The 57,671-nt window shown below is 70.9% G+C and carries 48 protein-coding genes; 20 read left to right on the plus strand and 28 right to left on the minus strand.

The features are described 5' to 3' along the window. Positions 1-256: 256 nt before the first annotated feature. The 3 genes from ACIBAI_RS20210 to thyX all read right to left on the minus strand — a co-directional run bounded on the left by ACIBAI_RS20210 (position 257) and on the right by thyX (position 3,946). Positions 257-1,942: a ribonuclease J gene (locus ACIBAI_RS20210; RefSeq protein WP_399036050.1), complete on the minus strand. Its 1,686-nt coding sequence runs from the start codon at positions 1,940-1,942 to the stop codon at positions 257-259. Between the two features lie 153 nt (positions 1,943-2,095). After that, a complete protein-coding gene (gene dapA / locus ACIBAI_RS20215; protein ID WP_399036052.1) occupies positions 2,096-2,995 on the minus strand; it encodes a 4-hydroxy-tetrahydrodipicolinate synthase in 900 nt (299 codons plus the stop codon). A 210-nt stretch (positions 2,996-3,205) separates the two neighbouring features. Beyond that, positions 3,206-3,946, minus strand: a complete 741-nt coding sequence (thyX, locus tag ACIBAI_RS20220) for an FAD-dependent thymidylate synthase (protein ID WP_344608387.1) — start codon at positions 3,944-3,946, stop codon at positions 3,206-3,208. A 213-nt stretch (positions 3,947-4,159) separates the two neighbouring features. On the opposite strand from thyX, the gene ACIBAI_RS20225 reads away from it, so the two are divergent. Beyond that, positions 4,160-4,399 (plus strand): hypothetical protein, encoded by a 240-nt coding sequence (locus ACIBAI_RS20225; protein ID WP_399036054.1) that lies wholly within the window; start codon positions 4,160-4,162, stop codon positions 4,397-4,399. Between the two features lie 111 nt (positions 4,400-4,510). Next, positions 4,511-5,065, plus strand: coding sequence for a hypothetical protein (locus ACIBAI_RS20230; protein WP_399036056.1), 555 nt, complete (start codon positions 4,511-4,513; stop codon positions 5,063-5,065). Between the two features lie 61 nt (positions 5,066-5,126). On the opposite strand, the gene ACIBAI_RS20235 is transcribed toward ACIBAI_RS20230, so the two are convergent. From ACIBAI_RS20235 to eccD, 6 genes are all read right to left on the minus strand, one after another. Then, positions 5,127-5,570: a hypothetical protein gene (locus ACIBAI_RS20235; RefSeq protein WP_399036059.1), complete on the minus strand. Its 444-nt coding sequence runs from the start codon at positions 5,568-5,570 to the stop codon at positions 5,127-5,129. A 13-nt stretch (positions 5,571-5,583) separates the two neighbouring features. Continuing rightward, entirely contained in the window at positions 5,584-6,336 is a 753-nt protein-coding gene (dapB, locus tag ACIBAI_RS20240) for a 4-hydroxy-tetrahydrodipicolinate reductase (protein ID WP_399036061.1), read from the minus strand. Between the two features lie 25 nt (positions 6,337-6,361). After that, positions 6,362-7,741, minus strand: a complete 1,380-nt coding sequence (locus tag ACIBAI_RS20245; RefSeq protein WP_399036063.1) for a M16 family metallopeptidase — start codon at positions 7,739-7,741, stop codon at positions 6,362-6,364. Continuing rightward, positions 7,738-9,972, minus strand: coding sequence for a polyribonucleotide nucleotidyltransferase (locus ACIBAI_RS20250; RefSeq protein ID WP_399036066.1), 2,235 nt, complete (start codon positions 9,970-9,972; stop codon positions 7,738-7,740). The genes ACIBAI_RS20245 and ACIBAI_RS20250 overlap by 4 nt, the downstream gene beginning before the upstream one ends. A 326-nt stretch (positions 9,973-10,298) precedes the next feature. Next, positions 10,299-10,586, minus strand: coding sequence for a 30S ribosomal protein S15 (gene rpsO / locus ACIBAI_RS20255; RefSeq protein WP_030619140.1), 288 nt, complete (start codon positions 10,584-10,586; stop codon positions 10,299-10,301). Between the two features lie 193 nt (positions 10,587-10,779). Beyond that, on the minus strand, positions 10,780-12,249 hold the full coding sequence (eccD, locus tag ACIBAI_RS20260; RefSeq protein WP_399036068.1) for a type VII secretion integral membrane protein EccD: 1,470 nt from the start codon (positions 12,247-12,249) through the stop codon (positions 10,780-10,782). 164 nt (positions 12,250-12,413) lie between these two features. Between eccD and eccCa the strand changes: the two genes are divergently transcribed. From eccCa to ACIBAI_RS20315, 11 genes are all read left to right on the plus strand, one after another. Beyond that, positions 12,414-16,373 carry a type VII secretion protein EccCa gene (eccCa, locus tag ACIBAI_RS20265; RefSeq protein ID WP_399036070.1) on the plus strand — a complete coding sequence of 1,320 codons (3,960 nt, stop codon included), beginning with the start codon at positions 12,414-12,416 and terminating at the stop codon, positions 16,371-16,373. Between the two features lie 69 nt (positions 16,374-16,442). After that, entirely contained in the window at positions 16,443-16,985 is a 543-nt protein-coding gene (locus tag ACIBAI_RS20270) for a hypothetical protein (RefSeq protein ID WP_399036072.1), read from the plus strand. Then, positions 16,985-18,544 carry a hypothetical protein gene (locus ACIBAI_RS20275; protein WP_399036074.1) on the plus strand — a complete coding sequence of 520 codons (1,560 nt, stop codon included), beginning with the start codon at positions 16,985-16,987 and terminating at the stop codon, positions 18,542-18,544. Before ACIBAI_RS20270 ends, ACIBAI_RS20275 begins: the two co-directional genes overlap by 1 nt. A gap of 30 nt (positions 18,545-18,574) precedes the next feature. Continuing rightward, entirely contained in the window at positions 18,575-19,978 is a 1,404-nt protein-coding gene (gene mycP, locus ACIBAI_RS20280) for a type VII secretion-associated serine protease mycosin (RefSeq protein ID WP_399036076.1), read from the plus strand. Positions 19,979-20,041: 63 nt separating this feature from the next. Then, positions 20,042-20,473: a hypothetical protein gene (locus ACIBAI_RS20285; RefSeq protein ID WP_399036078.1), complete on the plus strand. Its 432-nt coding sequence runs from the start codon at positions 20,042-20,044 to the stop codon at positions 20,471-20,473. 11 nt (positions 20,474-20,484) lie between these two features. After that, a complete protein-coding gene (locus ACIBAI_RS20290) occupies positions 20,485-22,743 on the plus strand; it encodes a hypothetical protein (protein ID WP_399036080.1) in 2,259 nt (752 codons plus the stop codon). Then, complete coding sequence (locus ACIBAI_RS20295) at positions 22,743-23,399, plus strand: hypothetical protein (protein ID WP_399036082.1); 657 nt, start codon at positions 22,743-22,745, stop codon at positions 23,397-23,399. Before ACIBAI_RS20290 ends, ACIBAI_RS20295 begins: the two co-directional genes overlap by 1 nt. A gap of 6 nt (positions 23,400-23,405) precedes the next feature. Further along, positions 23,406-23,654 carry a hypothetical protein gene (locus ACIBAI_RS20300; RefSeq protein WP_399036083.1) on the plus strand — a complete coding sequence of 83 codons (249 nt, stop codon included), beginning with the start codon at positions 23,406-23,408 and terminating at the stop codon, positions 23,652-23,654. Then, entirely contained in the window at positions 23,654-24,196 is a 543-nt protein-coding gene (locus ACIBAI_RS20305) for a hypothetical protein (RefSeq protein ID WP_399036085.1), read from the plus strand. The genes ACIBAI_RS20300 and ACIBAI_RS20305 overlap by 1 nt, the downstream gene beginning before the upstream one ends. After that, positions 24,196-25,038, plus strand: coding sequence for a hypothetical protein (locus ACIBAI_RS20310; protein ID WP_399036087.1), 843 nt, complete (start codon positions 24,196-24,198; stop codon positions 25,036-25,038). The genes ACIBAI_RS20305 and ACIBAI_RS20310 overlap by 1 nt, the downstream gene beginning before the upstream one ends. 48 nt (positions 25,039-25,086) lie before the next feature. Next, positions 25,087-25,719 carry a hypothetical protein gene (locus ACIBAI_RS20315; protein WP_399036088.1) on the plus strand — a complete coding sequence of 211 codons (633 nt, stop codon included), beginning with the start codon at positions 25,087-25,089 and terminating at the stop codon, positions 25,717-25,719. Between the two features lie 677 nt (positions 25,720-26,396). Here the strand turns inward: ACIBAI_RS20315 and ACIBAI_RS20320 are convergent. Continuing rightward, positions 26,397-26,708 carry a WXG100 family type VII secretion target gene (locus tag ACIBAI_RS20320; RefSeq protein ID WP_399036090.1) on the minus strand — a complete coding sequence of 104 codons (312 nt, stop codon included), beginning with the start codon at positions 26,706-26,708 and terminating at the stop codon, positions 26,397-26,399. A 40-nt stretch (positions 26,709-26,748) separates the two neighbouring features. Continuing rightward, a complete protein-coding gene (locus ACIBAI_RS20325) occupies positions 26,749-27,081 on the minus strand; it encodes a WXG100 family type VII secretion target (protein WP_344608420.1) in 333 nt (110 codons plus the stop codon). A 336-nt stretch (positions 27,082-27,417) separates the two neighbouring features. On the opposite strand from ACIBAI_RS20325, the gene ACIBAI_RS20330 reads away from it, so the two are divergent. Next, positions 27,418-27,714, plus strand: coding sequence for a DUF397 domain-containing protein (locus tag ACIBAI_RS20330; protein ID WP_344608421.1), 297 nt, complete (start codon positions 27,418-27,420; stop codon positions 27,712-27,714). 144 nt (positions 27,715-27,858) lie between these two features. Here the strand turns inward: ACIBAI_RS20330 and mycP (ACIBAI_RS20335) are convergent, their stop codons facing one another. After that, the gene (gene mycP, locus ACIBAI_RS20335) at positions 27,859-29,103 is read right to left on the minus strand and encodes a type VII secretion-associated serine protease mycosin (protein ID WP_399036093.1); all 1,245 of its coding nucleotides are present in this window, start codon (positions 29,101-29,103) and stop codon (positions 27,859-27,861) included. A gap of 71 nt (positions 29,104-29,174) precedes the next feature. Then, a complete protein-coding gene (gene eccB / locus ACIBAI_RS20340) occupies positions 29,175-30,695 on the minus strand; it encodes a type VII secretion protein EccB (protein ID WP_399036095.1) in 1,521 nt (506 codons plus the stop codon). A 185-nt stretch (positions 30,696-30,880) separates the two neighbouring features. Here eccB and eccE point away from each other — a divergent pair, with 185 nt between their 5' ends. The 3 genes from eccE to ACIBAI_RS20355 all read left to right on the plus strand — a co-directional run bounded on the left by eccE (position 30,881) and on the right by ACIBAI_RS20355 (position 36,625). After that, entirely contained in the window at positions 30,881-32,206 is a 1,326-nt protein-coding gene (gene eccE, locus ACIBAI_RS20345; protein WP_399036097.1) for a type VII secretion protein EccE, read from the plus strand. Next, entirely contained in the window at positions 32,203-32,997 is a 795-nt protein-coding gene (locus ACIBAI_RS20350) for a hypothetical protein (RefSeq protein ID WP_399036099.1), read from the plus strand. Before eccE ends, ACIBAI_RS20350 begins: the two co-directional genes overlap by 4 nt. 379 nt (positions 32,998-33,376) lie before the next feature. Continuing rightward, entirely contained in the window at positions 33,377-36,625 is a 3,249-nt protein-coding gene (locus ACIBAI_RS20355; RefSeq protein ID WP_399036101.1) for an SCO5717 family growth-regulating ATPase, read from the plus strand. Between the two features lie 70 nt (positions 36,626-36,695). Here the strand turns inward: ACIBAI_RS20355 and ACIBAI_RS20360 are convergent, their stop codons facing one another. From ACIBAI_RS20360 to rimP, 8 genes are all read right to left on the minus strand, one after another. After that, the gene (locus ACIBAI_RS20360; protein ID WP_399036103.1) at positions 36,696-37,646 is read right to left on the minus strand and encodes a bifunctional riboflavin kinase/FAD synthetase; all 951 of its coding nucleotides are present in this window, start codon (positions 37,644-37,646) and stop codon (positions 36,696-36,698) included. Between the two features lie 750 nt (positions 37,647-38,396). Then, positions 38,397-39,302, minus strand: a complete 906-nt coding sequence (gene truB, locus ACIBAI_RS20365) for a tRNA pseudouridine(55) synthase TruB (RefSeq protein WP_399036105.1) — start codon at positions 39,300-39,302, stop codon at positions 38,397-38,399. Beyond that, positions 39,299-39,751, minus strand: a complete 453-nt coding sequence (rbfA, locus tag ACIBAI_RS20370) for a 30S ribosome-binding factor RbfA (protein WP_344608436.1) — start codon at positions 39,749-39,751, stop codon at positions 39,299-39,301. Before rbfA ends, truB begins: the two co-directional genes overlap by 4 nt. A 46-nt stretch (positions 39,752-39,797) precedes the next feature. Beyond that, a complete protein-coding gene (locus ACIBAI_RS20375; RefSeq protein WP_344608438.1) occupies positions 39,798-40,091 on the minus strand; it encodes a DUF503 domain-containing protein in 294 nt (97 codons plus the stop codon). Positions 40,092-40,280: 189 nt separating this feature from the next. Continuing rightward, a complete protein-coding gene (gene infB / locus ACIBAI_RS20380; RefSeq protein WP_399036109.1) occupies positions 40,281-43,325 on the minus strand; it encodes a translation initiation factor IF-2 in 3,045 nt (1,014 codons plus the stop codon). A gap of 165 nt (positions 43,326-43,490) precedes the next feature. Further along, positions 43,491-43,772, minus strand: a complete 282-nt coding sequence (locus ACIBAI_RS20385; protein WP_399036111.1) for a YlxR family protein — start codon at positions 43,770-43,772, stop codon at positions 43,491-43,493. 169 nt (positions 43,773-43,941) lie between these two features. Then, entirely contained in the window at positions 43,942-45,000 is a 1,059-nt protein-coding gene (gene nusA / locus ACIBAI_RS20390) for a transcription termination factor NusA (protein ID WP_399036114.1), read from the minus strand. A gap of 2 nt (positions 45,001-45,002) precedes the next feature. Continuing rightward, complete coding sequence (gene rimP / locus ACIBAI_RS20395) at positions 45,003-45,512, minus strand: ribosome maturation factor RimP (RefSeq protein WP_399036116.1); 510 nt, start codon at positions 45,510-45,512, stop codon at positions 45,003-45,005. A 215-nt stretch (positions 45,513-45,727) separates the two neighbouring features. Between rimP and ACIBAI_RS20400 the strand changes: the two genes are divergently transcribed. The 3 genes from ACIBAI_RS20400 to ACIBAI_RS20410 are packed head-to-tail and all read left to right on the plus strand — an operon-like array spanning position 45,728 to position 47,720. After that, complete coding sequence (locus ACIBAI_RS20400) at positions 45,728-46,309, plus strand: hypothetical protein (protein ID WP_399036118.1); 582 nt, start codon at positions 45,728-45,730, stop codon at positions 46,307-46,309. Beyond that, complete coding sequence (locus ACIBAI_RS20405) at positions 46,306-46,770, plus strand: ferritin-like domain-containing protein (RefSeq protein WP_399036120.1); 465 nt, start codon at positions 46,306-46,308, stop codon at positions 46,768-46,770. The genes ACIBAI_RS20400 and ACIBAI_RS20405 overlap by 4 nt, the downstream gene beginning before the upstream one ends. A gap of 41 nt (positions 46,771-46,811) precedes the next feature. Further along, the gene (locus ACIBAI_RS20410) at positions 46,812-47,720 is read left to right on the plus strand and encodes an aminoglycoside phosphotransferase family protein (RefSeq protein WP_399036122.1); all 909 of its coding nucleotides are present in this window, start codon (positions 46,812-46,814) and stop codon (positions 47,718-47,720) included. 106 nt (positions 47,721-47,826) lie between these two features. Here ACIBAI_RS20410 and ACIBAI_RS20415 read toward each other — a convergent pair whose 3' ends face one another. From ACIBAI_RS20415 to ACIBAI_RS20445, 7 genes are all read right to left on the minus strand, one after another. Then, entirely contained in the window at positions 47,827-49,527 is a 1,701-nt protein-coding gene (locus ACIBAI_RS20415; protein ID WP_399036124.1) for a proline--tRNA ligase, read from the minus strand. A gap of 110 nt (positions 49,528-49,637) precedes the next feature. Beyond that, a complete protein-coding gene (locus ACIBAI_RS20420; protein ID WP_344604203.1) occupies positions 49,638-50,171 on the minus strand; it encodes a GNAT family N-acetyltransferase in 534 nt (177 codons plus the stop codon). Between the two features lie 109 nt (positions 50,172-50,280). Beyond that, the gene (locus tag ACIBAI_RS20425) at positions 50,281-51,129 is read right to left on the minus strand and encodes a GNAT family N-acetyltransferase (RefSeq protein ID WP_399036126.1); all 849 of its coding nucleotides are present in this window, start codon (positions 51,127-51,129) and stop codon (positions 50,281-50,283) included. A gap of 153 nt (positions 51,130-51,282) precedes the next feature. After that, positions 51,283-52,440 carry a flavodoxin-dependent (E)-4-hydroxy-3-methylbut-2-enyl-diphosphate synthase gene (ispG, locus tag ACIBAI_RS20430; protein ID WP_344604199.1) on the minus strand — a complete coding sequence of 386 codons (1,158 nt, stop codon included), beginning with the start codon at positions 52,438-52,440 and terminating at the stop codon, positions 51,283-51,285. A 168-nt stretch (positions 52,441-52,608) separates the two neighbouring features. After that, positions 52,609-53,901, minus strand: a complete 1,293-nt coding sequence (locus tag ACIBAI_RS20435) for a M50 family metallopeptidase (RefSeq protein WP_399036278.1) — start codon at positions 53,899-53,901, stop codon at positions 52,609-52,611. A gap of 8 nt (positions 53,902-53,909) precedes the next feature. After that, a complete protein-coding gene (gene dxr / locus ACIBAI_RS20440) occupies positions 53,910-55,166 on the minus strand; it encodes a 1-deoxy-D-xylulose-5-phosphate reductoisomerase (RefSeq protein ID WP_399036129.1) in 1,257 nt (418 codons plus the stop codon). A gap of 102 nt (positions 55,167-55,268) precedes the next feature. After that, complete coding sequence (locus tag ACIBAI_RS20445; protein ID WP_399036131.1) at positions 55,269-57,206, minus strand: acyl-CoA dehydrogenase family protein; 1,938 nt, start codon at positions 57,204-57,206, stop codon at positions 55,269-55,271. Between the last annotated feature and the right edge of the window lie 465 nt (positions 57,207-57,671).

The raw sequence follows: 57,671 nt of genomic DNA on the forward strand, positions 1-57,671 counted from the left end.
CGACTCTATCAGATCCTTTTCCGATCCGATTTCCTCGGCGCCTTCCCGGTTCCCGCTTCCGCGTTTCCCTTTCCGGCGGTTCCGACTTTATCAGAGATTCTGAGTCGGAATTTCCCTCCCTCCGGGAGCCGTTCCGACGCACGAGGTGGTCGGGTGCCCGTCCGGGAGGAGTTGTAAACGTACTGGAGCGGGGCGCCCCGATGCAAATCGCGACGCCCCGCTCCAGGTTCACGCGGCGTGGGGTCCGACGGACCCGTCAGACCTCCACGACCACAGGGAGGATCATCGGCCTGCGTCGGTACGTGTCCGAGACCCACTTGCCCAGGGTCCTGCGCACCAGCTGCTGGAGCTGGTGGGGCTCGACGATGCCCTCCTGGGCCGAACGTTCGAGGGATTCCGTGATCTTGGGAACCACCTCGCCGAAGGCCGAGTCCTCGATGCCCGAGCCGCGGGCCTGGATGTGCGGCCCGCCCGTGATCTTGCCGGTGGACGAGTCGATGACGACGAAGACCGAGATGATTCCCTCGTCGCCGAGGATCTTGCGATCCTTCAGCGCCGGCTCGCCCACGTCGCCGACCGAGAGGCCGTCGACGTACACGTATCCCGCCTGGACCTTGCCGGAGATCTTCGCCTTGCCCTCGACGAGGTCGACGGCGACGCCGTCCTCGGCGATGACGATGCGGTCGTGCGGGACACCGGTGAGGGCACCCAGCTCGGCGTTGGCACGCAGGTGGCGCCACTCGCCGTGGACCGGCATCAGGTTCTTCGGGCGGCAGATGTTGTAGAAGTACAGCAGCTCGCCGGCCGAGGCGTGGCCCGAGACGTGGACCTTGGCGTTGCCCTTGTGGACCACGTTCGCGCCCCAGCGGGTCAGACCGTTGATCACGCGGTAGACCGCGTTCTCGTTGCCCGGGATGAGGGACGACGCCAGGATCACCGTGTCGCCCTCGACGATGCGGATCTGGTGGTCCCTGTTGGCCATGCGGGACAGGGCTGCCATCGGTTCGCCCTGGGAGCCCGTGCAGACCAGGACCACTTCGCTGTCGGGCAGGTCGTCGAGCGCCTTGACGTCCACCACCAGGCCCGGCGGGACCTTCAGGTAGCCCAGGTCCCTGGCGATGCCCATGTTGCGGACCATGGAGCGGCCGACGAAGGCGACCCGGCGACCGTACTCGTGCGCCGTGTCCAGGATCTGCTGGATGCGGTGGACGTGGCTGGCGAAGCTCGCCACGATGATCCGCTTGCGGGCGCCGGCGAAGACCTGGCGCAGGACGTTGGAGATGTCCCGCTCGTGCGGCGTGAAGCCGGGGACCTCGGCGTTCGTGGAGTCGGAGAGGAGGAGGTCGATGCCTTCCTCGCTCAGGCGCGCGAACGCGTGGAGGTCCGTGAGGCGGTTGTCCAGCGGGAGCTGGTCCATCTTGAAGTCGCCGGTGTGGACCACCATGCCCGCGGGGGTGCGGACGGCCACGGCCAGCGCGTCGGGGATGGAGTGGTTGACCGCGACGAACTCGCAGTCGAAGGGGCCGATGCGCTCGCGGTCCCCCTCCGCCACCTCCAGGGTGTAGGGGCGGATGCGGTGCTCCTGGAGCTTGGCCTCGATGAGGGCGAGGGTCAGCTTGGAGCCGATCAGCGGGATGTCCGCCTTCTCCCGGAGGAGGTAGGGGACGCCGCCGATGTGGTCCTCGTGGCCATGGGTGAGGACGATGCCCTCGATGTCGTCGAGGCGGTCCCGGATGGACGAGAAGTCCGGCAGGATCAGGTCGATTCCGGGCTGCTCCTCCTCGGGGAAGAGCACTCCGCAGTCGACGATCAGCAGGCGGCCGCCGTACTCGAAGACCGTCATGTTCCGGCCGATCTCGCCGAGGCCACCGAGCGGGGTGATCCGCAGGCCGCCCTCGGGGAGGGGCGGCGGCGGGCCGAGTTCAGGATGCGGATGACTCAAAAGACTCTCCTCACCACACACGCCACGTACCGGTAGGGCACGTGGCGCGCATGACGTTCGTGCAGAAGCAGTTGTCGGATGGGTGCAGGCACCGGTGGCCTGCCTATTCAGTTGTGGAGCCTGCGTGCGCGAGCAGTCGCGCGAAGTCTGTTGTCAGAGCTGTACCCCGCCGGCGGCGAGATCGAGCTTGAGCTGCTCGATCTCTTCCGGCGTGCACTGCACCATGGGGGCGCGCAGCGGGCCGGCGGGCAGGCCCTTCAGGGCGAGCGCCGCCTTCGCGGTCATCACGCCCTGGGTGCGGAACATACCCGTGTAGACCGGCAGCAGCCTCTGGTGGATCTCGGTGGCCTTCTGGACCTCGCCCGCGGTGTACGCCTCGGCCAGGGCGCGCAGCTCGGGGGTGACGACATGGCCGACGACCGAGACGAAGCCGACCGCGCCCACCGAGAGCAGGGGCAGGTTCAGCATGTCGTCGCCGGAGTACCAGGCGAGGCCGGAGCGGACGATGGCCCAGCTGGCTCGGCCGAGGTCGCCCTTGGCGTCCTTGTTGGCGACGATCCGCGGGTGCTCGGCGAGGCGGACGATCGTCTCCGTGGTGATCGGGACGCCGCTGCGGCCGGGGATGTCGTAGAGCATGACCGGCAGCTCGGTGGCGTCGGCGACGGCCTTGAAGTGCTGGTAGAGGCCCTCCTGCGGGGGCTTGTTGTAGTAGGGGGTGACCACCAGGAGACCGTGCGCGCCGGCCTTCTCCGCGGCGCGGGCGAGCTCGACGCTGTGGTGGGTGTCGTTGGTGCCGACGCCGGCCACGACGTGGGCGCGGTCGCCGACCGCCTCCAGGACCGCTCGTACGAGATCCGATTTCTCCGCGTCGGTGGTGGTGGGGGACTCGCCGGTGGTGCCGTTGACGACCAGGCCGTCGTTGCCTGCGTCCACCAGGTGCGCGGCGAGCCGCTGCGCGCCGTCGAGGTCGAGTGCGCCGTCCGCCGTGAAGGGCGTGACCATGGCGGTGAGGACCCTCCCGAAGGGGGTCTGCGGAGTGGAGGTCGGAGCCATGGTTACACGCTACTCGCTGCTCAGGGTGGGGTCTGCCCTCGGGGCGGGCGACCAGTCGTGACACAGGGGGAGCCCGGCACTGCCTGCTCGGGGGTTCAAGCAGTGCCGGACCCGTTTGATCAGGCTAGATGAACTTCTCCAAATGCCGCAATACGGACACTTCGCGAGGTTGATCCGCCCCTCCGCGCCCAGCGGGGGAACAGGGGTGCGTCACGGCGCCACGCGGCCGTTCGCGTTGAAGGCCGCGTGGGTGAGCGGCATGAGCCTGGCCCACTCGGCCTCCATCTTCTCGCCGACCATCTCGATCTCCCGCTGCGGGAAGGAGGGGACCTTCGCCAGCTCGTGCCGGGTGCGCAGGCCGAGGAAGTGCATCAGCGAGCGGGCGTTGCAGGTGGCGTACATCGAGGAGTAGAGGCCGACGGGGAGGACCGAGCGGGCCACCTCGCGGGCGACGCCGGCGGCGAGCATCTCCTGGTAGGCCTCGTACGACTGCCGGTAGGAGTCCTCCATGACGCGGCCGACCAGCTCCTGCTGGGCCCGGGTGCCCTCGACGAACCTGTACTTGCCCGGGCGGCCCTCCTGGACCAGCTTGCGGGACTCGTCGGGGACGTAGAAGACCGGCTGCAGCTCGCGGTAGCGGCCCGACTCCTCGTTGTACGACCAGCCCACGCGGTGCCGCATGAACTCGCGGAAGACGAAGATCGGGGCGCTGATGAAGAAGGTCATCGAGTTGTGCTCGAAGGGGCTGCCGTGCCGGTCCCGCATCAGGTAGTTGATCAGGCCCTTGGAACGCTCGGGGTCCTTGTCCAGTTCGTCCAGGGACTGCTCGCCGATCGTCGAGACGCGGGCGGCGAACAGCACGTCCGCGTCGGACGCGGTGTGCTTGACCAGCTCGACGGTGACGTCGCTGCGGAAGCTGGGCTTGAGGTCGTCGGCGGGGGTGTCGGTCACGACGGGAACGGTCCTTCCATCACTTCTTCCGGGCACTTCTTCCGGGCGGCGAACACTCTACGGCCCGGCGCCGACACCGGGCGTTCGGTGCCGGGCCACGACATAGGGCGGCGAAGTTCTGCGAATTCGCGGAAAGCGGGCACCTTTCGGGGCGCCCGATCGTCTGTGCTGACGACAGTGATCAGTTCGAGTCCCGGAAGGAGACGCACCCTGATGTCCCGCCGGCGCGAACCCGTCCCGTTCGCCTTCCTCGCCGAAGCCGACAGGTTCCGCAGCAATGTCGCTCCCCCGCCCCGCGAGCGGGCGTCCCTCGGCCAGCTGGCCGGGCGCTGGCTGCTGGGACTGACGATCGTCGCCGCGCTCGCGGGGTCGTTGGTGCTCGGCATGCCGGCGCTGTCGCTCGACCCCTCCTCCCCGCAGACGCAGCAGTCCCAGGCCTCCGACGGGCGCTGAACCCGCAGGGCCCCCGCTGACGCCATCCGGCCCCCCTAGGGTGGTGACCGGGGACACAGGTCGGTAGCCTCACCGGGCACAGCCCACGCATGGAGCGAGTGAGGACCAGCCGTGCCCCTGCCCTTCCTGACGGCCGACCGCGCCTTCGACGCGGTGGACGACGTCGCGCTGCCGTACGACGACCGCGATCGCTGGCGGCGGCCCTACCGTCCGGGGCCGTGGCGGGTGGGCGTGGCGGCGCTGTTGCTGCTGCTCGCCTCGTTCGTGCTGGTCGCGGCGGCGCTCATCGCGGCGACGGGCACGCCGTCCGAGGGCGGCGTGATCCTCGGCATCGCGCTGGCCGTCATCGCCGTCGCCCTGCGGCTGCTGCGCGCGGGCGTGTGGGTGAGCGCGCGGGGGCTGCGGCGCACGGGCTTCCTCACGACGCGCACGACGCCCTGGGGCCAGGTGGCCGGCGTGCGGACGGTGCAGCAGCCGGTGCGCTGGCTCGGGCTGCCGCGCTCGGTGCAGGGACAGGCCCTGCACCTGGACCGGCGGGGTCGGGCCGCGGGCGCCGTACCACCGCTGCTGACCACGCACAACGCGGATTTCCTGGCACGAACGGAGGCGTTCGACCGGGCCGCCGACGCGGTGCGGGCGTGGGCCGAGGAGTACGGACGGCCCTGAGCACCGGCGGGCGGGGCCCGGTCCGTGCGTGGACCGGGCCCCGCCCGCTCGCGCGAAGAGGTCACCGCGAGGCGTCGTGCAGGGCGATCGCCCGCTGCATGGCCTTGCGGGCGCGCGGGGTGTCACGGGCGTCGTGGTAGGCGACGGCGAGCCGGAACCAGCTGCGCCAGTCGTCGGGCGCCGCCTCCGTCTCGGCCTTGCGCCGGGCGAAGACCTCGTCGGCCGAGTCGCGGTCGATACGGCCGCTGGGGGTGCGCTTCAGCTCGTCGACGGGCAGGCCGCCCTCGGCGTCCAGCTCGGCGGCGAGCCGGTTGGCCTTGCGGACGAACTGGGTGTTCTTCCACAGGAACCACAGGCCGATCACCGGCAGGATCAGCACCGCGACGCCGAAGGCGACGGTGAGGGGCGTACCGGTCTCGATGAGCAGCACGCCGCGGCTGCCGACCAGGACGAAGTAGACGACCAGGACGGCGGCCGTGACGGCGTAGGAGATCTTCGCGCGCATGGGGGTCAGGGGCTCAGTTCAGGTCCAGGAAGTGTTCCAGGCCGAAGGTGAGGCCGGGGGTTGTCACGATCCGGCGCACGCCCAGCAGGATGCCCGGCATGAAGCTGCTGTGGTGCAGGGAGTCGTGCCGGACGGTGAGGGTCTCGCCCTCGCCGCCGAGCAGCACCTCCTGGTGGGCGAGCAGGCCGCGCAGACGCACCGCGTGCACGGGGACGCCGTCGACGTCCGCGCCGCGGGCGCCGTCCAGGGCGGTGACCGTGGCGTCCGGGGCGGGGGCGGAGCCGGCCCGGCGACGGGCCTCGGCGATGAGCTGGGCGGTGCGCGTGGCGGTGCCGCTGGGGGCGTCCACCTTGTTCGGGTGGTGCAGCTCGACGACCTCGACGGACTCGAACCAGGGCGCGGCGATCTGCGCGAACTTCATGGTGAGCACGGCCCCGATGGAGAAGTTCGGCGCGATGAGCACGCCGGTCTGCGGGGACCGGCCGAGCCAGCCCTTCAGCTGCGCGAGGCGCTCGTCGGTCCAGCCCGTCGTGCCGACGACCGCGTGGATGCCGTGGCGTACGCAGAAGTCGAGGTTGCCCATGACCGAGGCGGGGGTGGTCAGCTCGACGGCGACCTGGGCGCCGGCCTCGGCCAGCGTCTCCAGCTTGTCGCCCCGGCCGAGGGCGGCGACGAGTTCCATGTCCTCGGCGGCCTCGACGGCCCGTACGGCTTCCGAGCCGATCCGGCCCCTGGCGCCGAGGACCGCCACGCGCAGCTTGCTCATCTCTTGTGCTTCCTTACCGGAGGGGTTAGGCGACGGCGTCGTGCAGCCGGGCCGCCTGCTTGTCCTTCAGCGGGCCGATGACCGACAGGGAGGGCCGCCGGCCGAGGACGTCGCGGGCGACGGAGCGGACGTCGTCCGGGGTGACCGAGGCTATCCGGGCCAGCATGTCGTCGACGGACATCTGCTCGCCCCAGCACAGCTCGCTCTTGCCGATGCGGTTCATCAGCGCGCCGGTGTCCTCCAGGCCGAGGACCGTGGAGCCCTGGAGCTGGCCGATGGCACGGCCGATCTCGTCGTCGGACAGGCCGTGCTCGGCGACGTGGTCGAGTTCGTCGCGGCAGATCTTCAGCACGTCGTGCACCTGGCTGGGACGGCAGCCCGCGTACACGCCGAACAGGCCGCAGTCGGCGAAGCCGGAGGTGTACGAGTACACGCTGTAGGCCAGGCCGCGCTTCTCGCGGACCTCCTGGAAGAGCCTGGACGACATCCCGCCGCCGAGGGCCGTGTTGAGCACGCCGAGGGCCCAGCGGCGCTCGTCCGTGCGGGACAGGCCCGGCATGCCGAGGACGACGTGCGCCTGCTCGGTCTTGCGGCCGATCAGCTCGACCCGGCCCGCGGTGCGGACGGTGCGGCTGCCGCCGCGCGGGGCGACGGGGGCGGCGCCCGGGTTCTTCAGGGCGCCGGCCTTCTCGAAGGCGGCGCGGACCTGCCGTACGACCTTGGTGTGGTCGATGTTGCCGGCGCACGCGACCACCAGGTGGGTGGGGTCGTAGTGCTTCTTGTAGAAGCGGCGGATGCGGTCGGCGGTGAGGGCGTTGACCGTGTCGACCGTGCCGAGGACCGGGCGGCCGAGGGGGTGGTCGCCGAACATCGTGTGCGCGAACAGGTCGTGCACGCAGTCGCCCGGGTCGTCCTCGGTCATCGCGATCTCCTCGAGGATCGCGCCGCGCTCGACGTCGACGTCCTCCTCGAGGATGAGGGAGCCCGTCAGCATGTCGCAGACGACGTCGATGGCCAGGGGCAGGTCGGTGTCGAGCACGCGCGCGTAGTAGCACGTGTACTCCTTGGCCGTGAACGCGTTCATCTCGCCGCCGACCGCGTCGATGGCGGAGGAGATGTCCAGCGCGCTCCGGCGCGACGTGCCCTTGAAGAGCAGGTGCTCCAGGTAGTGCGTGGCGCCGTTCAGGGACGGCGTCTCGTCGCGGGAGCCGACGTGCGCCCAGATGCCGAAGGTGGCGGAGCGGACCGAGGGCAGCGTCTCGGTGACGATCCGCAGACCGCCCGGGAGGGTGGTCTTGCGGACCGTGCCGATGCCGCCGGTGCCCTCGATGAGGGTTTGGGTACGGGCGACGGCCCGCGCCCCCGAGGAGGTGCGGGCCGTCGCCTTGGAGCCGCGGGACGTCACTGGTCGGCGTCGTCCTTCTTGATGTCGGAGCCGCTGTCGGACGCGGTTTCCTCGCCCTCGACCACCGGAATGAGGGAGAGCTTGCCGCGGGAGTCGATCTCGGCGATCTCGACCTGGACCTTCTGGCCCACACCGAGCACGTCCTCGACGTTCTCCACGCGCTTGCCGCCGGCCAGCTTGCGGATCTGCGAGATGTGCAGCAGACCGTCCTTGCCGGGCAGCAGGGAGACGAACGCGCCGAAGGTGGTCGTCTTGACGACCGTGCCGAGGTAGCGCTCGCCGACCTCGGGCATGGTCGGGTTGGCGATGGAGTTGATCGCCGTACGGGCGGCCTCCGCCGAGGGGCCGTCGGCGGCGCCGATGTAGATCGTGCCGTCGTCCTCGATGGTGATCTCGGCGCCCGTGTCCTCCTGGATCTGGTTGATCATCTTGCCCTTGGGGCCGATGACCTCGCCGATCTTGTCGACCGGGATCTTGACGGTGATGATCCGCGGAGCGTGCGGGGACATCTCGTCGGGCCGGTCGATGGCCTCCATCATCACGTCGAGGATGTGCAGGCGGGCGTCGCGGGCCTGCTTCAGCGCGGCGGCCAGGACGGAGGCCGGGATGCCGTCCAGCTTGGTGTCGAGCTGGAGGGCGGTCACGAAGTCCTTGGTGCCGGCGACCTTGAAGTCCATGTCGCCGAAGGCGTCCTCGGCGCCGAGGATGTCGGTCAGCGTGACGTAGTGCGTCTCGCCGTCGATCTCCTGGGAGATCAGGCCCATGGCGATGCCGGCGACCGGGGCCTTCAGCGGCACACCGGCGTTCAGCAGCGACATGGTGGAGGCGCAGACCGAGCCCATGGACGTCGAGCCGTTGGAGCCGAGGGCCTCGGAGACCTGACGGATCGCGTACGGGAACTCCTCGCGCGACGGCAGGACCGGGATCAGGGCGCGCTCGGCGAGGGCGCCGTGGCCGATCTCGCGGCGCTTCGGGGAGCCGACGCGGCCGGTCTCGCCGGTGGAGTACGGCGGGAAGTTGTAGTTGTGCATGTAGCGCTTGCGGGTCACCGGCGAGAGGGTGTCCAGCTGCTGCTCCATGCGGAGCATGTTGAGGGTGGTGACGCCCAGGATCTGGGTCTCGCCACGCTCGAACAGCGCGGAGCCGTGCACCCGCGGAATGGCCTCGACCTCGGCGGCGAGCGTACGGATGTCCGTGACGCCGCGGCCGTCGATGCGCTTCTTCTCCTTGATCACGCGCTCGCGGACCAGCTGCTTGGTGAGCGCGCGGTACGCGGCGGAGATCTCCTTCTCGCGGCCCTCGAACTCCGGCAGGAGCTTCTCGGCGGCGAGCTGCTTGACGCGGTCCAGCTCGGCCTCGCGCTCCTGCTTGCCGGCGATGGTGAGGGCCTGGGCGAGCTCGGGCCGGACGGCGGCGGTCAGCGCCTCGAAGACGTCGTCCTGGTAGTCCAGGAAGATCGGGAACTCGGCGGTCGGCTTGGCGGCCTTGGACGCGAGGTCCGACTGGGCCTTGCAGAGCACCTTGATGAAGGGCTTCGCGGCCTCCAGACCGGCGGCGACGACCTCCTCGGTGGGCGCCTCGGCCCCGCCCTCGACCAGCTTGATCGTCTTCTCGGTGGCCTCGGCCTCGACCATCATGATCGCGACGTCGCCGTCCTCCAGGACGCGGCCCGCGACGACCATGTCGAAGACGGCGTCCTCGAGCTCGGTGTGCGTCGGGAAGGCCACCCACTGGCCGCGGATCAGCGCGACGCGGACGCCGCCGATCGGGCCGGAGAAGGGCAGGCCGGCCAGCTGCGTGGACGCGGACGCGGCGTTGATCGCGACGACGTCGTACAGGTGGTCGGGGTTGAGGGCCATCACCGTGGCGACGACCTGGATCTCGTTGCGCAGGCCCTTCTTGAAGGACGGGCGCAGCGGGCGGTCGATCAGGCGGCAGGTGAGGATCGCGTCCTCGCTCGGCCGGCCCTCGCGGCGGAAGAAGCTGCCGGGGATCTTGCCGGCGGCGTACATCCGCTCCTCGACGTCGACCGTCAGCGGGAAGAAGTCGAGCTGGTCCTTGGGCTGCTTGGAGGCGGTGGTGGCCGACAGCACCATGGTGTCGTCGTCCAGGTACGCCACGGCGGAACCGGCGGCCTGCTTGGCCAGGCGGCCCGTCTCGAAACGGATGGTGCGGGTGCCGAAGGCGCCGTTGTCGATGACGGCCTCGGCGTAGTGGGTCTCGTTCTCCACTAGCGTTTTCTCCTCGTCCTCGTCCCTGGCTGCCCGTGTGGCAGGGGGACGGTGGCGGAGAAGCGCTCCGTCTGGTGCGGGCCGGTCTTCGATCGAAGCACCCGGGTTCACTCGCCCGGGGGCCACTACCGAGGACCGGCGGCGGCGAGGTGCGCTCCTCCTCGTTCGTCTTACGTGATGACGCCGTACCCACTATGGGCGGGTCGTATCACGCTGTGTCATGCATAGTGCATCGTGCTACCACACTACAAAGAGGCAGTGACAGTGCGCACGTACAGCAAAGGGAGCGGCTCCCGATCCCTGGGAACCGCTCCCTTCACGGCGTCTTACTTGGCGCCCGCCGCACCGCGGCGGATGCCGAGGCGGTCGACCAGCGTACGGAAACGCTGGATGTCCTTCTTGGCGAGGTACTGCAGCAGCCGGCGGCGCTGACCGACCAGGATCAGCAGGCCGCGGCGGGAGTGGTGGTCGTGCTTGTGGGTCTTGAGGTGCTCGGTCAGGTCGGAGATCCGACGGGACAGCAGAGCGACCTGGACCTCGGGGGAGCCGGTGTCACCCTCCTTGGTACCGAACTCGGCGATGATCTGCTTCTTCGTGGCGGCGTCGAGCGACACGCGTACTCCTCATGGTCTGTGAGTGGCCACCGAGTGCCCCCGGTCTTCTTCGCGGGGGGACTTCCACAACTCGGGAGGCGGGGATCCGCTGGGCGCGGCCTCCAGAGCAAAGGGCTCCGGGGGTGCGTACACGAACGGCCGTCACTCAGGGTACCAGCCCGGCCGGACGCGATCGTCCGAGGCCCGCTGCGGGTCAGCCCGTCAGGGAGCGCACGGTGGTCAGGACGCCCAGCGCGGCGAGGCACAGCGGGACCAGGGTGAGCAGGACGGCCGACTCGGCGAGGTCGAGGAAGCGGCCCCAGAAGGGGGACAGCCCCTTGCGGGGGACGATCAGACCGACCGCGGTGACCAGGGCGGCGCCGGCCGAGACCGCCGCCGTCAGCCAGATCGTGCGCGTGTCGAGCGCTCCCCGGTCGCCGTGCAGGACGAACTCGGTCAGGGCCTCGGCCGGCGGGTTCAGCGCCAGGCCGAGCAGCAGCAAGGCGACGGCGCCGATGCCCGCGACGAGGGTGCAGACCACCTGGGACGTGTAGCGGAACAGACGGGCGCGGATCAACATGGACAGACCGGTGGCCAGGGCCAGGAGCTGCCCCCAGAGGTTGTCCGAGAAACCGAGGACGGCCGCGGACCCCACGACGACGGCCGCGGTGCCGCCCACCAGGCCCAGCAGCATCTCGTGGCCGCGCCTGGCCTGGGCGGCGATGCGCTCGGCGTCGAGGGCCTCGGTGTCGGGGCCGTGCGCGGGGTCCGGGTCGAGGTCGTCGTGGGCGGCGGAACGCGGGGACGCGTAGCCGATGGGCAGCCGGGCGAAGCGCGCGGACAGGCCCGGGAGGAAGGCGACCGCGCCGATCGCGCAGGGGGCGCACACCGCCGCGGCGGCGGTGGCGGACGCCTCGGCGGCGATCGCCACGAAGGCGGCCAGGGTGCCCACCGCCGCCAGGAAGGTGGCCGCCACGAAGGGCGCGTCCGCGCCGGGAGCGCACGCGACCAGGGCCACCGAGGCCACCAGGACGGCCACGCAGCCCAGCATGAACTGCAGCTTGCCCGGCCCCTGCCCGGCCGCGGGGGCGACGATCCCGGACCCCGCGATCAGCAGCAGCGGCAGCGCCCCCAACCCGAGGGCGACGGCCGAGCCCCGGTCGCCGTAGACCCGTGCGCGCACGCCGGCGAAGGCGGTCAGCAGCACGCCCAGGCCGCCCGCGACGACGCCCGGCAGGCCGTGCATGTCGTGGCGCACCGGATCGGCGAACCACAGGACGAATCCGAGCAGCAGCAGAAGCAGGGCGCCCGCGGTCAGCCCCGCCACGCGCAACAGGTCGTCGCTCCACAGGTGCCGGTCGCGCACGACCGCGGAGGCGACCGCGTCCGACACGTCGTCGTGGACGGCGGGCGGCAGGGACTCCGCGAACGGGCGCAGGCCGAGCACCTCGCCGTCCAGGACCCGCTCGTCGGCGAGCGTGCGGGCGCCGTCGAGGACCCGGCCGTCACGGCGCACCAGGTGGTACCCCGTGGGGCTGCCGACCGGCTGGGTCTGCCCCGTCAGCCGCAGGATCTCCGGATAGACGTCGGCCACGGGGATGTCCACCGGGAGCGCCACGTCGATACGGCTGTCGGGCGCCACGACAGTGACTCGGCAGAACCCGGTCGCCGTGGTCGTACTCACCTTCACTGACCCCCTGCTTCGCGGATGCGTACGCTGCGGGGCGCCACCCTACCGACAAGCGCCGTCGGTGATGACACGTAGGATCACCAGGAAGCGGAGGACGACCGTCACCACGGGGGTGCCGGTGCGCAACCGATCGTCCGTACAGGGGGATTGATGCTCCGGTGAGCCATATCGTCATCAAGCGCCCGCCGCGTGCGCTGCCACCCGAAGTGCCCTCGGACGAACTCCAATTGGAGGCTCCTCCCGAACTGCCGCGCGGGCAGCAGGAGGGCATCCTGATGCAGGTCCTGCCGACCCTCGGCATGGGCTCGTCGGTGGTGTTCTACTTCGCGTCCCCCAACGCCCATCCGTTCATGCGGATCATGGGCGTGGTGATGCTGGTGTCGACGGCCGCGATGGTGATCGCGCAGATCGTCCGCTACCGCCGGGGTACGCAGGGGCAAATGGCCGATGTGCGCCGCGACTACCTCCGGTACCTGGCGCAGACGCGCCGCACGGTGCGCCGGACGGCGCTGCGCCAGCGCGACGCCCAGCTGTACCTGCACCCCGCCCCGGAACAGCTGTGGGCGGTGGTCGCGGAGGGCAGCCGGGTGTGGGAGAGGCGCGTCGGGGACAGCGACTTCGGGCAGGTGCGGGTGGGGCTGGGCCCGCAGCAGCTGGCCACCCCGCTCGTCGCCCCGCACACCGCCCCGGTGGACGAACTGGAGCCGCTGTGCGCCGGCGCCATGCAGCGCTTCCTGTCCGTGCACGGGCAGTTGGACGGCCTGCCGGTCGCGGTGTCGCTGCGCGCCTTCTACCACGTGACGGTCTCCGGCGATCCGGACAGCGCCCAGGCGTCGGCCCGGGCCCTGGTCGCCCAGGCCGTCACGCTGCACTCCCCCGACGACCTGGTGCTGGCCGTGGTGGCGGCGCCGGGCGCGGTGAGCCGGTGGGACTGGACGAAGTGGCTTCCGCACTGCCAGGTGCCGGGCCGGCTCGACGGGGCCGGCACGCGCCGCCTGTTCGGGGACGACCTCGGTGAGCTGGAGCAGCTGCTGGCCGGCCGGCTGGACGGCCGGCCGCGGTTCAGCCGCGACGGTCAGCCGCTGCTGGACCAGCCGCACGTCCTGGTGGTCCTCGACGGCGGGATGGTTCCCCCGACCTCGGCCTTCGCGGCCGCGGAGGGCCTGCAGGGCGTGACCGTCGTCGAGGTCGTCTCCGGTGACCTGGACCAGCCGCGCGGCGACCTCTCCGTCGTCGTGCGTCCGGACCGGCTGTGGCTGGACTCCGGGAGCGGGGTCGCCTACGAGGGTGTGCCCGACGGGATCTCCCTGCCCGCCGCGGAGGCGCTGGCGAGGCAGCTGGCGCCGCTGCGCATGGGCGGCGGTGACGACGACGAACCGCTGCTGGCCAACCTGGACTTCACCGACCTGCTCGGTCTGGGCGACGCGGCGTCCGTGGACGTCAGGCGCACCTGGCGGCCGCGGTCCACGCCGGAGCGGCTGCGGGTGCCGATCGGCGTCGGGGAGAACGGCCAGCCCGTGATGCTGGACCTGAAGGAGGCCGCCCAGGACGGCATGGGCCCGCACGGCCTGTGCGTCGGGGCGACCGGCTCCGGCAAGTCGGAGCTGCTGCGCACGCTGGTGCTCGGCCTGGCGGTCACGCACTCGTCCGAGACGCTCAACTTCGTCCTGGCGGACTTCAAGGGCGGCGCGACCTTCGCCGGCATGTCCCAGATGCCCCACGTCGCCGCCGTGATCACCAACCTCGCCGACGACCTGACGCTCGTGGACCGCATGGGCGACGCGATCCGCGGCGAGCTGCAGCGCCGCCAGGAGCTGCTGCGCGCGGCCGGCAACTACGCCAACATCCACGACTACGAGAAGGCGCGAGCCGCCGGCGCCCCCCTGGAACCGCTGGCCTCCCTGGTCCTGGTGATCGACGAGTTCAGCGAACTCCTCACCGCCAAGCCCGACTTCATCGACATGTTCATCCAGATCGGGCGCATCGGCCGGTCGCTGGGCGTGCACCTGCTGCTCGCCTCGCAGCGGCTGGAGGAGGGCCGGCTGCGCGGGCTGGACACCTACCTGTCGTACCGGATCGGCCTGCGGACGTTCTCCGCGGCCGAGTCGCGGGCGGCGCTCGGCGTGCCGGACGCGTACCACCTGCCGTCCGTCCCCGGCTCGGGCTATCTGAAGTTCGGCACGGACGAGATGGTGCGCTTCAAGGCGGCGTACGTGTCGGGGCCCTACCGGGCGGGCGGACCGGAGATCGACCGCGGCAGGACGCCCGTCGAGCGCCGGCCGGCGCTGTTCACCGCGGCCCCGGTGCCCGTGGTGTACGCGGCGCCCGACCCGGAGCAGCCACGGACCCCCGACCGGCCGGAGGACGACGCGCTGGCCGACACCGTGCTGGACGTCATCGTGCAGCGGCTGGAGGGGCAGGGCGTGCCGGCGCACCAGGTGTGGCTTCCGCCGCTGGACCGGGCACCGACGCTGGACGAGCTGCTGCCCGCCCTGGCCGTCTCCCCCCAGCGCGGACTCCACCCGCCGGAGTACTCCCGGCCGGGCGGTCTGACGGTTCCGCTCGGCCTGATCGACAAGCCCTTCGAGCAGAAGCGGGAGATCCTGTACCAGGACTTCTCGGCCGCCGCGGGCCACATGATGGTGGTCGGCGGCCCGCAGTCGGGCAAGTCGACCCTCCTGCGCACGCTGGTGGCCTCCTTCGCGCTGACCCACACCCCGCACGAAGTGCAGTTCTACTGCCTGGACTTCGGCGGCGGCGGCCTGGCCGCGGTGGCCGACCTGCCGCACGTGGGCGGTGTCGCCTCCCGGCTGGACCCGGAGCGCGTCCGGCGCACGGTCGCGGAGGTCGCCGGCATCCTCAACCGCCGCGAGCAGTTCTTCCGCGCCCACGGCATCGACTCCGTCGCCACCTACCGCCGACGGCGCGCGGCGGGCGACCTGCCGGGCGAGGCCTGGGGAGACGTCTTCCTGGTCATCGACGGCTGGGGCGGCTTCCGCAACGACTACGAGGGCCTCGAGGGCGTCGTCAACGACATCGCCGGCCGGGGCCTGGGCTACGGCATCCACGTGGTCCTCACCGCATCGCGGTACATGGAGGTACGAGCGGCCCTCAAGGACCAGATCCTCGGCCGGCTGGAGCTGCGGCTGGGCGACGCCATGGACTCCGAGTTCGACCGCAAGGTCGCCGTGAACGTGCCGACCGGGGTGCCGGGCCGCGGCCAGGTCCCCCAGAAGCTGCACTTCATGACGGCGATGCCGCGGATCGACTCGTCCTCCGACGCCGAGAGCCTGTCCGATGCCACGGCACAGCTCGTGCAGGCGGTGAAGGACCGCTGGCAGGGGCCTCCCGCCCCGGCCGTGCGCCTGCTCCCCCGCAAGCTGCCGGCCGACCAGCTGCCCAAGGGCTTCGAGTTCCCGCAGCACGGCATCGCGATCGGCATCGACGAGGCGAACCTGGAGCCGGTCTTCATCGACTTCGACACCGACCCGTTCCTCCTCGTCCTCGGCGAGAGCGAGTCCGGCAAGACCAACCTGCTGCGCCTGATCGCGAAGCAGATCGCCGAGCGCTACACCCCCGCCGAGGCCCGCATCGTGGTCGGCGACTACCGGCGCACCATGCTGGAGGCGGTGCCGGAGCAGCACCTGCTGGAGTACGCGCCCATGGCGTCGGCGATGCAGGTGCACATGGACGCCGTGCGCCAGTTCATGGAGATGCGCGCGCCCAAGCCGGACATCACTCCGCAGCAGCTGCGCGACCGCAGCTGGTGGAACGGCCCGCAGCTGTTCGTCATCGTCGACGACTACGAGCTGGTCGCCACCGGCTCCGGCAATCCGCTGTCGCAGCTCGTGGAACACCTGCCGTTCGCGCGCGACGTGGGCGTGAAGTTCATCATCGCGCGCAGCTCGGCCGGCGCGTCCCGCGCCATGTACGAGTCGTTCATGCAGCGGCTGAAGGAACTCGGCGCCCAGGGCGTGGTGCTGTCGGGCGATCCGACCGAGGGCGACATCCTCGGCAGCGTCCGGGCCCGCCCGATGCCGCCGGGACGTGGCGTGTTCGTATCAAGGAAGCGCGGTACGCCGCTGATTCAGGTGGGCTTGCTTCCGCAACGACACTAAGGTGATCGGTTAGTTGCGACTCGACGTGGGTCGATGTGACCGAACGGGGAGAACGGGGAGGCTACCGAGGTGAGTTCGAACGGGGGCGACGGCACGGGCGACGCGCCGGACACGGGGAAGTCGTTCGACACCCTGTCCCATGTGAATCCTCAGATGGCGCTGGACATCCAGCACAGCGCCATGAAGAGCTTCAAGAAGCGCGTCGACGAACTGCTGACGGAACTCGAGACGTCCGAGGCGGCACCGGACAAGGTCGGCCAGGACCGCCTGCCCCGCGCCCAGCTGGGCTCCGCCGACTTCAAGGAAGCACAGTTCCTTTACGACACGTACGCCATCGTCCACGACGAGTTGGAGAACCTTTCGAAGGCGCTGAACGCGCAGATCGAGGGGATGGGGCTGGCGGTGCACGCTGCGCGGGTGGGTTACGAGAACCTCGACGCCGACATCCGGGCCCGGATGAAGGCGGTCAACGCCGAGGCGGAGAAGTACTACGTCGCGGAGCGGGACCCGTACGGGGAGCGGCGGGGCAACACTCCGACGCCGGAAGGGGGCGCCGGCGAGTGGACGCCCGGCGTTGACCAGTCCGCCGGTGGCAGCGAGGAGGGTCTGTGATGGCCGGACAGCCCAAGCGGCGGGCGCCGCAGCTCGCCCGCACCGACTTCGAGTCCATGACGCACGAGCAACTGGCGGCGATGCTCGACTCGGCGACGTCGGAAGGCGCCGCCCAGCTCGCCACCAAGCTCTCCAAGGCCGCCTCGACGATCACGAAGATCGGCGACGACCTGATGACGTACACCAAGGGACTGGAGTGGCAGGGCGAGGCCGGCGACGCCTTCCGCGACTGGGGCGGCCAGACGGCGAGCGCCACGCTCCGCCTGGGCCAGTACGCCGAGGTGGCCTCGCGCTGGATGGCCACGGTCGCGCAGGCGGTCGCCGAGGCCAAGGCGGCCATGCCGGACACGTCGGAGACCACGCGGGCCGAGGAAGACCTCGCCGAGGCGAAGAAGACGATGGCGGCGGCCCAGGCCCCGGGCGCCCGTAACGACCCCGACGCCCGGAAGCTGGCCCAGACCGCCCAGAGCGACGCGGCGGCGGCACAGCAGCGGATGGAGGCGGCGCGGGCGGAGGCCGTGCAGCAGCTGCGGAAGCTGGCGCAGACGTACGAGTACTCGGCACAGCAGGTGAACAGTGTGGAGCCGCCTACGTTTTCGCCGCCGGCGCAGCACTTGGACGCCACTCAATGGGACAGAAGCGAGTATGTGTCCATTGGGACGGATACCCCGAATGCAGCGACAGGTGCGGCGGCATCGTCGGCGGTCCGAAGCAATGGCGGACCGGGCTCGTATGACACCGCGCAGCCGAACACGAACAGTGTCTCGGTCAACCTGTCACTGGGTGACGGCAGCTACTCGGGCGACCGATCTCATCCTGTCGCGATGGAGATCGACAGTGTGGCGACGTTGCCTCAGCATTCGATGTCCCCCGCGACAACCCAGTCCCTACCAAGTACAACCGTTCCTCGGCCTGAGACATCTGCTGGGCAGCCCATCATTGTCCCCACTGGCTACCAGAGCGGCGGTGGCCACACCGGCAACGCGACTTCTAGCCGCGCCCCCTCAGGGTTCCGTTCACAGTTCTCCTCAAACCCGTTGGCGGGTACTGGAGGTACTCGGATTCCGACGGTTCGTGAAAGCGGCATTGTGGGAGGAAAGCCCGTCACCCCCACTACTGGACGTCCCGCCGGGAGCATTCCTCGCGGAACCGTCATCGGCGGGCAGGGCGCCCAGGATCATGCGCCCATGGGTCGCGGTCTCACCACCGGTTCCCCAGCCGGTGCCGTCGGCAGCGGTGGCGTGACCGGCGGCCGTCGCCTCACGTCTCAGCCGGGTGGGATGGTGGGCGGCGTCCCGAACCAGAGCGGTCACGTTCCCTCGAGTCGCCCCGTCACGCAGAGAGGTACAGGGCTACCAGGACTGGCCGGCACCGCTCAACTGCCCCAAGCGGCGGTGCGAGGCCGGACCGGAGCAGTGCCTGGTGCGATACCCCGCTCGAGCACCGCCGATTCGCAACAGCGTAACCAGCGTCGGGGCGATCGGCCCGACTACCTCTCCGAGGACGAAGAGACCTGGCAGCGGAGTAACCGCCGCCCTCTTCCCCCTGTGGTGGAGTAACCCCTGCACCGCCCTGCCCCAGGAAAGCGCATGCATACCAGTAGTAGACGAAACCCGCGTCCCGTCTCAGTGGTCTCGGCCGCTCTCGGCCTGCTGCTGGTGGGTGTCGCTGCGACTCCGGCCCACGCGGAGTCGGTTCGTTCCCGCCAATGGCACCTCGACGCGATGCACGCCGAGGAGATGTGGAAGATCAGCACAGGCCGTGGCATTACGGTCGCAGTCATCGATACGGGTGTCGATGCCTCGCTGGCTGATCTCAGGGGTCAAGTGCTCAAAGGCAAGGATTACTCGAAGCAATCAGGTGACGAACGGACCGACTATGACGGTCACGGCACGGGCGTGGCCGCCCTCATCGCGGCCACTGGCGCGCGGGGAGCGGAAAGCGGATCGTATGGTCTCGCGCCAGGTGCCAAAATCCTTCCAATTCGCTTGAAGGAGAGTACAGAGCTTTGGGACTTCAGCGAGGAGCACTCGTTCTCCCGAGACATGAGCCGGGCTATCAGGTATGCAGCGGACACGGATGCCCAAATTATCAACATTTCTGGGGGACAGCACGAATCCGCCCGTACCGATGACATCAACACTCCAGAGCTGGATGCCGCGGTCAAATACGCGCTCGGCAAAGGAAAACTGATCTTCGCGGCGGCAGGCAACGAGGGAGACAAGAACAATCGGCCAGGTTATCCGGCAGCCACACCCGGTGTCGTTGCCGTGGGCGCGATCAACGAGAAGATCGAGCGGAGCTCGTTCTCCGAATGGGGACCGGAGATCGACGTCACCGCCCCCGGCGAAAACATGATCCACGCATGCACTGGCGGTACGCAGGTGTGCCGAAGCAGCGGCACGAGCGACGCCTCAGCCATCGCCTCGGCCTCCGCAGCCCTCATCTGGTCCAAGCACCCGACCTGGACGAACAACCAGGTCCTCCGCGTGCTCATCAACACGATGAAGGGCAACGAGGAGAGCTGGACCCGAAACGACGACTTCGGCTACGGAATCGTCCGTCCCCGGGTCGCGCTCCAGAACCCCGGTGACCCGGGGCCGGCCGACGAGTACCCGCTGCCGGACCTGGCCGCCGCAGCCGCCTCCGCGTCTCCCTCACCGACGGCCTCCTCGACCGGTGGATCCGCCGACGAGAAGAAGACCGATGAGAAAGCCTCAGCAGTTGCCTCGCCGGGGGAATCGGACGACAGCCAGGCCCCACTCTGGATCGGGCTGGGCATCGCAGCCGCCGCGGCCCTGGGCGCCGCCGTCGCGATCCCCGTGTTCCGCAGTCGACGCAGGCAATCCGTGCCGGTTCCGGCCGCCCCACCTCTCCCACCCGCGTACTCGCCGTACTCGTCTCCTCAGCAGTACCCGTCCTACGGCCAGCCGCACAGCCCCGTCACCGGCACACCGCCCGAGGGAACGCCTCGCCCGGGACAGCATCCGTGACCGAACCTGAGGCAGGCGTGGATCAGATGGCAGTGACGTCAGTGACAGTACGAAGGAACCGCCGTGTCATTCGATGAGATGTGGGGCCAGATCCGCAGCAACGCGGTCGCGCGGCAGCAGAGCAGCATGCAGCTCAACCAGCTCCCCGGGTCAGGGGGCGGCGGAGGAGGTGGCGGCGACTATACGGTGACGTCTCCCGACCTGAAGGCGGTCGGAAACGAAGCACAGGAGCTCTTCCACGGTTTCGAGGTGGATGCCTTCTACGCCGGCGCCCAGACCAACACCGCCGCGAACAGTTTGGACGCGGACGGATTCAAGACGGGCTCGGCTTTGTGGACCGCCTGGGACACCTGGCGGTCCCAGGCTGAAGCGCTCCTCAGTGCGTGCGCTCACATACACAACCATCTCGAAGACACCGTCGTGACGCACACCAAGCACGAAGAGCTTCTCGTCACCAACCTCTCCGTCGAGCAGATCGACAAGCACTTCAAGTAAGGCTGACACCTGTGGTCACTTTCAATGAGCTACTCAACGCGCGCCTGGGCAGCCTCAAAGAGGCTGTCGATGACTGGACGGAGACGGTCAAGAGGCTCAAGAAACTGGACGAGCAGGCAAGTAAGGGGCTGCTGAAGAAAGCCGAGAAGGCGGACTGGAAGGGTGAGAACGCAGGCATCACCCTGCCCTTCGTGAGGAAGACCGCCAAAGAGTTCGGGGACGCCGCCACGGAAGCGGAGAGTATCCGGAACATCCTCCGCGATGCTTACACGGAGTTCAAGGCCGCCAAGACGAAGGTCGACGAGGTAGTCAAAGCAGCTCCGGACCAAGGGATCCGTATCGATGCGGACGGGACCGTCAGCTACCTGGTCCATCCGGATCGCCGTTCCAAGGATTACTCTGGCCCCGATCCACAGGAGAAGGACTTCGACAGGGTCAGATCCGTGATCAAGACCGCCGTTGAAAAGGCCACCGAAGCAGACGAGGTGGCTTCGCGTGCGCTCCGTACCCTGGTAGGCAAGGATAGGAACAACTTCTCCGGAACCGAGTACGACTCGCTCACGCAGGCCGGCAAGGTCCAGGATGCCGCAGATGCCCGAGCCGCGGCAAAGATCGTCGCGAAGGGCGACGATGCCACCCCTGAGGAGATCGACCGTCTCAATAAATACTTCGAGGACAACAAGGGCGATCAATACTTCGCCGAGCGCTTTGCCCTTGAAGTGGGCGCCAAGGGAAGCCTGGAGTATTGGGCCGACTTGGGCGATCCGAGCGATGGATCCAGATTGGGCGCCGACCACCCTAAGAGGATTAAAGAGCTTCAGGAGAACTGGGGCCTGACCCTAGCCGCCGCCACACACTCCGACAGTGCGGAGATGGCCAGGTGGAAGGCAGACATGATCAAGGCCGGTGATGACGTCATCCAAACCCGGGGGACGTCCCCCTATGGCTTCCAGATCATGAGCAACCTTATGCGCAACGGGGCCTATGAAACAAAGTTTCTCAATGATTTTGTAAATGCCGCAGTCGTTACAGAACGACGAATGACCGGTGACGGCGCGATCAAGCCGAACCAGGTCTGGGACTCCGGGCTGGGAATGTTGCCTCGACTGAATTGGGGCGACAAGGATGATATGGGTACAGATCCTATGACCGGTCTCATGGAAGCCCTGGGACATAACCCGGACGCCTCACTCAAATTTTTCAACGACTCGACCAAATTGGGTGAGGACAAACTTAGCAACTGGGACTACTTCGTTGGTCATGGCAAGGACGCCCGCGTGTGGCCAGTGGACCAGGACGGCAAGCCGCAGGGATACGCCAATCTTGGTCATGCCCTTGAGTCGGCCACGCTTGGATACGCCTATGATACGGAAGATCCCAGCATTCCTGCCATGAAGACCGAAGAGCAGATCGCGGCTCGAGAAGCCAGGACTGAGCTGATGTCGAAAGTTGTCAGCAATTACAGTTCTGCTGCCGTGATCGACAAGCAGCCCGGAATAACGGACAGCTTGGCAAAGATGGCAGCAGGGCACATCGACAGCCTCAACTACTCGGCCGCAGATTTCGGCGGTAGCAGTAACGTAAACGGTCGCGATGATCGTTTTGGCGCTGAAAAGAATCACCTCGCCGACTTCGGCCTTACGAAAACAACTAAGTTCCTGCGCGCACTGGCCGGAGACGAGGACGCGTACAACACGATCTCTGCAGCCCAGCAAGCCTATGGAACCAGTGTTATGGCCGCCCAGGGTGACGACCGGGGAGACGTGAAACGCGTCGCAATGCACAGCATTATGATGCATGGAATGCTCGACCAAGCGCGCTTCGAAAGCATCGGCCAGGAATTCGCCGATAAAAAGGAGGCCGCGAACAGGGAACTGGAGAAGCAGGGAGCCTGGCGCGACTTCGCCGCAGGCGCCGCTATTGGCACTGTGGTGGGCGTGGCCTCCGAACTCATCATTCCTACACGCGCCGCTGCAGCCATCGCCGTACCACTTGCTTTTGAGGTAGTCGGCGGAGCAGCGGAGACCTACATGTCGAACCAGACGCTTGACTGGCTCAAAGAAAACGAGTTCGACAACACCGATGAGGCTCTCCAAGGCATCGAGAAGGCTAGAGCTACTGGTCAGCACAACGCCATGACGCCGCTACTGAATTATGCACAGGCGAACGGGCTGTCCGAAGACGACATATGGGACTTGTCTGTCGAGGCAGAGGGTCACTACAACGATGGCCGTGCCCGTAGCGATACCAAGGATGTTCGGGGTTACTGATGAAAAGAATCGCCATAATTCCTTTGATTCTCACTTCCCTTGTCTTGTCAGTAACGTCCTGTGCGGCAGACGAGAAGCAGCCGACTTCTGCAGCTGACGGCTGCAAGGAGGTACTGGGGCCCTCTGGAATCAAGTGGGTGGAGAGCCATGCTGCAGTGGACAAGGGCGAGACCGTCGAAAGAGACGGCGTAAATTTGGAGGAAAATCGCGAAGAATACTTCAAGCAAATGAATTCCTGGGACCCCAAGGGTTACCACTGGTCATCCGAACTGTGCACCATGAGTGCGTTCACTTCAGGAAAAAATAAGGTATTCAGGATAGAGTTCGGCCCTTCTTCCGTTCCTTTTGATTTCGACAAAAGGAGCAGTGAAGGCGTTACGACCACAGTCAACAAAGATGTAAAATTGCACCAGGCAAAGGATGCACAAGGAGTTACTCGCTACGGCATCTATGTGAAGTGCAAGGTTCCAGGAACTCCTCCACAACAGGAGAGCAAAACACCACTCGCCGGCGTACTGACTGACACCCTTACTGAGGGTACGGCTTCCGATGATCACGTAACTTACCTGCTGCGCTCCACCCGGGCAGTGGCGAACAGCCTAAAGTGCGAAAACAAACCTGTCATCCCGGCAAATTTTTCCGCGCCGAAGCAATAATTTCTTGTGGCCGATACTCTAACTCTCGATCGCTTTATTGATCAGAAACTCATGGGTTCGCTCGTTGAGCATATATCGGACGTGTGGGCAGCCGAATTATCCACGCACGACGTGGGGCTTGCGTTGACGGCGGTGGAAGAAACTGCAGGTTTCGGCGGCGAGTCCGGTCCGGTTTCGGGCCCGGTGGGTGTGAGGCAGGCTGCGCTTGAGGTCGGCATTAGCCAGTCCGCCGGTGGCAGCGAGGAGGGTCTGTGATGGCCGGACAGCCCAAGCGGCGGGCGCCGCAGCTCGCCCGCACCGACTTCGAGTCCATGACGCACGAGCAACTGGCGGCGATGCTCGACTCGGCGACGTCGGAAGGCGCCGCCCAGCTCGCCACCAAGCTCTCCAAGGCCGCCTCGACGATCACGAAGATCGGCGACGACCTGATGACGTACACCAAGGGACTGGAGTGGCAGGGCGAGGCCGGCGACGCCTTCCGCGACTGGGGCGGCCAGACGGCGAGCGCCACGCTCCGCCTGGGCCAGTACGCCGAGGTGGCCTCGCGCTGGATGGCCACGGTCGCGCAGGCGGTCGCCGAGGCCAAGGCGGCCATGCCGGACACGTCGGAGACCACGCGGGCCGAGGAAGACCTCGCCGAGGCGAAGAAGACGATGGCGGCGGCCCAGCAGCGGATGGGTTCACCAACAAGTACGGGTACGAGAGTCTCGGTCATGCGCTGGAGTCCGCGACACTCGGTCACGCCTACGACGATGCCACTCCGGCGCTCGTACGTACGGACGACGGCGCGAAGGTGATGGAAAAAGTCGTAGAAGCGTACGGCGATCCTGCACTGCTGAAAAAACAAGAAGCTCTGTCGGGCAGCATTGGGCGGATGACCGCCGGTTATATCGATGACATCAACTGGGCGCTAAACGAGAACAGGTCGGACAGCATGTTCGCTCCTGATGAAAAAGCACACGGACATGCCGAGTTCGGCATGGATGGCGCTCGAAAATTCCTCAGTTCCCTGGGGCAGCACCCGGATGCATATTCCGAAGTGGCAACCGCCGAGCGCGTATACACCACGGCAATGATGCAGTCGCAAGTCGACTCCAATGGGCACATCAATGAACCTCACGTTCGTGAAGCCCTGCGGACCGGTGCGGAAGTGCAGGGCATGCTCGACCAGGCTCGGGCTGATCAGGTCGAAGCGGAAGGGTTGAAAAAGGACGAAGAGTACAACAAGGCATTGGAGGAGCGGGCCGCCTGGATCGAGTTGGGCGTCGGAGCAGGTATTGCCGTCGGTGCAGCCTTCCTCCCCCCGGTAGCAGCAGCCGGCGTCGCCGGCACGCTGATCCCTATCGGCATGGAGCAGGGGCAGGCACTCTTGGAGCAGCTACTCGGAGATGCCATCGGCGACTGGGTCGAGTCCGAGCAACAAGACAGTGGAGACGATGTCCAGGAGCAGCGCAAACAGATCTATAAAGCGGGTGAATTTAATGCGGGATATCCGATGAAGCAGTTCTTGGAGCAGCAAGGGATAAACCCGGACAATAGCAACTTCGCGCAAAATCTGGAGATCGATTTGATCGCTGGTTACGGGAAGGGAATCGATCGTGAGAATCAGCAGGGCGTCCGCCCTGCGACCGGGGATTGATGAGGAATCAAGGAAATGCATGTTCGTAGTGGGGCAAGGTGGGCCGCTGTGATGCTGGCCGCCTCCCTCAGTGTCTCTTCGTGCCAGTCTGGCGACGATCAGGGAAGCGCCAACCCTGGAAAAGTCCGTGAAAATGACTGCCTCGGCACCCTTAATGAAGCTGCGACAAAGGCGGCAGCCAGTCTTCTTGGATCCGAATCGTACGTCACATCGTCATCGCGCGACGGAGCCACAGGCGCGGCAAAGGAAATTGTTTCCGAATATCGCACGAACGGGATTACCGGGGGGAACGAGGTCGGGATCTGCTGGATCTACAGGTCCAAAAAAGATGTCAGCGACCTGACCATCTCGTCTTCATTCGCAACCGAAATACCGAAGAGCAGTACCGTAGCCTCTGTCTTCACTCCGTTCAAAATGGGCGAAATAGCCCTGGCCGGCAATCGAGAAGCGGTTGTCTATATGCAATGCTCCAGCCGCCGATTCGAGACGGACGGCAGCCAGGAGACATTTACGCTTCGCGTGGAAGCGAGCAACCGATACGAGCCGGACGGCTCCCCGGTGGAGCTACAGGAGAAAAATCTCACCGTTGCGCATTCCGCCAGTCTCGCGCTCGCCAAGGCTCTGGACTGCAAAAACAACGGCGGGCTTACCAGCGAATTCAGAATGCCCTCCCGCCTGTGACACGGCTGACCGCAGCTAGTACCGCACTGCCTCAGCATCCAACCAGACGATTCGTCACCCGACTGCGCTCCGGAATACCGACCTCAATGGGATTTGCAGGGAGAATAACGTTACAAGAGCAGTAAGAGTAACCGGCGAGGTGTCACCTGTCTTCACCTTGCACAATATAGGCGCAGTGGTCTCGATCTCTTGTGACGGCCCCTTGCCCCATGGAGGGGCCGTCACAAGAGATCGAGACTGAAAAGCTCAACGTGCCTTTGGGATTTGGTGGTCTGTCGAGTACTCCTGCGCTCTGCTCAACTCCACGGGCCAACGCCGCCGATACGCTTCCGCAGGCGTTGTGATTTACCGACAGGTATCGGCGCCGCTGGCCGTAATCGCCTCGTTTTTGCGTCCTTCGCCCACCGCACGCCCCCTACAGAAGCGGCTCGACCGCACGAGCGCCCCCCCCGGTTGCCAGGCGTCAGTCCGCCGCCTGTGTCGTGCTGCTCCATGACGTCCTCGGCTTCGGTACGCCGCCCCGTCCGCTCGCATCTTTCAAAGGGCGCGTGCGATCACGGGATGCGACTCGGCCGCACCGGATGGGAATCGCCGAACACACAGCCGGAAAAGGGGCCGAACGGACAACCGGGGAGGCGGCCGCCCCGGCCCCCTCCCCGGCACGTCGAGCGGAGTTCTCAGCCCATCAGCATTCGGAACCGGGCCGCGTTGCCCTTGTCGGTGTCCTGGTAGCCGATGACCGACTCGTCCAGGAGCTGGGCGATGCGGGCCAGCTTCTGGCACATCTGGTCCATCTCCGTGCTGCTGCTGCGCTGGATCTGGGCGTAGGCGGTCTTCGCCTCGCCCTCCCAGGTCTCGGCGACGGCCTTCACCTTGCGCATGAGGACCTCGAGCTGCTCGGACAGCTCCCTGGCCGTCTTGCGCACGTCCTGCGCGGCCTGGGTGACGGTGTCGTAGTTGACTGCGGTGCGGTCGTAGTTGACGCTCACTGTGTGTTCTCCCGGGTGGCGTGCGGCGCGCTGATGCGGATCAGGCGAGGTCGGTGATGCGGCTGGTGACCTGGTAGGAGTTGTCCACCTTGCGGATCTCCGAGATCCGCTCCTGCTCGTTGGCGCTGAAGCCCTTGACGCTCATCCGCATGACCTCCTCGAGGTCGACGAGGTTGTCCTGGAGCTTCTTCAGGTGCTGGTTGACACCGCGCTGGACGGTGTCGAACTCCTTGCCCGCGGCGCCCTGCCAGCCTCCCTGGATCATGTCCACGACGGCGTTGAGGGACGTCACCCGGCTGCTGACGTCCGTGTGGAAGTCGCGGATCTTGTCAGCGAGGTCCGTCAGGTCCGAGTCGCTGTAATTGACGCTCATGGTCTCTTGCCCTCCTCTTGAAGCATCGGTGGCTCGTCGCCACCGCGACGGGTCCGCCGTGGACGGATATCCAGGCTGTCCTGGCGGGCAAGAACCGCTGCCGTTCCACGCGCGACGCGCGGTCGCAGCGTCGCACCGCCCCCGTGCCGTACCACGCTCGTGGTACCTGCAGCCACTCTAGTCACTTGACGTGGGGGTTCCAACTGCAAAGCGGTAACAGGCCAGTTCACGGCCGGGGCGGCCGGTGCGCGGCCCCGCGCGAACCGTCCCCGGCCGTGGGGCGAGCCAGTATGGTGACCGATGCATCGTTGGTACGTCGGGAAAGGACCGCTCCGCATGGCTGGTGTGCAGGACGAGGAGCTCAAGGCACGCAAGGAACGCGAGCGGGACGAGCTGTACGCGCTCGACATCTCGGGCGTGGAGTGGCACTGCGCGCCCGGCACGGAGGAGCACGAGGAGCGGGTGGAGATCGCCTACCTGCCCGGCGGCGCCGTGGCCATGCGGTCGTCGCTCGATCCGGACACCGTCCTGCGGTACACCGAGGCGGAGTGGCGGGCCTTCGTCCTCGGTGCGCGGGACGGGGAGTTCGACCTGGAGCCGTCGCCGGACAAGGGGAGCCCGGCCTCCGAGTGACGCCGGTCCGGGGAGGCCGGATCCTCCCCGTCGGTGCGCGGGTCCCGGCTCATCCCGGACGCCGGTGCCGGAGTGCCTCCCGGCGGTGGACCGGCGGCCGGCCCGGCGCGGAGTGCGCGTACCGCGACGGAGGCGGGCCGGAGGTCACGCTCCCGGATCCCTGCGCACGCGGCGGCGCAGGTCGCGCACGACGACGGCGGTGCCCGCGATGATCGTGACCAGGACCGCGGTGATGCCCAGGGCGTAGGTGGCGTAGCGCTCGTCGCGTTCCGCGGGGGTCTCGTCGAGCGAGAACGGAGCCACGTCGGGGGCCTGGGCCTTCGCCACGCCGGGGTCGGGTGTCGGGGACGAGGGCGGGTCGGCGAGGTCGGACTCCTGGACGGCGCGGACCGGGTCGACCACGCCCCAGCCGACGAAGTTGTCGTGGCCGTTGACGGAGCGTTCCGCCGTCTGCTCGATCCGCGTGGCGATCTGGGCGGGGGTCCAGTCGGGGTGCTTCTCCTTCAGGAGGGCCGCGACGCCGGCGACGAACGGGGCCGAGAAGCTGGTGCCGCTGTCGGTGCACTGGCCGCCGCCCGGGACGGTCGAGACGATGTCGACGCCGGGGGCGGCGACGTCCACGAAGGCGCCGGCCTGGGAGAAGGCGGCGCGTTCGTTGTTCCGGTCGGAGGAGGCCACGGCCAGTACCCCGTCGAAGGCGGCGGGGTAGGTGTTCTTGACCTTGCCGTCCAGGCCGTCGTTGCCCGCGGAGGCGACCACCACCACGTTCCGCGTGATGGCCCTGCGCACCGCCTCGGCCAGGGCCGAGGTGGCGGACAGGGGCTTGGTGGTGTCCTGCGAGATGTTGATGACGTCGGCGCCGCGGGCGACGGCGTGGTCGATGGCCCGGGCCATGGAGTCCGAGTCGCCGCTGCTGTCGGCGTCGTTCTGGCGGATGGGGATGATGGTCGCGTTCGGGGCGAGGCCGACGAAGCCCGTCCCCGCGCGGGGCCGGGCCGCGATGATGCCGGCGACCTTGGTGCCGTGGCCCACCTCGTCGTTGGTGGGGTCGCCGTCCTTGCCCCCGCTGAGCAGGTCCAGTCCGGCCTCGTCGTCGACGGCCGCGGCCAGCTGCGGGTTCCGGTCGTCGACGCCCGTGTCGATGACGGCCACCCGTACGTTCTTCCCCTTGTCCGTGCCCTGCCAGAGTTCGTCCAGCAGGACCCGCTGCAGCGACCAGGGGCGGGCCTTGAACTGCTGCTTGCTGGGGTAGGTGCACTGCCCGCTGCCGTCGAGGGCGAGGGGTGCCTGCGGCTGTGGCCGTACGTCGGCGGCGTGGGCGGGCGGCCGGCTGCCGAGCATGGTCAGAAGTACGGCTGCGGCCAGCACAGTGGCCTTGGTCGGCGACACCGGTGCGGTGCTCCTGTTCTTGTCCGTCGTCCGTGAGGCGGTGCGTGCGCGGGCCCGTGCGCCGGGCCGGGTCATGAACCCTGCGGCTGCCGGGCGCTGTTGGTGTCCAGGCGCGGGCCCTTCGCCAGGAACTCCGACCAGACCAGCGGGATCCTCGCCGGCCGGACGTTCTGGTAGCCGAGCTTGACCTGGGCCTCGCTGGGTTCGGGGGTGCCGTCGGGCCTCGTGTCCCCGTCGTCGGCGCCGATGTCCGACTTCTCGCTGTCGCTGTCCCCGTTGGCCTGCACGGCGTACCGCAGGCCGGTGTCCGTCACGAGGAACAGGGCTCCCGCGTCGGACGCGGTGCCCTGGAGCTGGGTGTACAGCTGGCCCGTCCCGGGGGTGACGTAGGTGCTCGTGCCGTCGGCCGTGATCTTGACGGGGTAGTCGGTGCCCGCCCAGGTGCTGAGCGTCGTCGAGTTGTCCTCGCCCACGTCGCGCAGGACGCTGCACACCGTGTCCCGCCCGCCGGCGGCGGAGTTGACCTGGCTGAGCTGCTGCTGCGGCCAGTTCGCCGGCTGGCCGGCGAAGGGTTCGGGGTCGGCGGTGAAGTCCTGCAGGCCCACCGAGCGGGCCTCGCCGTCCATGTCCAGCGTGGCCGTCTGCGGCGAGGTGATCAGCAGCCAGGCGGTGAACTCGGTGATCGGCTGCACCTTGCCCGGAAGGACGACGTAGTACCGGGTCCCCTCGCCGGTCTCCGTCTTGAGGACCATGCCGACCCTGTTCTCGTCGGCGGACAGCTGACCGGAGACGCCCGCCGGGGAGCCGACGCCGGACGGCAGCCGGGGGACCCTGATGGGAGCGCCCCGGTGGAGGGTGGCGAGCCACTCCTTGGTGACGAGTTGCGGCTTGCGGGAGCCGACGAGCGCGGTCGTCAGCGCGTCGGACTCCGTGCCGGTGATGGCGTACGCGGTGCCGCGCGCGTCGACCAGGTAGCGTTCGCCGCCGCGGGTCTTCACGTACAGGGCGTCGCCGCCGGAGAGCCGGCCGGAACCGTCCGTCTTCTTCGCGTCCGCGCCGGCCAGCACGAAGGTCGCCTCCTGGACGGTGCCGCCCTCCCCGCCGGGCTGTTCGCACACGGCCCAGCGTTTCCGCTTGCCGGCCTCGTCGGCGGAGGGAAGGCGGTCGGGCGCGTAGGGGATGCCCAGGATCGGTCCGCGCGGCAGCTTGCCCGAGTCGAGGATCTCGTCGCCGACCTGGACGACCTTGTAGTCGGCGCCCTTCATCAGCAGGCGGGCGGAGGCGAGGTTCAGGACGGGGTGCAGCCGGGTGACGCCGTCGGTCCTGAGGACGACGTACCGCGTGGTCGACTGCTTGCCCACGATCACGCGGGTGCCCGGATCGTCCCAGCCGGACGGCGCCGTGGGCTGGAGCATGCCCCAGGCGCCGAAGACGCCCAGGGCCAGGACGCCGGCGACCATGCTCGGCACGACGGCCCGCAGCGGTCTGGGGGCCCCCTCCTCCGATCCCGAGGGCGACGGCTGCAGGAAGGCCGCCAGCAGGCGCCGCTTCGCGAACGTGTAGGCGTTGAGTTCGTCCCGCCGTGATGCCATGAGTGACAGTCTCTCCCCGTTGCCGCCCCGGGGGCCCCAGTCCCCCGCCGCCCGATGTCGGACCGGCCCCCTACTATGCCCGGTAGCCGCCGGGCCTGGCGGAGCGGGTAGGGTGGCCGGGCCTTTCGGAGCCCTATGTGGGGCCCCACTCAGGCCGGTTGTGAGCAAAGCGGGGGGATGGAGTGATGGCTTCGGGGACGCGGACGCGCGGGCGGACGAGGGCACGCGGCTCATCGGCGCCGGAGGGCGCGGCGGCCGGGCCCGCGGGGGCGTCCGCACCTCCGGCGCGGCGCCCGCTCCAGCTCAGGTCACGCCCGGGGCAGAGCGGTTCGTTCCGTCTGCAACGGCTCGTGCTCCTGGAGCTCGCCGTCGCCGTCCTGCTCGTCGGCTGGGCGATCGATCCCGTGGCCCTGGTGCCGGCCGCGGTCGTCGCCGTCGCGCTCCTGCTCCTCGCCTTCGTCCGCCGCCGCGGGCGTTCACTGCCCGAATGGCTCGTCACCGCACGGGAGTTGCGGGTCCGGCAGAAGCGGGCGGCCGCGTTCGGGATACCTCCGGGGACCGATCCGGGGCTGGTGCCCGCGCTCGAATGCGATCCGGCGCTGCGCACCTACTCCTACGGGGCGCGGGACCGCCGGCCGGTCGGGATCGTCGGGGACGGCACCTTCGTCACCGCCGTCGTGCACGTGGAGGCCGACGCCACCGCGCTGCGTGCGGAGCGGAGCCGGCAGCCGCTGCCCCTGGGGCTGGTGCGGGACGCCCTCGAGGTGGACGGGATCCGGCTGGAGTCGGCCCAGGTCGTGCTGCACACGCAGCCGGCCCCCGCGCTGCATCTGCCGCAGCAGTCCGTGGCCGTGGCGAACTACGCGCCCCTGCAGGAGCAGACCGGCGCGCCGGCCGTGCGCATCACCTGGATCGCGCTGAAGCTGGATCCGCAGCTGTGCGCGGAGGCCGTGGCCGCGCGCGGCGGAGGGCTCGTCGGGGCGCAGAAGTGCGTGGTGCGCGCGGCCGACCACCTCGCCAGCCGGCTGACGGGCGCCGGATTCCGGGCGACCGTGCTGAACGAGGAGGAGCTGATCGCCGCGCTCGCCACGTCGGCCTGCGCCAACCCGCTGGTGACCGCGGAGGCCGGGCGGACCGAGGCCAGGGAGCGGCGGACGCAGGAGTCCGGCCGGAGCTGGCGCTGCGACAACCGCAGGCACACCACGTACTGGATTCACCGGTGGCCCGAACTGGGCGGTGAGGCGGGGCCGTCGCTGCCCCAGCTCGTCGCGCTCGTCACCGCGGTCCCCGCACTCGCCACCACCTTCAGCCTCACCCTGGCGCGGGGCGAGGGACAGGACGTCTCGTTGTGCGGGCATCTGCGGGTGGCCGGCCGGAGCGACGACGAACTGGTGGCGGCGCGCCGCGCGGTGGAGGACGCCGCGCGACGGGCGGGGGCGGGTCTCACGCGACTCGACCGGGAGCAACTGCCCGGCATGCTGGCCACGCTGCCCCTGGGAGGTGTGCGGTGACGACGCCCGTGACACAGCCGGCCGGCGGTACGGCGGCGGACCGCCCCGCGGACGGGGAACGGCCGTCCGCCGCGCAGCGGGTGCGCGGCCGGCTGCTCAGCGGATTCGGACTGCTCGGCCCGCGGCACGGGCGGCACTCGCTCCCAGCCCAGGAGGTGGACAGGCTCGCCCTGCCCATCGGCGACGACGGAGTCGTCGCCGGAGTGGACGCCGAGGGGCAGCCCGCGGTCCTGGGGCTGAACCGGCCCACGCCGTACGACGTCGTGCTGATCGGCGGCCTGTGGACCGCGCAGGTGCTGGCCCTGCGGGCGGCGGCGACGGGAGCGCGTGTCGCGGTGGAGACGGGGCGGCCGGAGTCCTGGATGCAGATGGTCCACGCCATGGGCGGCGGGCAGAACGGACTGGCCGTGTACGAGGTGGGGCGGGTACCGCCCCAGGGAGCGTCGGCCGGCACCCCTGTGCTGGTGGTGCGGGACTGCGGCATGCGGCCGCCGCGCGGGCGGGTCGTGTCCGGTCCCTGGCAGTCGGTGCTGACGCTGCTGCCGTACCTCAGCCCGGTCGCCCCGCGGCTTCTCCGGCAGGCACGGCTCGCGGGCATCCAGCAGGTGTCCCCCGACGAGGCCGTGGAGTTGGGGCGCATCATGGGCCTGTCCCGGGCGGAGGTGGAGTCGCTGCCCACCCTGAGCGACGGCATGACGCTGTGGTGTGCCGACCGTGACCGGCAGTACGTGCTGACCCGGCCCACCGACGCCGAGATCGGGCTGCTGGGCATGCCGCGGCGGATGGACTGACCGGCCGATCGGCGTCCGGGACGACGCAGTTGTGCCGGTCCGGCGTCGGCACCGCTCGCCGCGATGGCGGTCGACGCCCGGTTTGTAGGTGTTCCGGCACGCAAGTGTGTCGCTGCCGTGCCGCCTGCGCCGCGAAGGACCGATGGCGGTGGACGGACGGGCCTGCCGGTGCGGGGCTTGTGGTGATTAGGCTGGGACCGGGCGCGACGTCAGAACCCGTGGACGGGCGTCCGCGTTCCAGGGGGAGGGCGGGGGAGCCGGTGGACCGGACTGCCTCGGACGACCTCGAGCGGCTCCGAACCACGTCGGAGCGCTTCGGACGGCAAGCAAGGGTCGCCCCAGCACGGCATGAGGGTGCTCGACCACACCAGGAGGAACTGTGAGCAGCGATCGGGACGGGATCCGCGGGGGCTGGGGGACACCCGGCGACGACCAGCCCGACGCGGAGTCCGCAGTCGAGACGACGGGCGAGTTCACCATCGACTACGCGCCACCCGCGTGGTACACGCAGAACGCTTCGGGGAATCCGGGGAATCCGGGGAGTTCGGGCTCCGGAAGCCCGGGGGGTTCCGGGCAGGGGGCGTCCGGCGGGTCCGGGAACGCCGGTGGGTCCGGTGCGGCCACGGGTGCCTCCCCCTCCGCTCCGGACACTCCGCCCCTTCCCCTGCCGGGACCGACGCCACCGCCTCCCGCGACGGATACCGCGGGCTCCTCCCCCGCTCCGGCGCCCGCGGCCCCCTTCACGCCCCCGCCGCCCGCTCCCGCGCCGGGTGCGTCCTTCACTCCGCCCCCGCCGCCCACCGGTGAGCCGGTGGCCGTGCCCGGCCTTCCGACGGGAAGCGGGTTCGAACCGCAGCGGCCGCAGCCGGGAAGCCTGCCGGAGGCCCCGGCGGCTTCCGAGGAAGCCGAGGGGACCGAGGGGGCCGAGTCCGGGAACGGCGATCCGGAGAGCGGCGCGACCATGCGGTTCTCCCCGGTCGCGCCGAAGCGGGAGATCGCCGAGCGCACCGCCGCGGCCGAGGCGCGGGCGGCGGAGGAGGAGGCGACGGAGGCCGGCGAGACGGGTGAGGCCGGCGACCGGGATCCCGCCGCCGGTTCGGACCGGGCCGAGACGGGCGCCGTGGCGGCCGCGGGTGCGTCCGGGCGTGCGGACGTGACCGGCGCGGCCTCCGGCGGCGCCGAGGACGCGGAAGCGGTCGGCACGACGGACGAGGCCGACGGCTCCGGTGCGCCGGACGGCGCCCTCCCCGGCACGGCCGGCGGCTCCGGTGCGGCTGAGGGCGGCTCCTCCGCCGCCGGCGAGGACGCCCCCGGCGACGCGGCTCGGGCCCAGGACGCCGAGCCGGAGGAGGCACGGCCCGCGCCCGCCGGTCCGGAGGACGCCGCCGAGGAGGCCGGGCCCCGGGGGGCCGCACCCGCGGATCCCGTGTCCGGGGGCGCCGAGCCCGCGGACGGCACGTCCGCCCCTGGCGCGCCCGCGGCCGCCGCGCCCCGGGACGACGCGTCCGCGGACGCCGCTCCGGTCGGGTCCGGCGCCCCGGGCGGCGCGCCGCCCGCCTGGACTCCCCCGCCCGCGCCGCAGGGCGGGCTGCCGCCGCTGCCGCCCGCCTACCAGCCCGCCGCGCCCGCACCGGCGGCCCAGTGGCCGGCCCAGCCTCAGCCCCGGCACGCGGACCCGAACACTCCCCCGCAGCAGCCGGCGGCGCAGGGGCAGCCGTCCGTGCCGCCCCAGCAGCCTCCCTTCCAGCCCCAGGCCCCGCAGCCCGCACCCGCCGCGTGGCACCAGCCGGCTCCGCAGCCCGGCTACGGCTTCCCCCCGCACCCGGCCGTCCCCCAGCCTCCCTTCCAGCCCCAGGCCGGCGCCGCCGCACCGATGCCCCAGCCGCAGGGCGGCTACGGCTTCCCCCAGCCGCAGGGCGGCTACGGCTTCCCGCAGCCGCCCGCTCCCGCCACCCCGGACGCATACGGTTTCCCGCACCCCGGTGGCGCCCCCGCCGCTCCCGGCGCGCAGGGCGGCTACGGCTTCCCGCCCGCGCAGCCCGGCTCACCGGGCGGGCCCGACGGGTACGGCTTCCCGCCGCCCGCCCGGCAGGGCCGGCCCGGCGTGCCCCCGCAGGCGCAGCCGCAGCCCCCGTCGGCCGCACCGCACGAAGCCCCGCAGGGGAGCGCCCCGCAGCCTCCGCGAGCCGACTCCGCCTCCCCGGCGCCCCAAGCCCCGCAGACCCCGCATGTGCCTCAGCCGCCCCAGCAGTTCCACCAGCCTCAGCCGCCCCACCAGCCTCAGCCGCCGGTGGACCCCCGCCTCGGTGCCGCCTGGCCGCAGCCCGTACAGCACGACCAGCGGCAGCCCGTCAGCCCCGGCGCCGCGCCGCTCGGTTACACGGCGGCCGTGGAGCTGTCGTCCGACCGGCTGCTCAACACCAGGAAGCAGAAGGCGAAGAGCAGCCGTCCGGTGGGCGGCGGGCGGTTCAAGCTGGGCGGCAAGAGGGAGGAGGCCGAGCGGCTGCGGAAGCTGGAGCTGATCCGCACGCCGGTGCTGTCCTGCTACCGGATCGCCGTGATCAGTCTCAAGGGCGGCGTCGGCAAGACGACGACCACCACCGCGCTCGGCGCCACGCTCGCCAGCGAGCGGCAGGACAAGATCCTCGCGATCGACGCCAACCCGGACGCCGGTACGCTCGGCCGCCGGGTGCGCCGCGAGACCGGGGCCACCATCCGTGACCTCGTCCAGGCGATCCCGTACCTCAACTCGTACATGGACATCCGGCGGTTCACCTCGCAGGCGCCCTCCGGACTGGAGATCATCGCCAACGACGTCGACCCGGCCGTGTCCACGACCTTCAACGACGAGGACTACCGGCGCGCGATCGACGTGCTGGGCAAGCAGTACCCGATCATCCTCACCGACTCGGGCACGGGCCTGCTCTACAGCGCCATGCGCGGTGTGCTCGACCTCGCCGACCAGCTCATCATCATCTCCACCCCGTCCGTGGACGGTGCCTCCAGCGCCAGCACGACGCTGGACTGGCTGTCCGCGCACGGGTACTCCGACCTCGTCGCCCGGTCCATCACCGTCATCTCCGGGGTCCGCGAGACCGGAAAGATGATCAAGGTCGAGGACATCGTGGCGCACTTCCAGACCCGTTGCCGGGGGGTCGTCGTCGTTCCCTTCGACGAGCACCTGGCCGCCGGTGCCGAGGTCGACCTCGACATGATGCGGCCGAAGGTGCGGGAGGCGTACTTCAACCTCGCGGCGATGGTCGCCGAGGACTTCACCCGTCACCAGCAGTCGCACGGCCTGTGGACCTCCGACGGCAACCCGCCGCCGGTCGCCGCCCCGCCGCTGCCGGGCCGGCCGGTCCCCGGACAGCCTGTTCCGGGGCAGCCGTACCCGGCGCAGCCGCTGCCCGGGCAGCAGATCCCCGGCCGGCCGGGCCCGTACCCCCAGCAGCCCCAGCCCGGTCAGCCCTACGCGCCACCGGCCCAGCCACCCGCCCAGCCCGGCGTGCCGCCGCAGCCGTACCCGCCGGCCGGCCGGCCCCATCCGGAGCAGCCGTACCCGCAGCCCGGTTACGGATACCCGCAGCCCGGACAGCCGGACGGGCGGATCCCGCCGCCCCAGCAGTAGGAGGCCGCGACGGAGGAGGGGCGGCCGGTGCCCGCGGGCACCGGCCGCCCCTCCTCCGTCGTGCGGGCCGTTACCCGCCGGCCGCCGCCACCAGTTCGCGGCAGCGCTCGACGTCCCGGGCCATCTGCTCCAGCAGGGCCTCCAGGGTGTCGAACCTGGCCTGTCCGCGGACGAAGGCCAGGAAGTCGACGGCCACGTGCAGTCCGTACAGATCGAGTCCGACCCGGTCGATGGCGTACGCCTCCACCGTGCGCTCGGTGCCCTCGAACTGCGGGTTCGTGCCGACGGAGATCGCGGCCGGCATCGCCTCGCCCTGCGCGTGCAGCCAGCCGGCGTAGACGCCGTCGGCTGGGATCGCGGTGTGCGGGAGCGTCTCGACGTTCGCCGTGGGGAAGCCCAGTTCGCGGCCGCGCTGGGCGCCGCGGACGACCACGCCCTCCACCCGGTGCGGGCGGCCCAGGATCTCGGCGGCGCCCTGGACGTCGCCCTCGGCGACCAGCCGGCGGGTCAGCGTGGACGAGAACGGCGCCCCGCCCCCGGCCTCGCCGGTCACGTACAGGTCGACGACGTCGACCTCGAAGTCGTAGATCTTGCCCTGCTCGGCGAGGAACTCCACGTTCCCGGCGGCCCTGTGGCCGAAGCGGAAGTTGGGGCCCTCGACGACGGCCTTGGCGTGCAGTTTGTCGACCAGCACCTTGACGATGAAGTCGGCCGGCGACAGCTTCGAGAACTCCGCGGTGAAGGGGAGGATCAGGACCGCGTCCACACCCAGTCCGGCCATGAGCTCGGCGCGGCGGTGGTGCGGGGCGAGCAGCGGCGGATGGCTGCCGGGGCGGACCACCTCGCTGGGGTGCGGGTCGAAGGTGACGACCACGGCGGGCACGCCCAGTTCACGGGCGCGGTCCACGGCGTGCCGGATGATCAGCTGGTGCCCGCGGTGGACTCCGTCGTAGGAGCCGATGGTGACGACGCTGCGCCCCCAGTCCTGGGGGATGTCCTCCAAGCCACGCCAGCGCTGCACTGTGCCTGCTCCTTGTCCGAAAGCTGTCCAACCCGAGTCCGTGGTTGCCTCATACGCAGGTCTAAGGGTGCCATGCCGCCCGCCGCGGACCCGCATCGGCATGGGGGCTGTGACCCGGCGCACGTGCCCGGACCGGATCCGGGGCCCGGCGTACCGTACGCGGACCGGGTGTGCGGGACCCCGGGCGCCCGGCCCGGGGCGGGGCCGCCCGGGCCGGGCGCCCGCCGGGCCGGGGCCGTCGCGCGGGCCCGTGCCCCCGCCGGGTTCTCGGTCGTCCGGCGGGTGCCCGGCCCCGGCGGCACCAGTCACTCCTCGGGGTGTCGGCCGGCCGACGGGTCACGCGGCCGTCGCCACCGTGCCGGTCGGCGGCGCCCGGGCCGCGGGGCCGTCCGGCCGGGTCCTGGACACGGGCCGGGGTCTCGCCGGGCGGATCCGTCCGCGGTTCCCCGTCCGTCGCCGCCGGACCTCCCGTCGTGCCCCACCGTGCCTCCGCGCCCCGTGCGCGACGGCGGGCACGGGTGACCGGCGGAGCGGAGCGCGGGGAGGACGCGCCCCCTCCCGCCCCCGGCTCCCCTCCGAGCGCCTGTCCTGAAAGGTGCGCCTGCGGCGTCGGCCGGGCAGGTCCTGAGCGTGGGGGGACCGAGGGGGCCGTGGAGCGGCGGCAGCGGGGTCTCCCGTGTCCGCCGCTCCACGGGCAGGCGCTCCCGGTCCGGGCCGGCGCCCGCGGCCCCGGCCCGCCCGTCCCCGGTCTCAGCCGAAGACGGCGAGGCTCTTGGCCTTGCCCCGGTGCTCCTCGACGAGGGCGAGGAGGCGGTCCTCGGGGCCGAAGACGGCCACGGCGCCGGCGCCCGCGTACTCGTCGGGCATCTCCAGCCGCACACCGTTGGCGAGCAGGCGGGCGCGCCGGGCGTCGACGTCCCAGCGGGGGAACGCGGCGGCGGCCGCCTCGGCGACCGGCATCACGGTCAGTTCCTGCTGGAGCTCCTCCAGCGTCTTCGCGGAGTCCAGCTTGTACGGCCCGACGCGGGTGCGGCGCAGGGCGGTGAGGTGGCCGCCGACGCCGAGGCCGGCGCCCAGGTCGCGGGCGAGGGCGCGGATGTACGTGCCGGACGAGCAGACCACCGACACCACCAGGTCGAGCACGGCCGTGCCGTCCTCGGCGACGGCGTCCCGCACGTCGTACACGGTGAAGGAGGAGACGGTGACGGGCCGGGCGGGGATGTCGAAGTCCTCGCCCTCGCGCGCCCGCTTGTAGGAGCGCACGCCGTTGATCTTGATGGCGCTGACCTTGGACGGCACCTGCATGATGTCGCCGGTCAGCTCGGCGATGCCGGCGTCGATGGCGTCGCGGGTGACCTTGGCGGCGTCGGTGGCGGAGGTGACCTCGCCCTCGGCGTCGTCCGTGACCGTGGTCTGCCCGAGCCGGATGGTGCCCAGGTACTCCTTCTCCGTCAGCGCGAGGTGTCCGAGGAGCTTGGTCGCCCTCTCCACGCCCAGGACGAGGACGCCCGTCGCCATCGGGTCGAGGGTGCCGGCGTGTCCGACGCGCCGCGTCCTCGCGATGCCGCGCATCTTGGCGACGACGTCGTGCGAAGTGAAGCCCGACGGCTTGTCGACGATGACAAGTCCGTCGGGCGTGGTGTGCTTCTGGGTCATTCGGCGGTGTCGTCCGTCTCGTCGTCCTCGCCGGGCTTCCGGTAGGGGTCGGCGTCACCGGCGTACGTGGCGCCCGCGGACGCCTCGCGCACCTTCGCGTCGGACTGCCGCGCCTTGTCGAGCAGGTCCTCGATGGTGCGGGCGGTGTCCGGCAGGGCGTCCATGACGAAGGTCAGGGTCGGCGTGAACTTCACGCCCGCCGCCCTGCCGACCTCGGAACGCAGGATGCCCTTGGCGCTCTCCAGGCCGGCGGCCGCGGCCTTGCGCTCCTCCTCGTCCCCGTACACGGTGTAGAAGACGGTCGCCTCCCGCAGATCGCCCGTGACCCGCGTGTCCGTGATGGTCACGTGCGAGCCGAGCCGCGGGTCCTTGATCCCGCGCTGCAGCTTCTGGGCCACCACCTCTCGGATGAGGTCCGCCAGCCTCTTGGCCCGCGCGTTGTCGGCCACTGGTCCGTCTCCCGTTCTTTCCTTGCTGCGTTTCGTGATCTGGTCGTCAGTCGTCTTCGCCGTGGAAGCGCCGTCTGACCGACAGCAGTTCCACCTCGGGGCGGCCGGCGACCAGCCGTTCGCACCGGTCCAGTACATCGGTCAGGTGCCCCGCGTCGGCGGACACCACCGCGAGGCCGATACCGGCTCTGCGATGGAGGTCCAGATGGTCCACCTCGGCCGCGCTCACGGAGAACTTCCGCTGGAGCTCGGCGACGATCGGGCGGACGACGGAGCGCTTCTCCTTCAGCGACCGCACGTCGCCGAGGAGGAGGTCGAAGGACAGCGTCCCCACGTACATGTGTCGGTCCGGATGACCCGCCGGTACGGGATCGATGGCCCTGCCGTCGGTGCGGGCAGGAACACCAGGAACGGTACCGCGAACCCGCCGCCGGCTCGACAGGGTTTCCGCGGCGCCGGCCCCCGCCGGGGGACGGCACACCGGCCGGCGGGACGAGCGTCCCGCCGGCCGGTGTGCGGCGCAGGGGTGTTATCCCCGCGGCTTCTCGCGCAGTTCGTACGTCGCGATGACGTCGTCGACCTTGATGTCGTTGAAGTTTCCGAGGTTGATACCGCCCTCGAAGCCTTCGCGGATCTCGGTGACGTCGTCCTTGAAGCGACGCAGACCCTCGATGGTGAGGTTCTCCGCCACGACCTTGCCGTCGCGGATGAGGCGCGCCTTGGCGTTCCTCCTGACCTCGCCGGAGCGGATGATGACACCCGCGATGTTGCCCAGCTTGGACGACTTGAAGACCTCGCGGATCTCCGCCGTACCGAGCTCGACCTCCTCGTACTCCGGCTTGAGCATGCCCTTGAGGGCCGCCTCGATCTCCTCGATCGCCTGGTAGATGACCGAGTAGTAGCGGACGTCCACGCCCTCGCGCTCGGCCATCTGCGCGGCACGCCCGGCGGCGCGCACGTTGAAGCCGATCACGATGGCGTCCGAGCCCATCGCCAGGTCGATGTCGGACTCCGTGACCGCACCGACGCCGCGGTGCAGGACGCGGATGTCGACCTCCTCGCCGACGTCCAGCTGGAGCAGCGAGGACTCCAGCGCCTCGACGGATCCGGAAGCGTCACCCTTGATGATCAGGTTCAGCTGCTGGACCTCGCCGGCCTTCAGCACCTTGTCCAGGTCCTCCAGGGACACGCGGCGGGTGCGCTTGGCGAAGGCCGCGTTGCGCTCGCGGGCCGCGCGCTTCTCCGCGATCTGGCGGGCCGTACGGTCCTCCTCGACCACGATGAAGTTGTCACCGGCGCCCGGGACGTTGGTCAGGCCCAGGACCTGGACCGGCGTGGACGGACCGGCCTCGGCGACGTTGTTGCCGTTGTCGTCGAGCATGGCCCGGACGCGGCCGTAGGCGTCGCCGACGACCATCGTGTCGCCCACGCGCAGCGTGCCTCGCTGGACCAGGACGGTGGCGACGGCGCCGCGGCCGCGGTCCAGGCGGGACTCGATCGCGATGCCCTGCGCGTCCTGGTTCGGGTTGGCCCGCAGGTCCAGGGTGGCGTCGGCCGTGAGGATCACGGCCTCCAGCAGGGAGTCGATGTTCAGGCCCTGCTTGGCGGAGATGTCGACGAACATGGTGTCGCCGCCGTACTCCTCGGCCACCAGGCCGTACTCGGTCAGCTGACCGCGCACCTTGGTCGGGTCCGCGCCCTCGACGTCGATCTTGTTGACCGCGACCACGATCGGCACGTCGGCCGCCTTGGCGTGGTTCAGCGCCTCGATCGTCTGGGGCATCACACCGTCGTTGGCCGCCACCACGAGGATCGCGATGTCGGTCGACTTGGCACCGCGGGCACGCATGGCGGTGAACGCCTCGTGACCCGGGGTGTCGATGAAGGTGATCTTGCGGTCGTCGCCGTTGACCTCGGTCGTGACCTGGTAGGCACCGATGTGCTGGGTGATGCCGCCGGCCTCGCCCGCGATGACGTTCGTCTTGCGGATCGCGTCGAGCAGGCGGGTCTTGCCGTGGTCGACGTGACCCATGACGGTCACCACCGGCGGACGGACGACCAGGTCCTCCTCGGAGCCCTCGTCCTCACCGAACTCGATGTCGAAGGACTCGAGGAGCTCGCGGTCCTCCTCCTCCGGACTGACGATCTGGACGTTGTAGTTCATCTCGTCGGCCAGGAGCTGCAGCGTCTCGTCGGAGACGGACTGCGTGGCCGTGACCATCTCGCCGAGGTTCATCATGACCGCGACGAGCGACGCCGGGTTGGCGTTGATCTTCTCCGCGAAGTCGGTGAGCGACGCACCGCGCGACAGGCGAATGGTCTCGCCGTTGCCGCGAGGCAGCATCACGCCGCCGACCGACGGGGCCTGCATGGCCTCGTACTCCTGACGGCGCTGCCGCTTCGACTTGCGGCCACGGCGCGCCGGACCGCCGGGACGGCCGAAGGCGCCCTGCGTGCCGCCGCGACCGCCCGGACCGCCGGGACGACCGCCGAAGCCGGGACGGCCACCGCCGCCACCGCCGGCGAAACCGCCGCCGCCACCGGGACGGCCTGCGAAGCCGCCGCCACCGCCGGGACGGCCTGCGCCGCCGCCGGGACGGCCTGCGAAGCCGCCGCCACCGCCGGGACGGCCTGCGCCGCCGCCGGGACGGCCGGCACCGGCCGGGCCGCGGCCGCCGGGGCCGGGACGCGGGCCGGCAGCGGGACGCTGCGGCATCATGCCGGGGTTCGGACGCGGACCGGCGGGGCCGGGACGCGGACCGCCCTGCGGACGCGGCATCGAGCCCGGGGTCGGTCGCGGACCGCCCGGGGCCTGGGGACGCGGACCGCCCGGAGCCTGCGGACGCGGACCGCCGCCCTGGGCGCCGGGCGCCTGCGGACGGGGGCCGCCGCCGGGGGCGCCGGGACCGCCGGGACGCGCGCCCTGCGGACGCGGCGCCTGCGGACGCGCCATGCCGGTGGAGCCACCGGAGGTGAAGGGGTTGTTGCCCGGACGGGGACCGGCCGGACGGGCGCCCGGACGCGGCGCGGAGGCGCCGGGACGCGGGCCGCCCTGCGCGGCGGGGCGCTGGCCCTGCTGGCCCTGGCCGCCGCCGGGACGGGCGCCGGGCTTCGGCGCGCCGGGGCGGGCGCCGGGCTTCGGCGCGGAGGACGGGGCCGGAGCCGACGGCGGGGCCGTGAACTCCGGGGCCGCCGGGGCCGGACGCGGCGCGGGCCGGGGGCCCGGCGTCGGACGCGGGCCGGGGGCCGGCGCGGGGGCCGACGGGGCCGCGGGCTGCTGGGCGGCCGGCGGCTTGGGTGCGGCCGGCGGCTTCGGGGCAGCCGGACGGGCCGCCTGCGCCGGAGAGGGCGCGGCGGGACGGGGGGCGGCCTTCCTGGGCGCTGCGGGCTTGGCGGCGGACCTGCCGTTGCCGCTGCCCTGCTGGAAGGCGTCAGTCAGTTTGCGTACTACGGGCGCTTCGATCGTCGAAGACGCCGAACGGACGAATTCACCGAGCTCCTGGAGCTTGGCCATGACGACCTTGCTCTCGACACCGAACTCCTTGGCGAGTTCGTAGACCCGGACCTTAGCCACTTCGCTCCTTTGAGGTCCGGGTTGCGGCCGGACCGTCGCTAGTTCATGGGCGTACTCATCGCGTACTCATCGAGTGCTCATCGCAATCTCGACCTGCTTTCGACTCGCGAGGTACCAGACCGCACGGGGTTCCGCGCGGTACGTCTTACTTGCCGTGTTGCCTGCTCAGCAACCTTGTGCCTGCTCGACGTGGTGACGCAACGCCTTTACGTCGAGCGGTCCCGGGACGCGCAGCGCCCGTGGGAACGCCCGGCGGCGCACCGCCTGGTCGAGACAGGCCGGGGCGGGGTGCACGTACGCACCCCGGCCGGGCAGCGTACCGCGAGGATCGGGGACGCACGCGTCCCCGGCCGCCACGATCCGCAGCAGTTCGGTCTTGGCCGCTCGCTCCCGGCATCCCACGCAGGTGCGCTCAGGGCGTACGCGGGCACGTGTCCGGCCAGACACTTCTCAGTCTACCTCCCCGTACCGACCTCACCCCTGTGGGGCGGGAATCGAACGGTCGTTGTCGTGTTCTCAGCGACCTGCGGCTCAGATCTATTCCCGATCGTTCCCCGGTCGCCGCCCGGCAGTCTTCCGGCCGTTCGGACGACCGGTCGAACGTCCGCCCGGACGTCTATCCGGGCCTCCGCTCGGACGTCCGCTCGGACGTCCGCTCGGACGTCCGCTCAGGTGCTCGCTCAGGCGCTCGCTCGGACGCCTGCTCGGTGTCCGGGCGGATGTCGATCCGCCAGCCGGTCAGCCGGGCCGCGAGCCGGGCATTCTGCCCTTCCTTGCCGATCGCCAGCGACAGCTGGTAGTCGGGCACCGTCACACGGGCCGAGCGGGCCGCCATGTCCACGATGTCCACCTTGGAGACACGGGCCGGCGAGAGCGCGTTCGCCACCATCTCGGCCGGGTCGTCCGACCAGTCGACGATGTCGATCTTCTCACCGTTCAGCTCGCCCATGACATTGCGCACACGGCCGCCCATGGGGCCGATGCAGGCGCCCTTGGCGTTCAGCCCCGACCGGGTGGACCGTACGGCGATCTTGGTGCGGTGGCCGGCCTCGCGGGCGATCGCGGCGATCTCCACGGACCCGTCGGCGATCTCCGGCACCTCCAGGGCGAAGAGCTTCTTCACCAGGTTGGGGTGCGTGCGGGAGAGGGTCACGGAGGGGCCGCGGACGCCCTTGGCCACCCGGACGACGTAACTGCGCAGGCGCATGCCGTGCGGGTACTGCTCGCCCGGGACCTGCTCCTGCACCGGCAGGATGGCCTCCAGCTTGCCGATGTCGACGAGGACGTTCTTCGGGTCGCGGCCCTGCTGGACCACGCCGGTGACGATGTCGCCCTCCCGGCCGGCGTACTCGCCGAGCGTCGCGTCGTCCTCGGCGTCGCGCAGGCGCTGCAGGATGACCTGCTTGGCCGTGGTGGCGGCGATACGGCCGAACCCGGACGGCGTGTCGTCGAACTCGCGGGGCTCCTGGCCCTCCTCGAGGTCCTCGGAGTCCTCCTTCGCCCACACGGTCACGTGGCCGGTCTTCCGGTCCAGCTCCACCCGCGCGTGGCGGCGGCTTCCCTCGGTGCGGTGGTAGGCGATGAGGAGGGCCGCCTCGATCGCCTCGACCAGCAGGTCGAAGGAGATCTCTTTCTCCCGTACCAAGCCCCGCAGGGCACTCATGTCGATGTCCACGGCTACGCCTCCTCTTCCTTCTGGCCGGACTTGTCGTCCTTGCGGTTGAACTCGACCTGGACGCGCGCCCTGGCGACGTCCCCGAAGGCGAGCCTGCGCGCGGTGGGCCTGCGCCCCCTGACCCCGGGCACCTCGACGTCGACGCCCTCGTCGTCGACGGTCAGGATCCTGGCCACCAGCTCGCCGCCCTCGGCCAGCTGGAACTTCACCAGCCGGCCGGTGGCGCGCACGTAGTGCCGGTGTTCGGTGAGGAGGCGCTCCGCGCCCGGGGTGCCGACTTCGAGGGTGTACTCCCCCTCGCCCATCGCGTCCGTCTCGTCGAGCTTCGCCGAGAGCACGCGGCTCACATCGGCGATCCGGTCCAGATCGGCACCGGTGTCGGAGTCGACGACGACGCGCAGCACGCGCTTGCGTCCGACGGAGTCCACCGCGATCTCTTCGAGATCCAGCCCCTGGGAGACGACGAGCGGTTCCAGAAGTTCTCGCAGCCTCTCGCTCTGGGTGGTGCTCATCCGGGTGACTCCTCGGCCGCGTGTGCTGTTGTGGGATGGTCGCTGTCTGGTCAAAGGGTATCCGGTTCCGCGGGGTGCTGCCGTCCACCGGTCCGCGCCGGGCGCGGCGGCGCCGCTGAGCGCTGTCGGACAGATGCCCGGGTACCGTGATCACGGGCGCACACCCGTTCCGCTGCCCTTTTCGGTTTTCGCACGAGTTCCCGAGGACGTCTGCCGTGCCGTTCGCCACACCGCCGCGTGCCCCCTCGGGGCCGCGCCGAAGGAGCCTGCTCGCCTCCACCGCAGGGGCCGCCCTGCTCGTGGGCTGTTCCGACGGGTCCGGGAACTCCGGCGGCACGGGCGGCAGCCCGTCGGCCGCCGCACGGGTCCGCGCGCGTGCGGCCCGGGACAGCGAGCGGCTGGCCGCGCGGTACGACGCGGTGATCGCGGCGCATCCGGGGCTGGCGGAGCGGCTGCGGCCGCTGCGGGAGGAGGTCGTGCGGCACGCGGAGGCGTTCGGCGGGGGCCGGGGAGGCGTGGGGGCTCCGTCGTCCGCGCCGCCCTCCGGTTCGCCTTCCGCGCCGGCTTCCGGTTCGCCTTCCGTCTCCGCGCCGGCCACCGGTCCGGGGGACGGGCCCGGTGCCGTGCCGAAGGACGCGCGGGACGCCCTCGCCGCTCTCGCCGCGGACGAGCGGACGCTCGCCGACCGGCGGGCCGGGGCGCTGCTGGACGTGCCGGGCGAGTTGGCGCGGCTGCTGGCCTCCGTGGCGGCGGCCGGGGCGGCGCACGTGTATCTGCTGACGGAGGGTGACGGGTGAGCAAGGCGACGGACGGGGAGCTGGACGCCCTCCAGGCCGCCCTGGCGGCCGAGCACGCGGCGGTGTACGGCTACGGCGTCGTCGGCGGGCGCGTCCGGCCGGAACGGCGCACCGAGGCACGCGCGGCGTACGACGCGCACCGGGCGCGCCGGGATGCGCTGGTGCGCGAGGTGCGGGACCTGGGCGGCGAGCCGGTCGCCGCGGCCGCGGGGTACGCGCTGCCGTTCCCGGTGCCGGACTCGGCCGCGGCCGTGCGGCTGGCCGCCGAGCTGGAGGAGCGGGTGGCCGGGGTCTACTCCGACCTGGTGCGGGCGGCCGGGGGCGAGCGGCGGGCGACGGCCGCCGGGGCGCTGCGGGAGGCGGCGGTGCGGGCGGTGCGCTGGCGCGGCGGGAGCGTAGCCTTCCCTGGTCTCGCCGAGCGGGCCGGTGCCGCCTCGGCGCCGGCGGCGCCCTCGGCGTGACGGGCACGGCACACCGCGGACGGGAAGGGGACGACTCGCGCATGGCTTTCGAACCGCCGCAGCGTCTGGTCAGGGCGCTCGGTGAGACGGCGCCGGACGGCGACGGCTGGCTGGAGAGGCTGCCCGACCTGGTGCGGCAGGCCGTCGCGCTGCGCGAGCTGACCGTGGAGCGGGTGCAGGTGCCCGGCGGGCGCAGCAGCCTGGTGCTGCTGGTGCGGCGGCCGGACGGGACGCCCGCCGTGCTCAAGCTGGCGCCGCGCCGGGCCCGCCCGGAGAGCGAGCGGGCGGCGCTCGCCCACTGGGGCGGCCGGGGCGCCGTACGGCTGCTGGAGCCCTCCGTGACCGAGGGCGTGCTGCTGCTGGAGCGGCTGCGCCCGGACGTCTCCGTGCGGTCGTTGCCGGAGGCGAAGGCGTTGCTGGAGGCGGCGGGGACGCTGCGGCGGCTGTGGGTCGAGCCGCCCGGCGGCGACGCGGCTCACCCGTTCGAGACCGTGGCCGAGCGGACGGGGCGGCAGGCGGAGGCGATGCGGGCGGGGGCCGCGGCCCATCCGGAGGTGGCGCCCCTGGTGGAGGCGGCGCTCGCCGCCCGCGCGGAGCTGCTGGCCGCGCCGCCGGAGGAGCTGCTGCTGCACGGCACCTTCCGGCAGAGCAAGGTGCTGGCCGGGGAGCGGGTGCCATGGCTGGCCGTGGGGCCGGACCCGGTGGTCGGCGAGTGCGCCTTCGACCTGGCGCGGCTGGTGCGGGACCGGGTGGAGGACCTGATCGCCCGGCCGTCGGGCGCGGCGACGACCCGGCGGAGGGTGAAGCGGCTCGCGGAGTCGCTGGAGGTGGACCAGGACCGCCTGCGCGGCTGGACGCTGTTCCGGGCCGTGGAGTCGGGGGTGCGGGCGCGGCGGGTCGGGCGGGAACGGGACGCGGAACTGCTGCTGGAGTTCGCGGGCTGGCTGTAGGGCGCCGGGAGCCGTTCCGGCGGCGCCCCCTCCGCGCACGCGCACCCGGCCGTGTCCGGCGGTGTGCCACGTCCTTCGGAGGGGGCGCGGCACACCGCCGGCGTGCCTACGCCGTCAGGCGGGCGATCGCCTCTTGCACCGTGAGCTCCTCGCGCTCGCCGGTCCTGCGGTCCTTCAGCTCGACGACGCCCTCGCCGGCGCGCCGCCCGGCCACCAGGATCTGCGGTACGCCGATCAGCTCGGCGTCGGTGAACTTCACGCCCGGGGAGACGCCGGCCCGGTCGTCGACCAGGACGCGGACGCCGGCGGCGGCCAGCTTCCCGGAGACGTCGAGGGCCAGTTCGGTCTGCAGGGCCTTGCCGGCGGCGACCACGTGGACGTCGGCCGGGGCGATCTCCCTGGGCCAGACCAGGCCCTTGTCGTCGGCGTGCTGCTCGGCGAGGGCGGCGACCGCGCGGGAGACGCCGATGCCGTAGGAGCCCATGGTGACGCGGACCGGCTTGCCGTTCTGGCCGAGGACGTCGAGCTTGAGGGCGTCGGTGTACTTGCGGCCCAGCTGGAAGATGTGGCCGATCTCGATGGCGCGGTCCAGCTTCAGGCCGGTGCCGCACTTCGGGCAGGGGTCGCCCTCCCGCACGACCACGACGTCGACGTACTCGTCGACCTCGAAGTCGCGGCCGGCGACGACGTTCCTCGCGTGCACGTGCTCCTTGTTGGCGCCCGTGATCCACGCGGTGCCCGGCGCCACGCGCGGGTCGGCGAGGTACCTGACCTTCTCCAGGCCCTGCGGGCCGACGTAGCCGCGGACCAGGTCCCGCCGGACGGCGAAGTCCTCCTCGGTGACCATCTCGACGACCGCCGGGGCGAAGTGCGCCTCGACCTTGTCCATGTCGACCTCGCGGTCGCCGGGGACGCCGACGGCGACGATCTCGCCGTCCACCTTGATCAGGAGGTTCTTCAGGGTGGCGGAGGCCGGGACGCCGAGGGAGGCGGCGAGGGTCTCGATGGTCGGGGTGTCCGGGGTGGGGATCTCCTCGGCCGCGGGCACGCCGGAGGCGTCCTGCGGCTTCAGCTCGTAGGCGATCGCCTCGGTGTTGGCGGCGAAGTCGCAGTTCGGGCAGTCCGCGAAGGTGTCCTCGCCGGCCTCGGCCGGGGCGAGGAACTCCTCCGACCTGGAGCCGCCCATCGCGCCCGCGGTCGCGGCGCAGATGCGGTAGTCGAGGCCGAGGCGCTCGAAGATGCGCTGGTAGGCCTGGCGGTGCAGGGCGTAGGACTCGGCGAGGCCCTCGTCGGCGAGGTCGAAGGAGTACGAGTCCTTCATCAGGAACTCGCGGCCGCGCAGGATGCCCGCGCGGGGCCGGGCCTCGTCCCGGTACTTGGACTGGATCTGGTACAGGATGACCGGGAGGTCCTTGTAGGAGGACGCCTGGTCCTTCACCAGGAGCGTGAAGATCTCCTCGTGGGTGGGGCCGAGGAGGTAGTCGCCGCCCTTGCGGTCCTGCAGGCGGAACAGCTCGGGGCCGTACTCGTCCCAGCGGCCGGTCGCCTCGTACGGCTCGCGCGGCAGCAGGGCGGGGAGCAGCACCTCCTGGGCGCCGATCGCGTCCATCTCCTCGCGGACGATGCGCTCCACGTTGGCGAGGACCTTCTTGCCGAGCGGCAGCCAGGACCAGATGCCGGCGGCGGTGCGGCGCACGTAGCCGGCGCGGACGAGCAGCTTGTGGCTGAGGACCTCGGCGTCCGCCGGGTCGTCGCGCAACGTCTTCGCCATCAACTGGGACATGCGCTGGACCGGTGCGTTCGCCATGGTTCTCGTATCTCCTGCTGCTGGGGGTCCCCCGCTCGGGCGGAGCCGGGAGCTCGGGGAGGGTGATGGCAAACGAGGTTAACCGGGCGGTCCGGCGCGGCGGAAATCGGTTATCGCCTGCGCAGCGGCAGCGGGGCGCCCATCACGGCGTACGGCTTGGGGGCGCTGGGGAAGAGGACCTGGCGGGCGAGGTCCCGGTAGCCCAGGGAGCGGTACAGGGCGCGGGCGGGGCTGTCGGTGTCGATCGCGGAGAGGATCGAGCGGGGTTCGGCGGCGCTGTCGGTGATCGTGGTGATCAGGGAGCGGCCGATGCCGCGGTTCTGCCAGTCCGGGTGGACGTGCAGCTCGGTGATCACGAAGGAGTCGTCGAGCCACCCCTCGTGCCCCTCGGCGCGCAGGTACGGCTCGACGATCGTGGACCACCAGTGGGCGCGGTCGTTGGGCATGCCGTAGACGAACCCCACGAGGCGGCCCTGCCGGGTGGTGGCGCCGAGGGCGCGGGCGCCGGGGTGGGTCATGTGGCGCAGGACGATCTGGCGGCGTACGGCGACTTCCTCGGCGCCCAGGCCGAACGCCACCGCCTGGACGGCGAGGGCCTCGTCGACGTGGGCGGAGAGGTCCAGGGGGCCGATCACGAGGTCCATGGCGGGGAGCCTACAGGGGTTGCGGCGGCGTCCGGGGGGCCGGTGGCACGGGGCGCGCGTGCCCGCGCGGCGAAGTCGCGCGCCGCGGGCCCCGCGGCCGCGGGTGCCCTCAGAACAGCACGCTCATGAAGGCGCCGGCCTCCTGGAAGCCCACGCGCCGGTACGTCCTTCTGGCCGCCGTGTTGAAGTCGTTGACGTACAGGCTCACCACGGGGGCCACGTCCGCCAGCGCGTAGCGCAGGACCGCCGCCATGCCCGGTGCCGCCAAGCCCCGGCCCCGGTACTCGGGGGCCACCCACACGCCCTGGATCTGGCAGGCGCGGTCCGTGGCGGCGCCGATCTCGGCCTTGAAGACGACCTTGCCGTCGGCGTCGAACCGGGCGAAGGAGCGGCCGGAGCCGACGAGTTCGGCGACCCGGGCCTGGTAGAGCAGGCCGCCGTCGCCGGCCAGCGGGGAGACGCCGACCTCCTCGGTGAACATCGCCACGCACGCCGGCAGGATCGCCTCCATCTCGTCCTTGCGGACGCGGCGGACGCGGGGGTCCGGGGCGATGCCGTCGGGCATGCGGTCGGTGACCATGAGGGGCTGGTGGGCGCGGACCTCGCGGGCCGGGCCCCAGCTGGGTTCGAGCAACCGCCACAGCTGGGCGGTGGGTCCGGCGGGGCCGACGATGGAGGAGCAGCGGCGGCCGGCGCGCCGGGCCCGGTCGGCGAAGGCGCGCACCGCGCGCGGGGTGGCGCAGATGGGGACGAGGTTGGCGCCCGCGTAGCACAGGGACGTCAGCGTGCCGTCCTCGTACCAGCCCCACATCTCGCCGCCGAGCCGCCACGGGTCGAGCCCGGCGACCCGTACCCGGGACGTCACGAAGGCGTTGGCGACCGGCTCGCGGTCGAGTATGGCGAGTGCGGCGTCCAGGTCGTCCGGTTCGAGGACCCGGGAGGTGGTCTGCGTCAACACGTGCGGGGCCTCACACACTGGGGTCTGCTGATTTCCGCACTGTACCCGCCGGAAATGTGCCGCGCCGACCCCCCGGGGGGAGGCCGGCGCGATGCCCGGACGGGACGGCGGTGGGCGGCCGGGGCCGCTGTGCCTGCCGTGGCGGCGGGGCCGTCAGCCCGCGACGGCGACCGACGGCTCGCCGGAGGGCACGCCGTCCTTCTCCATCTGCGCGGCGAGCTTCATGGCCTCCTCGATCAGGGTCTCCACGATCTTGGACTCGGGGACGGTCTTGATGACCTCGCCCTTGACGAAGATCTGCCCCTTGCCGTTGCCGGAGGCCACCCCCAGGTCGGCCTCCCGGGCCTCGCCGGGCCCGTTGACCACGCAGCCCATCACCGCCACCCGCAGCGGCACGTCCATCCCGGTCAGGCCCGCGGTGACCTCCTCGGCCAGCTTGTACACGTCCACCTGGGCCCGCCCGCACGACGGGCACGAGACGATCTCCAGCCCCCGCTGGCGCAGGTTCAGCGCCTCCAGGATCTGGATGCCGACCTTGACCTCCTCCGCCGGCGGCGCCGACAGCGACACCCGGATGGTGTCCCCGATGCCCTGGGACAGCAGCGCCCCGAAGGCCACCGCCGACTTGATCGTGCCCTGGAAGGCCGGACCCGCCTCGGTCACCCCCAGGTGCAGCGGATAGTCGCACTGCTCGGCCAGCTGCCGGTAGGCCTCGATCATCACCACCGGGTCGTTGTGCTTCACCGAGATCTTGATGTCGCGGAAGTCGTGCTCCTCGAACAGGGAGGCCTCCCACAACGCGGACTCCACCAGCGCCTCCGGGGTGGCCTTGCCGTACTTCTGCAGCAGCCGCCGGTCCAGCGAGCCGGCGTTGACCCCGATCCGGATCGGGGTGCCGTGGTCCTTGGCCGCCCGGGCGATCTCCTTGACCTGGTCGTCGAACTTCTTGATGTTGCCCGGGTTGACCCGCACCGCCGCACAGCCCGCCTCGATCGCGGCGAAGACGTACTTGGGCTGGAAGTGGATGTCGGCGATCACCGGGATCTGCGACTTGCGCGCGATCACCGGCAGCGCGTCGGCGTCGTCCTGGGTGGGACACGCCACCCGCACGATCTGGCAGCCGGACGCGGTCAGCTCCGCGATCTGCTGCAGCGTGGCCCCGATGTCGGACGTCCGCGTGGTCGTCATCGACTGCACCGACACCGGCGCGTCCCCGCCCACCGCCACGGATCCGACCTGGATCTGCCGGCTCTTCCGGCGCTCGGCGAGCTTGGTCGGAACGGACGGCATGCCGAGAGAAATCGCAGTCATCTGCTGTGCAACCCCAAGTCGTGGATCAAGGTCCGGTCCCGTGAGCAGCGGGCTCCAGGGTTCGAGATTACGGCACGGGCGCCGGGCCGGGCACATCCCGTTGCCCGGCCCGCGCGGACGGCGGTGGCCCGGGCCGGAGCGCCCCGGGCCACCGCGAGCCCGTCGCGGCTAGGAGATCCTCACCGGATTGACCACGTCCGCGACGAGCACCAGGAGCGTGAAGCAGATGAAGATCCCGGCGACCACGTACGCCACCGGCATCAGCTTCGCCACGTCGAACGGGCCCGGGTCCGGGCGGCGCAGCAGCTTCGCCGTGTTGCGGCGCAGCGACTCCCACAGCGCGCCCGCGATATGGCCGCCGTCGAGCGGCAGCAGCGGGAGCATGTTGAACAGGAACAGGGAGAGGTTGAAGCCGGCGACCAGCATCACGAACATGGCCAGCTGCTGGGTCGGCGGGATGTCCAGGGTGAAGATCTCGCCGCCGACGCGGGCCGCGCCGACCACGCCCATCGGGGAGTCGGGTTCGCGCGGGCCGTCGCCGAAGGCCGCGTCCCACAGGGCGGGGATCTTGCCCGGCAGGGCGGCGATGGAGTCGACGGCCTCGCCGATCCGGTCCCCCATCCACGTCACGGACTGGCCGAAGTCCTGTTTCACGACGCCGGTGGCGGCGCTGAAGCCGAGGAAGCCGGCGGTGACGTACTCGCCCTCGACGATCTGCCCGTTGGAGTCCTTCTTCGCGACCTGGTTGGTGGCGATCGTCGCGTGCAGGGTCACCTCCTCGCCCTTGCGTTCGACGACGATCGGCACGTCCTCGCCGGGGTGGGCGCGGATGAGGTCGGAGAGCTCGTTCCAGCTGTCGGTGCGCACCCCGTCGAAGGCGACGATCCGGTCGCCCGCCTTCAGGCCGGCGGCCGCGGCCGGGGCGGCCGGGTCGGACGCGCGGCAGTCGTCGCGGTTCTCGCTCTGCGCGATGACGCACCGGGAGACCGAGCTGACCGTGGTGGTCTGCTGGGTGATGCCGAAGCCCATCAGGACGGTGAGGAACAGCGCCACCGCCAGGACCAGGTTCATGAAGGGGCCCGCGAACATCACGATCACGCGCTTCCAGGGGGCGCGCGTGTAGAACAGGCGGTTCTCGTCGCCGGGGCGCAGCTCCTCGAAGGACTGGGCGCGGGCGTCCTCGATCATGCCGCGCCAGGGCGAGGTGGAGCGGGCCTCCAGCCGGCCGTCGGGGCCGGGCGGGAACATGCCGATCATGCGGATGTAGCCGCCCATCGGGATGGCCTTGATGCCGTACTCGGTCTCGCCCCTGCGGCGCGAGAAGAGGGTCGGGCCGAAGCCGACCATGTACTGGGGCACGCGGATGCCGAACATCTTGGCGGTGGACAGGTGCCCCAGCTCGTGCCAGGCGATCGAGAAGAGCAGGCCGAACGCGAAGACGACTATGCCGAGGATGAACATCAGGGTCGTCATGCGCGGGCCTCCGCCGTCCGTGCCGCCAGTTCCCGGGCCCGGGTCCGCGCCCAGGTCTCCGCTTCGAGGACGTCCGCGACGGTCAGGGAGGTTCCCGCGCGCGGGACGCCGTGCTCCTCCACCACCCGGGTCACGGTCTCCATGATGCCGTTGAAGGGCAGCGCGCCGGCGCGGAACGCCTCCACGCACTCCTCGTTGGCGGCATTGAACACCGCCGGGGCCGTGCCCGCGAGCCCGCCCACGTGCCGGGCGAGGTCCACCGAGGGGAAGGCGTCGTTGTCGAGCGGGAAGAACTCCCACGTGGAGGCCTTGCTCCAGTCGAAGGCGGGGGCCGCGTCGGGGACGCGCTCGGGCCAGCCGAGGCCGACGGCGATGGGCCCGCGCATGTCGGGGGGCGTCGCCTGGGCCAGCGTCGACCCGTCCGTGAACTCGACCATCGAGTGGACGTAGGACTGGGGGTGCACGACCACCTCGATGCGGTCGAAGGGGATGTCGTAGAGCAGGTGCGCCTCGATCACCTCCAGGCCCTTGTTGACGAGGGTCGCGGAGTTGATCGTGATCACCGGGCCCATGGCCCAGGTGGGGTGGGCCAGGGCGTCCTCGACGGTGACGTGCGCGAGCTCCTCCTTGCTCCGGCCGCGGAAGGGGCCGCCGGAGGCGGTGACGACGAGCTTGCGCACGTCGGCGCGGGTGCCGGCGGCGAGCGCCTGGAAGAGGGCGGCGTGCTCGGAGTCGACCGGGATGATCTGCCCGGGCTTGGCGAGGGCCTTGACCAGCGGGCCGCCGACGATGAGCGACTCCTTGTTGGCGAGCGCGAGGGTGCGGCCCGCCTCCAGGGCGGCCAGGGTCGGGGCGAGGCCGATGGAGCCGGTGATCCCGTTGAGCACGGTGTGGCAGTCGGAGGCGGCGAGCTGTGCGGCCGCGTCCGGTCCGGCGAGGATCTCCGGGAGCGGCTCCCCCGTGCCGTACTGCGCGGCGAGCGCCTCGCGCAGCGCCGGTACGACGTCCGCGCGGGCGACCGCGACCGTGCGCACCCTCAGCCGGTACGCCTGCTCGGCCAGGAGGGCGACCCGGCCGCCGTTGGCGGACAGGCCGGTGACCCGGAAGCGGTCGGGGTTGCGCAGGACGAGGTCGATGGCCTGGGTGCCGATCGATCCGGTGGAGCCGAGGATCACCACGTCCTTCGGGCCGTCGCCCGCCACGGGGTCGTAGACGAGGTGCGGGTCGGCGAGGGGGGCAGGGCTGTCGCTCATCCCCCCATTGTGGCCGCACCGGGCGGGGGTCAGGACAGCGCGTCCCCGGGCGGGGCGTCCCCCGCCCCGGGGTTCCGCGGGGCGGGGCGGGCGGGGCGCGGGTCACCTGACGGGGCGGTGGACGTTCTCCTTCCGGGACGGTCCCGGGGTCGCGTCGGCGATCCACGGACCGTCGCCCGACGGGTCGACGATGCCGTGCTCCAGCCACTCGTAGCGGCCCGCCAGGACGTTCTCGACGACCCTGCGGTCGAGGTCGTCGGTGTTGGTCCACAGGCGGCCGAAGAGCTCCTCGACGCGGATGCGGGCCTGGCGGCAGAAGGCGTCGGCGAGCTGGTAGGCCTCGCGGCCGTGCTCGCCCCGGCGGCGCAGGTGTTCCGCGCGGACGCAGGCCGCGCTCATCGCGAACAGCTCCGCGCCGATGTCGACGACCCGGCCGAGGAAGCCCTGCTTGGTCTCCATCCGGCCCTGCCAGCGGGACATCGCGTAGAAGGTGGAGCGGGCCAGCCTGCGGGCGGTGCGCTCGACGTAGCGCAGGTGCGGCGAGAGGTCGATGCCGTGCCGGAACTCGCCGTAGGAGCGCGGCAGCTGGCCGGGGCCGGCGAGAAGCCTCGGCAGCCACCTGGCGTAGAAGGCGCCGGCCTGCGCGCCCGCCCGCGCCTTGTCGGACAGGGACTTGTCCGGGTCGATCAGGTCGCCCGCGACCGACAGGTGGGCGTCGACCGCCTCGCGTGCGATCAGCAGGTGCATGATCTCGGTCGAGCCCTCGAAGATGCGGTTGATCCGCAGGTCGCGCAGCATCTGCTCGGCGGGCACCGCGCGCTCGCCGCGGGCCCGGAGGGACTCGGCCGTCTCGAAGCCGCGGCCGCCGCGGATCTGGACCAGGTGGTCGGCCATCAGCCAGGCCATCTCGGAGCCGTAGAGCTTGGCGAGGGCGGCCTCGATGCGGATGTCGTTGCGGTCCTCGTCGGCCATCTGCGAGGACAGGTCGAGGACGGCCTCCAGGGCGAAGGTCGTCGCCGCGATGAACGCGATCTTCGAGCCGACCGCCTCGTGCCGCGCCACCGGCTTGCCCCACTGCTCCCGCGCGCCGGACCACTCGCGGGCGATCTTCAGGCACCACTTGCCGGCGCCGGCGCACATCGCGGGCAGCGAGAGCCGGCCGGTGTTGAGGGTGGTGAGCGCGATCTTCAGGCCGGCGCCCTCGGGGCCGATGCGGTTCGCGGCCGGGACGCGGACCCGGTGGAAGCGGGTGACGCCGTTCTCCAGGCCGCGCAGGCCCATGAAGGCGTTGCGGTTCTCGACGGTGATGCCTTCGGAGGCGGCCTCGACGACGAAGGCGGTGATGCCGCCGCGGTGGCCCTCGGACCTCGGCACGCGGGCCATGACGACGAGCAGGTCGGCCACGACGCCGTTGGTCGTCCACAGCTTGACGCCGTCCAGGACGTAGTCGTCGCCGTCCGGGACGGCGGTGGTGGCCAGGCGCGCCGGGTCCGAGCCGACGTCCGGCTCGGTCAGCAGGAAGGCCGAGATGTCGGTGCGGGCGCAGCGCGGCAGGAACGTCTCCTTCTGCTCCCGCGTGCCGAACAGCTTCAGCGGCTGCGGGACGCCGATCGACTGGTGGGCCGACAGCAGCGCGCCGATCGCCGGGCTGGCGGAGCCGGCCAGGGCGAGGGCCCTGTTGTAGTAGACCTGGGTCAGGCCCAGGCCGCCGTACCTGGTGTCGATCTTCATGCCGAGGGCGCCGAGCTCCTTGAGCCCGTTGATCACCTCGTCGGGGATCCGCGCCTCGCGCTCGATCGCCGCGCCGTCGACCTTCGTCTCGCAGAAGTCGCGCAGCTTGGCGAGGAACTCCTCGCCGCGCTGGACGTCCTCGTCGGCGGGCAGCGGATGGGGGTGGATGAGGTCGAGCCGGAAGCGGCCGAGGAACAGTTCCCTGGCGAAGCTCGGCTTGCGCCAGTCCTGTTCCCGGGCCGCCTCCGCCACCTGGCGGGCCTCACGTTCGGTGACGGCGGGTCGGGAGGGTGTGGTGGGAGCGGACATGAGGCTCACCTCGCCGCGAATCGGGTTCTCGGGCCTTTTGGTTACCGACGGGTGCTACCCGATCGTATGTACCCGATCCGGGGCGACCCCACCACCCCTCGCGCGGCCGTCCGGCCGTCGCCGGCCGGGCGCCGGGGCGGCCGGATCCCTTGCGGGCCCGGTGCCGGGGGCCTGCGCGCCCCCGCCGGGCGGCCTGCGCCGAACGAGCGACCGGGAAGCCGGCGGCGCCCGCGGCCCCAGGTGTTGCGCCGGGGGCCGTTCCGGGGGGACGGTGGCGTCCTCCCGTGCCCTCCCACGGCTCCTCGCGTCTCCCCGGCGGCCGTCGGCCGGGCGGGCCGCCGCCCCTGCCGCAGCGCGGTGAGGGAAAGGCTGTCGAAGCGCTTCGACAGCCTATGGACACCCACACGCGCTGGAGCTACTGTCGAACCACCCTCACCCGCATCTGTCAGCAGCGCGCACTGTCGA

This window comes from Streptomyces sp. NPDC051041, assembly GCF_044456065.1.
Taxonomy (GTDB): Bacteria; Actinomycetota; Actinomycetes; order Streptomycetales; family Streptomycetaceae; genus Streptomyces; species Streptomyces glaucus.

What these genes read in the sequence shown, in the direction of transcription:
- dapA (WP_399036052.1), bottom strand. Translation starts at nt 2,995, where the DNA reads ATGGCTCCGACCTCCACTCCGCAGACCCCCTTCGGGAGGGTCCTCACC.
- ACIBAI_RS20225 (WP_399036054.1), top strand. Translation starts at nt 4,160, where the DNA reads ATGTCCCGCCGGCGCGAACCCGTCCCGTTCGCCTTCCTCGCCGAAGCC.
- ACIBAI_RS20235 (WP_399036059.1), bottom strand. Translation starts at nt 5,570, where the DNA reads ATGCGCGCGAAGATCTCCTACGCCGTCACGGCCGCCGTCCTGGTCGTC.
- dapB (WP_399036061.1), bottom strand. Translation starts at nt 6,336, where the DNA reads ATGAGCAAGCTGCGCGTGGCGGTCCTCGGCGCCAGGGGCCGGATCGGC.
- ACIBAI_RS20275 (WP_399036074.1), top strand. Translation starts at nt 16,985, where the DNA reads ATGGCCGGACAGCCCAAGCGGCGGGCGCCGCAGCTCGCCCGCACCGAC.
- mycP (WP_399036076.1), top strand. Translation starts at nt 18,575, where the DNA reads ATGCATACCAGTAGTAGACGAAACCCGCGTCCCGTCTCAGTGGTCTCG.
- ACIBAI_RS20295 (WP_399036082.1), top strand. Translation starts at nt 22,743, where the DNA reads ATGAAAAGAATCGCCATAATTCCTTTGATTCTCACTTCCCTTGTCTTG.
- ACIBAI_RS20305 (WP_399036085.1), top strand. Translation starts at nt 23,654, where the DNA reads ATGGCCGGACAGCCCAAGCGGCGGGCGCCGCAGCTCGCCCGCACCGAC.
- ACIBAI_RS20310 (WP_399036087.1), top strand. Translation starts at nt 24,196, where the DNA reads ATGGAAAAAGTCGTAGAAGCGTACGGCGATCCTGCACTGCTGAAAAAA.
- ACIBAI_RS20325 (WP_344608420.1), bottom strand. Translation starts at nt 27,081, where the DNA reads ATGAGCGTCAATTACAGCGACTCGGACCTGACGGACCTCGCTGACAAG.
- ACIBAI_RS20330 (WP_344608421.1), top strand. Translation starts at nt 27,418, where the DNA reads ATGGCTGGTGTGCAGGACGAGGAGCTCAAGGCACGCAAGGAACGCGAG.
- eccB (WP_399036095.1), bottom strand. Translation starts at nt 30,695, where the DNA reads ATGGCATCACGGCGGGACGAACTCAACGCCTACACGTTCGCGAAGCGG.
- eccE (WP_399036097.1), top strand. Translation starts at nt 30,881, where the DNA reads ATGGCTTCGGGGACGCGGACGCGCGGGCGGACGAGGGCACGCGGCTCA.
- truB (WP_399036105.1), bottom strand. Translation starts at nt 39,302, where the DNA reads ATGACCCAGAAGCACACCACGCCCGACGGACTTGTCATCGTCGACAAG.
- ACIBAI_RS20375 (WP_344608438.1), bottom strand. Translation starts at nt 40,091, where the DNA reads ATGTACGTGGGGACGCTGTCCTTCGACCTCCTCCTCGGCGACGTGCGG.
- rimP (WP_399036116.1), bottom strand. Translation starts at nt 45,512, where the DNA reads ATGAGCACCACCCAGAGCGAGAGGCTGCGAGAACTTCTGGAACCGCTC.
- ACIBAI_RS20410 (WP_399036122.1), top strand. Translation starts at nt 46,812, where the DNA reads ATGGCTTTCGAACCGCCGCAGCGTCTGGTCAGGGCGCTCGGTGAGACG.
- ACIBAI_RS20415 (WP_399036124.1), bottom strand. Translation starts at nt 49,527, where the DNA reads ATGGCGAACGCACCGGTCCAGCGCATGTCCCAGTTGATGGCGAAGACG.
- ACIBAI_RS20420 (WP_344604203.1), bottom strand. Translation starts at nt 50,171, where the DNA reads ATGGACCTCGTGATCGGCCCCCTGGACCTCTCCGCCCACGTCGACGAG.
- ispG (WP_344604199.1), bottom strand. Translation starts at nt 52,440, where the DNA reads ATGACTGCGATTTCTCTCGGCATGCCGTCCGTTCCGACCAAGCTCGCC.
- ACIBAI_RS20435 (WP_399036278.1), bottom strand. Translation starts at nt 53,901, where the DNA reads ATGTTCATCCTCGGCATAGTCGTCTTCGCGTTCGGCCTGCTCTTCTCG.
- dxr (WP_399036129.1), bottom strand. Translation starts at nt 55,166, where the DNA reads ATGAGCGACAGCCCTGCCCCCCTCGCCGACCCGCACCTCGTCTACGAC.
- ACIBAI_RS20445 (WP_399036131.1), bottom strand. Translation starts at nt 57,206, where the DNA reads ATGTCCGCTCCCACCACACCCTCCCGACCCGCCGTCACCGAACGTGAG.